The organism is Brenneria tiliae (genome assembly GCF_023347575.1).
Taxonomy (GTDB): Bacteria; Pseudomonadota; Gammaproteobacteria; order Enterobacterales; family Enterobacteriaceae; genus Brenneria; species Brenneria corticis.
Genome location: NZ_JAKPCB010000092.1, coordinates 57,672 through 115,342, shown reverse-complemented (window position 1 = coordinate 115,342; position 57,671 = coordinate 57,672). Strand labels below are relative to the sequence as shown.

General features: G+C 58.1%; 52 protein-coding genes and 1 pseudogene (2 of these 53 cut by a window edge). 27 read left to right on the top strand and 26 right to left on the bottom strand.

What is annotated here, in order from left to right; genetic code table 11:
• Positions 1-174 carry the end of an RNA polymerase sigma factor RpoH gene (gene rpoH, locus MFP24_RS06680; RefSeq protein WP_136166628.1) on the top strand. The gene continues 684 nt to the left of window position 1, outside the view, so only the last 174 of its 858 coding nucleotides appear in the window; its start codon lies beyond the left edge, outside the window; its stop codon occupies positions 172-174.
• 155 nt (positions 175-329) lie between these two features.
• Here rpoH and MFP24_RS06675 read toward each other — a convergent pair whose 3' ends face one another.
• The 3 genes from MFP24_RS06675 to panM all read right to left on the bottom strand — a co-directional run bounded on the left by MFP24_RS06675 (position 330) and on the right by panM (position 1,678).
• Positions 330-656, bottom strand: a complete 327-nt coding sequence (locus MFP24_RS06675) for a DUF1493 family protein (protein ID WP_249229751.1) — start codon at positions 654-656, stop codon at positions 330-332.
• Positions 653-1,102 carry an STM2901 family protein gene (locus tag MFP24_RS06670; protein WP_249229752.1) on the bottom strand — a complete coding sequence of 150 codons (450 nt, stop codon included), beginning with the start codon at positions 1,100-1,102 and terminating at the stop codon, positions 653-655. The genes MFP24_RS06675 and MFP24_RS06670 overlap by 4 nt, the downstream gene beginning before the upstream one ends.
• Before the next feature lie 165 nt (positions 1,103-1,267).
• Positions 1,268-1,678: an aspartate 1-decarboxylase autocleavage activator PanM gene (gene panM, locus MFP24_RS06665; RefSeq protein ID WP_249229753.1), complete on the bottom strand. Its 411-nt coding sequence runs from the start codon at positions 1,676-1,678 to the stop codon at positions 1,268-1,270.
• A gap of 403 nt (positions 1,679-2,081) precedes the next feature.
• On the opposite strand from panM, the gene MFP24_RS06660 reads away from it, so the two are divergent.
• The 6 genes from MFP24_RS06660 to MFP24_RS06635 all read left to right on the top strand — a co-directional run bounded on the left by MFP24_RS06660 (position 2,082) and on the right by MFP24_RS06635 (position 8,181).
• Positions 2,082-3,194 (top strand): branched-chain amino acid ABC transporter substrate-binding protein, encoded by a 1,113-nt coding sequence (locus MFP24_RS06660; RefSeq protein ID WP_249229754.1) that lies wholly within the window; start codon positions 2,082-2,084, stop codon positions 3,192-3,194.
• 80 nt (positions 3,195-3,274) lie between these two features.
• Complete coding sequence (gene livH / locus MFP24_RS06655; RefSeq protein WP_249229755.1) at positions 3,275-4,201, top strand: high-affinity branched-chain amino acid ABC transporter permease LivH; 927 nt, start codon at positions 3,275-3,277, stop codon at positions 4,199-4,201.
• Entirely contained in the window at positions 4,198-5,469 is a 1,272-nt protein-coding gene (locus tag MFP24_RS06650; RefSeq protein WP_249229756.1) for a high-affinity branched-chain amino acid ABC transporter permease LivM, read from the top strand. Before livH ends, MFP24_RS06650 begins: the two co-directional genes overlap by 4 nt.
• Complete coding sequence (gene livG, locus MFP24_RS06645; protein ID WP_249229757.1) at positions 5,466-6,236, top strand: high-affinity branched-chain amino acid ABC transporter ATP-binding protein LivG; 771 nt, start codon at positions 5,466-5,468, stop codon at positions 6,234-6,236. The genes MFP24_RS06650 and livG overlap by 4 nt, the downstream gene beginning before the upstream one ends.
• Entirely contained in the window at positions 6,205-6,942 is a 738-nt protein-coding gene (livF, locus tag MFP24_RS06640; RefSeq protein ID WP_249229758.1) for a high-affinity branched-chain amino acid ABC transporter ATP-binding protein LivF, read from the top strand. Before livG ends, livF begins: the two co-directional genes overlap by 32 nt.
• Before the next feature lie 51 nt (positions 6,943-6,993).
• Positions 6,994-8,181 carry an aminotransferase-like domain-containing protein gene (locus tag MFP24_RS06635; RefSeq protein ID WP_249229759.1) on the top strand — a complete coding sequence of 396 codons (1,188 nt, stop codon included), beginning with the start codon at positions 6,994-6,996 and terminating at the stop codon, positions 8,179-8,181.
• 43 nt (positions 8,182-8,224) lie between these two features.
• Here the strand turns inward: MFP24_RS06635 and MFP24_RS06630 are convergent, their stop codons facing one another.
• The 6 genes and pseudogenes from MFP24_RS06630 to ltnD form a co-directional block, all read right to left on the bottom strand.
• Entirely contained in the window at positions 8,225-9,874 is a 1,650-nt protein-coding gene (locus MFP24_RS06630; protein ID WP_249229760.1) for a methyl-accepting chemotaxis protein, read from the bottom strand.
• Between the two features lie 331 nt (positions 9,875-10,205).
• A pseudogene (locus MFP24_RS06625) lies at positions 10,206-11,568 on the bottom strand (GntP family transporter).
• 201 nt (positions 11,569-11,769) lie between these two features.
• On the bottom strand, positions 11,770-12,558 hold the full coding sequence (gene otnI, locus MFP24_RS06620) for a 2-oxo-tetronate isomerase (protein ID WP_249229761.1): 789 nt from the start codon (positions 12,556-12,558) through the stop codon (positions 11,770-11,772).
• A gap of 2 nt (positions 12,559-12,560) precedes the next feature.
• Positions 12,561-13,202, bottom strand: coding sequence for a 3-oxo-tetronate 4-phosphate decarboxylase (gene otnC, locus MFP24_RS06615; protein ID WP_249229762.1), 642 nt, complete (start codon positions 13,200-13,202; stop codon positions 12,561-12,563).
• Positions 13,199-14,473: a 3-oxo-tetronate kinase gene (gene otnK / locus MFP24_RS06610; protein WP_249229763.1), complete on the bottom strand. Its 1,275-nt coding sequence runs from the start codon at positions 14,471-14,473 to the stop codon at positions 13,199-13,201. The genes otnC and otnK overlap by 4 nt, the downstream gene beginning before the upstream one ends.
• Complete coding sequence (gene ltnD / locus MFP24_RS06605; RefSeq protein WP_249229764.1) at positions 14,470-15,384, bottom strand: L-threonate dehydrogenase; 915 nt, start codon at positions 15,382-15,384, stop codon at positions 14,470-14,472. Before ltnD ends, otnK begins: the two co-directional genes overlap by 4 nt.
• A gap of 306 nt (positions 15,385-15,690) precedes the next feature.
• Between ltnD and ygbI the strand changes: the two genes are divergently transcribed.
• The 7 genes from ygbI to MFP24_RS06565 all read left to right on the top strand — a co-directional run bounded on the left by ygbI (position 15,691) and on the right by MFP24_RS06565 (position 22,919).
• On the top strand, positions 15,691-16,452 hold the full coding sequence (gene ygbI / locus MFP24_RS06600; protein ID WP_249229765.1) for a DNA-binding transcriptional repressor YgbI: 762 nt from the start codon (positions 15,691-15,693) through the stop codon (positions 16,450-16,452).
• A gap of 486 nt (positions 16,453-16,938) precedes the next feature.
• Positions 16,939-18,258 (top strand): sn-glycerol-3-phosphate ABC transporter substrate-binding protein UgpB, encoded by a 1,320-nt coding sequence (gene ugpB / locus MFP24_RS06590; RefSeq protein WP_249229767.1) that lies wholly within the window; start codon positions 16,939-16,941, stop codon positions 18,256-18,258.
• A gap of 64 nt (positions 18,259-18,322) precedes the next feature.
• On the top strand, positions 18,323-19,210 hold the full coding sequence (gene ugpA / locus MFP24_RS06585; protein WP_249229768.1) for a sn-glycerol-3-phosphate ABC transporter permease UgpA: 888 nt from the start codon (positions 18,323-18,325) through the stop codon (positions 19,208-19,210).
• Positions 19,207-20,052, top strand: coding sequence for a sn-glycerol-3-phosphate ABC transporter permease UgpE (ugpE, locus tag MFP24_RS06580; RefSeq protein ID WP_249229769.1), 846 nt, complete (start codon positions 19,207-19,209; stop codon positions 20,050-20,052). The genes ugpA and ugpE overlap by 4 nt, the downstream gene beginning before the upstream one ends.
• Positions 20,053-20,082: 30 nt before the next feature.
• Positions 20,083-21,156: a sn-glycerol-3-phosphate import ATP-binding protein UgpC gene (locus MFP24_RS06575; RefSeq protein WP_249229770.1), complete on the top strand. Its 1,074-nt coding sequence runs from the start codon at positions 20,083-20,085 to the stop codon at positions 21,154-21,156.
• Positions 21,156-21,905: a glycerophosphodiester phosphodiesterase gene (ugpQ, locus tag MFP24_RS06570; RefSeq protein WP_249229771.1), complete on the top strand. Its 750-nt coding sequence runs from the start codon at positions 21,156-21,158 to the stop codon at positions 21,903-21,905. Before MFP24_RS06575 ends, ugpQ begins: the two co-directional genes overlap by 1 nt.
• 57 nt (positions 21,906-21,962) lie before the next feature.
• Positions 21,963-22,919, top strand: coding sequence for an AEC family transporter (locus tag MFP24_RS06565; RefSeq protein WP_249229772.1), 957 nt, complete (start codon positions 21,963-21,965; stop codon positions 22,917-22,919).
• Between the two features lie 28 nt (positions 22,920-22,947).
• On the opposite strand, the gene MFP24_RS06560 is transcribed toward MFP24_RS06565, so the two are convergent.
• Positions 22,948-23,235 carry a hypothetical protein gene (locus MFP24_RS06560; RefSeq protein ID WP_249229773.1) on the bottom strand — a complete coding sequence of 96 codons (288 nt, stop codon included), beginning with the start codon at positions 23,233-23,235 and terminating at the stop codon, positions 22,948-22,950.
• Between the two features lie 215 nt (positions 23,236-23,450).
• On the opposite strand from MFP24_RS06560, the gene MFP24_RS06555 reads away from it, so the two are divergent.
• Entirely contained in the window at positions 23,451-23,915 is a 465-nt protein-coding gene (locus MFP24_RS06555) for a tRNA (cytidine(34)-2'-O)-methyltransferase (protein WP_249229774.1), read from the top strand.
• A gap of 32 nt (positions 23,916-23,947) precedes the next feature.
• On the opposite strand, the gene cpxA is transcribed toward MFP24_RS06555, so the two are convergent.
• Positions 23,948-25,318, bottom strand: coding sequence for an envelope stress sensor histidine kinase CpxA (cpxA, locus tag MFP24_RS06550; protein WP_136166646.1), 1,371 nt, complete (start codon positions 25,316-25,318; stop codon positions 23,948-23,950).
• Positions 25,315-26,013: an envelope stress response regulator transcription factor CpxR gene (cpxR, locus tag MFP24_RS06545; RefSeq protein ID WP_249229775.1), complete on the bottom strand. Its 699-nt coding sequence runs from the start codon at positions 26,011-26,013 to the stop codon at positions 25,315-25,317. The genes cpxA and cpxR overlap by 4 nt, the downstream gene beginning before the upstream one ends.
• 152 nt (positions 26,014-26,165) lie before the next feature.
• Here cpxR and cpxP point away from each other — a divergent pair, with 152 nt between their 5' ends.
• Complete coding sequence (cpxP, locus tag MFP24_RS06540; protein WP_249229776.1) at positions 26,166-26,663, top strand: cell-envelope stress modulator CpxP; 498 nt, start codon at positions 26,166-26,168, stop codon at positions 26,661-26,663.
• Positions 26,664-26,809: 146 nt separating this feature from the next.
• On the opposite strand, the gene MFP24_RS06535 is transcribed toward cpxP, so the two are convergent.
• Positions 26,810-27,310 (bottom strand): DUF4760 domain-containing protein, encoded by a 501-nt coding sequence (locus MFP24_RS06535; protein WP_249229777.1) that lies wholly within the window; start codon positions 27,308-27,310, stop codon positions 26,810-26,812.
• Positions 27,311-27,718: 408 nt separating this feature from the next.
• The gene (locus MFP24_RS06530) at positions 27,719-29,254 is read right to left on the bottom strand and encodes a flavocytochrome c (protein WP_249229778.1); all 1,536 of its coding nucleotides are present in this window, start codon (positions 29,252-29,254) and stop codon (positions 27,719-27,721) included.
• A 331-nt stretch (positions 29,255-29,585) separates the two neighbouring features.
• Here MFP24_RS06530 and yhjD point away from each other — a divergent pair, with 331 nt between their 5' ends.
• Both yhjD and kdgK read left to right on the top strand, forming a co-directional pair.
• Complete coding sequence (gene yhjD, locus MFP24_RS06525) at positions 29,586-30,590, top strand: inner membrane protein YhjD (protein WP_249229779.1); 1,005 nt, start codon at positions 29,586-29,588, stop codon at positions 30,588-30,590.
• Between the two features lie 193 nt (positions 30,591-30,783).
• Positions 30,784-31,716, top strand: coding sequence for a 2-dehydro-3-deoxygluconokinase (gene kdgK / locus MFP24_RS06520; RefSeq protein ID WP_249229780.1), 933 nt, complete (start codon positions 30,784-30,786; stop codon positions 31,714-31,716).
• A 38-nt stretch (positions 31,717-31,754) separates the two neighbouring features.
• Here kdgK and MFP24_RS06515 read toward each other — a convergent pair whose 3' ends face one another.
• Positions 31,755-33,242, bottom strand: a complete 1,488-nt coding sequence (locus tag MFP24_RS06515) for a M16 family metallopeptidase (protein ID WP_249229781.1) — start codon at positions 33,240-33,242, stop codon at positions 31,755-31,757.
• 479 nt (positions 33,243-33,721) lie between these two features.
• On the opposite strand from MFP24_RS06515, the gene acrD reads away from it, so the two are divergent.
• Positions 33,722-36,835 (top strand): multidrug efflux RND transporter permease AcrD, encoded by a 3,114-nt coding sequence (acrD, locus tag MFP24_RS06510; RefSeq protein ID WP_249229782.1) that lies wholly within the window; start codon positions 33,722-33,724, stop codon positions 36,833-36,835.
• 95 nt (positions 36,836-36,930) lie between these two features.
• Here the strand turns inward: acrD and MFP24_RS06505 are convergent, their stop codons facing one another.
• From MFP24_RS06505 to MFP24_RS06465, 9 genes are all read right to left on the bottom strand, one after another.
• On the bottom strand, positions 36,931-38,229 hold the full coding sequence (locus tag MFP24_RS06505) for a dicarboxylate/amino acid:cation symporter (protein WP_249229783.1): 1,299 nt from the start codon (positions 38,227-38,229) through the stop codon (positions 36,931-36,933).
• Between the two features lie 213 nt (positions 38,230-38,442).
• Positions 38,443-39,609, bottom strand: a complete 1,167-nt coding sequence (locus MFP24_RS06500) for an adenylate/guanylate cyclase domain-containing protein (RefSeq protein WP_249229784.1) — start codon at positions 39,607-39,609, stop codon at positions 38,443-38,445.
• A 462-nt stretch (positions 39,610-40,071) separates the two neighbouring features.
• Entirely contained in the window at positions 40,072-41,013 is a 942-nt protein-coding gene (locus tag MFP24_RS06495) for an ABC transporter ATP-binding protein (protein ID WP_249229785.1), read from the bottom strand.
• Positions 41,006-41,992 carry an ABC transporter ATP-binding protein gene (locus tag MFP24_RS06490; RefSeq protein ID WP_249229786.1) on the bottom strand — a complete coding sequence of 329 codons (987 nt, stop codon included), beginning with the start codon at positions 41,990-41,992 and terminating at the stop codon, positions 41,006-41,008. The genes MFP24_RS06495 and MFP24_RS06490 overlap by 8 nt, the downstream gene beginning before the upstream one ends.
• Positions 41,992-42,882, bottom strand: a complete 891-nt coding sequence (gene ddpC, locus MFP24_RS06485) for a D,D-dipeptide ABC transporter permease (protein ID WP_249229787.1) — start codon at positions 42,880-42,882, stop codon at positions 41,992-41,994. Before ddpC ends, MFP24_RS06490 begins: the two co-directional genes overlap by 1 nt.
• Complete coding sequence (locus tag MFP24_RS06480) at positions 42,879-43,901, bottom strand: ABC transporter permease (protein WP_249229788.1); 1,023 nt, start codon at positions 43,899-43,901, stop codon at positions 42,879-42,881. Before MFP24_RS06480 ends, ddpC begins: the two co-directional genes overlap by 4 nt.
• A gap of 67 nt (positions 43,902-43,968) precedes the next feature.
• Positions 43,969-45,531: an ABC transporter substrate-binding protein gene (locus MFP24_RS06475; RefSeq protein WP_407061984.1), complete on the bottom strand. Its 1,563-nt coding sequence runs from the start codon at positions 45,529-45,531 to the stop codon at positions 43,969-43,971.
• Between the two features lie 16 nt (positions 45,532-45,547).
• Positions 45,548-46,135, bottom strand: a complete 588-nt coding sequence (gene ddpX, locus MFP24_RS06470; protein ID WP_249229790.1) for a D-alanyl-D-alanine dipeptidase — start codon at positions 46,133-46,135, stop codon at positions 45,548-45,550.
• 14 nt (positions 46,136-46,149) lie between these two features.
• A complete protein-coding gene (locus tag MFP24_RS06465; protein ID WP_249229791.1) occupies positions 46,150-47,016 on the bottom strand; it encodes a MurR/RpiR family transcriptional regulator in 867 nt (288 codons plus the stop codon).
• 554 nt (positions 47,017-47,570) lie between these two features.
• Between MFP24_RS06465 and MFP24_RS06460 the strand changes: the two genes are divergently transcribed.
• Positions 47,571-47,903, top strand: a complete 333-nt coding sequence (locus MFP24_RS06460; RefSeq protein ID WP_249229792.1) for a hypothetical protein — start codon at positions 47,571-47,573, stop codon at positions 47,901-47,903.
• Here the strand turns inward: MFP24_RS06460 and MFP24_RS06455 are convergent.
• On the bottom strand, positions 47,884-48,684 hold the full coding sequence (locus tag MFP24_RS06455) for a DUF4225 domain-containing protein (protein ID WP_249229793.1): 801 nt from the start codon (positions 48,682-48,684) through the stop codon (positions 47,884-47,886). The two genes, MFP24_RS06460 and MFP24_RS06455, sit on opposite strands and share 20 nt — an antisense overlap.
• Here MFP24_RS06455 and MFP24_RS06450 point away from each other — a divergent pair.
• Positions 48,590-49,135: a HipA domain-containing protein gene (locus tag MFP24_RS06450; protein WP_249229794.1), complete on the top strand. Its 546-nt coding sequence runs from the start codon at positions 48,590-48,592 to the stop codon at positions 49,133-49,135. The two genes, MFP24_RS06455 and MFP24_RS06450, sit on opposite strands and share 95 nt — an antisense overlap.
• On the opposite strand, the gene MFP24_RS06445 is transcribed toward MFP24_RS06450, so the two are convergent.
• On the bottom strand, positions 49,132-50,367 hold the full coding sequence (locus MFP24_RS06445; RefSeq protein ID WP_249229795.1) for a serine hydrolase domain-containing protein: 1,236 nt from the start codon (positions 50,365-50,367) through the stop codon (positions 49,132-49,134). The genes MFP24_RS06450 and MFP24_RS06445 overlap by 4 nt on opposite strands.
• Positions 50,368-50,733: 366 nt before the next feature.
• Here MFP24_RS06445 and MFP24_RS06440 point away from each other — a divergent pair, with 366 nt between their 5' ends.
• The 6 genes from MFP24_RS06440 to MFP24_RS06415 all read left to right on the top strand — a co-directional run.
• Complete coding sequence (locus tag MFP24_RS06440; protein WP_249229796.1) at positions 50,734-52,377, top strand: TIGR04028 family ABC transporter substrate-binding protein; 1,644 nt, start codon at positions 50,734-50,736, stop codon at positions 52,375-52,377.
• A 61-nt stretch (positions 52,378-52,438) separates the two neighbouring features.
• On the top strand, positions 52,439-53,383 hold the full coding sequence (locus tag MFP24_RS06435; protein ID WP_249229797.1) for an ABC transporter permease: 945 nt from the start codon (positions 52,439-52,441) through the stop codon (positions 53,381-53,383).
• Positions 53,380-54,252 (top strand): ABC transporter permease, encoded by an 873-nt coding sequence (locus tag MFP24_RS06430; protein ID WP_249229798.1) that lies wholly within the window; start codon positions 53,380-53,382, stop codon positions 54,250-54,252. Before MFP24_RS06435 ends, MFP24_RS06430 begins: the two co-directional genes overlap by 4 nt.
• Positions 54,249-55,889: a dipeptide ABC transporter ATP-binding protein gene (locus MFP24_RS06425; protein WP_249229799.1), complete on the top strand. Its 1,641-nt coding sequence runs from the start codon at positions 54,249-54,251 to the stop codon at positions 55,887-55,889. The genes MFP24_RS06430 and MFP24_RS06425 overlap by 4 nt, the downstream gene beginning before the upstream one ends.
• Positions 55,890-55,915: 26 nt before the next feature.
• The gene (locus tag MFP24_RS06420; protein ID WP_249229800.1) at positions 55,916-56,950 is read left to right on the top strand and encodes a putative FMN-dependent luciferase-like monooxygenase; all 1,035 of its coding nucleotides are present in this window, start codon (positions 55,916-55,918) and stop codon (positions 56,948-56,950) included.
• Positions 56,947-57,671, top strand: partial view of an alkylhydroperoxidase domain protein gene (locus MFP24_RS06415; protein ID WP_249229801.1) — the 5' portion only. 409 nt of this gene lie beyond the right edge of the window; 725 of the gene's 1,134 nt are visible here — the first part of the coding sequence; the start codon lies at positions 56,947-56,949; its stop codon lies off the right edge, out of view. Before MFP24_RS06420 ends, MFP24_RS06415 begins: the two co-directional genes overlap by 4 nt.

Sequence of the window (57,671 nt, the reverse complement as noted above, 5' to 3'; positions counted from 1 at the left end):
GCCCTGAAAGGGCTGGATGAGCGCAGCCAGCATATTATTCGCGCCCGCTGGCTGGATGACGACAATAAATCCACCTTGCAGGATCTGGCCGACCAATATGGCGTCTCCGCCGAGCGGGTACGGCAGTTGGAAAAGAACGCCATGAAAAAGCTGCGCATGGCGATAGAAGCCTGAATCTACTGGTAGCATGCACCCATGCATAGTTCCCCGCCTCGCTCACCGTCATCCCCGCGCAGGCGGGGATCTGCTTTTTGAATTCGTGCGCCATTCAAGGATATCAAAGTGACGGTTGTCGGCACGATGTCGGACCCTGCCGCACAGCGCGGCGATTAATCGTATAACCAATGACCGACTTTTTCTGACTCAACCAGCATACGTACAGTTAGAGACTGTGGCACATGGCGATCGGTTCTAAACCTTTCAGGTAACAGAAAGTTGGGTATGAATGGGATCCCTTCCCGCGGGAAGTACCTGACCCAGTCAAGATTTGAGCAATCCACTTTAAAACGTTCTGAATATTTTTCCATCATCTCGAGGACATCTTCCTCTAACGTCGCCTCTTTTCCCGTCGTCAGAGACGTATCCAGTTCAAGATCATGTGCCGATAGTTCTTTACGCACAAAATCAAGTATTTCTATCGTCTTATCACCGTTCATACCCTATGCTCCGGTTTAACTATAAGGTTAAAACGTCTAACGCTATTTAGGGTAATCATTGCCAAATCATATGCTGTGATCATAACCCCCACCCACGGCAACCAACGGCCAATAAGTCCCCCTAGACTATTTGTTTTTGCCCATTGTCCATTCAACATTGTTCTCCATGTCGGGGAACGCCATCGGGTTTCAAGGCGATGCCCGATCAGGGTTCTCATGGCAACGGATAGTGGGCTGGTATTTTTGGTCGTTCTGCCCGCGTCAAGCTTTGTTCGGGTAGGAACGATTGGAATTCCACCAATAATCAGCGCCAAAGAAAATACATCTTTAACGCCAAGTTGATTTTGGGCTTCATCAACAACGATCCAGAATGCCAGCTCTCCTTGAGTAAGGTTCATCATTCCGTCAAAAAAATAGCTGCCATTGAGTTGTTCAACTGTATCCATCAGTTTATCGTCCAGTAAGTGGTTCAGCGTCATCAATGCTGGATGATAAATAATCAGGAGTCCAGATCCAGCATTGCTGCTTATCTGCGCAGCAGGGGCAAAGTCTCGGGAATGACAAATGATGCCATGAAGCCGCCAATTGACCGTTTCCCCCGGTTTTACCTATTAAAAATTTTCATTCTTTATATAGCGCCAGCCGCCGGATACCGGTGAAAAACCGCAGCTAAGCATAAATTTCGCCAGCACCTCTTCGTTAACCGTCGCGTGATCCGCCGTCGCCAGCCACCACTCCTTGACGCCGGGTAGCTGCCTGAGCACCTCTTCCACCAAATACAGGCCGACGCCGCGGCGTCGGGTCTCCACGCGCACGACCATATCGCTCAGTTGAGCGTATTCGCCTTTGATTTCCACTAACACCCCGGCCAACAGCCGATCGTTAAAACGGGCGGCAAAGATACGGCGCTCCGGCGTCAGCCCCGCCTGTAGAAGCTCGAGATTCTGATGCGGCCAGATTTTCGCCAGATCAATTTTGTCCTGGTCACTGAATTCAGCAAGATTCTCAACGGTTAGTTTCATTTACTGGCACCCCATAAAATGAGTGAAGAATAATGTAGTAGGCTTGTAGTGGAACAGTTACGCAATTTCTTCTTTACAGTTAATAGGGAAAATGCTTTTCACGCCGCCTATTTTTCGAGTAAAACGTCAATAATTAAGGCATAAAGCAGCATAACTGACTATATATAAATTAAACACTGGATTTTAAGCCTGGTATTTTATGCTGCCGTCCTCGCTTATTCCTGCTGGCGGGAGTTGATTTGCAGCATAAAATTCCTGTTTAATAATATGAAAAATAAAGCCTTATTAGAATTCATTGCTAATAATAAACCTAACCTGTTCTTACATATAAGAAAAAGGTTATCTTATGACGTGGGCAGCCAAATTTTCGGCAATATTCATAATAAAACTTGGGGTAAAACGGATGAAATTGAGTAAAAGCAAAATATTGCTGATGGGCTGTATGGCAATCGCGCTCGGTCAGGCGGCAAACGCGGCGGATCTCAAAGTGGCGGTCGTCGGCGCGATGTCCGGCCCGGTGGCGCAGTATGGCGATATGGAGTTCATCGGCGCCCGTCAGGCCATTGCGGATATCAATGCCAAAGGCGGCGTGAACGGCAATAAACTGGTTGGCGTTGAATATGACGACGCCTGTGACCCGAAACAGGCCGTCGCCGTCGCCAACAAGGTCATTAATGACGGTATCCGCTATGTCATTGGCCATCTGTGTTCCTCCTCCACCCAGCCGGCGTCTGATATTTATGAGGAAGAAGGCGTGATCATGATTACGCCCGCCGCCACCAACGCGGATCTGACCACCCGCGGCTACAATCTGGTGCTGCGCACCACCGGCCTCGACTCCGATCAGGGCCCGACCGCGGCGAAATACATTCTCGAAACCATCAAGCCTCAGCGTATCGGCGTGGTGCATGACAAACAGCAGTACGGCGAAGGCCTGGCCCGCTCGGTGCAGGATAACCTGAAAAAAGCCGGCGCGAACGTCGTGCTGTTTGAAGGTGTGACGGCGGGCGATAAAGATTTCTCCACGCTGGTCGCGCGCTTGAAAAAAGAAAACGTGGACTTCGTTTATTTTGGCGGATACTACCCGGAAATGGGGCAGATCCTGCGCCAGGCCCGTCAGGCCGGCATGACCACCAAATTTATGGGACCGGAGGGCGTGGGCAACTCATCGCTGTCCAATATCGCCGGCGAAGCATCTGAAGGGATGCTGGTCACGCTGCCCAAACGTTACGATCAGGTGCCGGAGAACCAGCCGGTGGTGGATGCCCTGAAAGCGAAAAAGCTGGACCCGACCGGTCCGTTCGTCTGGACGACCTATGCCGCGTTACAGTCCCTGACTACCGCCATGGAGCGCAGCGGCAGCACGGAGCCGGAAGAACTGGCGAGCGATCTGAAGGCAAAACCCGTTGATACCGTGATGGGACCGTTAAGCTGGGATGAAAAAGGCGACCTGAAAGGGTTTGAGTTTGGCGTATTTGAGTGGCACGCAGACGGTACTTCCACCATAGTGAAGTAATCAAGCAAATCCGTATTAATCCCTCAGTACCGCATGCCCCCGCTATCGCAAGACGCGGGGGCAGAATTTAAGGTTAAGGTATGTCCGAGCAGTTCCTCTATTTTCTTCAGCAGACGTTCAACGGCCTGACGTTGGGCAGCACCTATGCGCTGATCGCCATTGGCTACACCATGGTTTACGGCATTATCGGCATGATTAACTTCGCCCACGGCGAAGTGTATATGATCGGCAGCTATGTCTCCTTTATCGTTATCGCCGCCCTGATGATGATGGGCATCGACGCCGGCTGGCTGCTGATCGGCGTGGCGTTTATCGCCGCCGTGGTGATTTCCAGCGCCTATGGCTGGAGCATCGAACGCGTCGCCTATCGGCCGGTGCGCACCTCCAAGCGTCTGATCGCCCTGATTTCCGCCATCGGGATGTCGATTTTCCTGCAAAACTACGTCAGCCTGACCCAGGGCTCGCGCGACGTCGCCCTGCCCAGCCTGGTCACCGGACAGTGGACGCTGGGCGAGAGTAACGGCTTTGCCGCGACGATAAGCACCATGCAGCTGACCATCTGGATCGTGACGTTCCTGGCGATGCTGGCGCTGACGCTGTTTATTCGCTATTCGCGCATGGGACGCGCCTGCCGCGCCTGTGCTGAAGATCTGAAGATGGCCAGCCTGCTGGGCATCAGCACCGACCGGGTGATCTCGCTGACCTTTGTGATTGGCGCCTTGATGGCGGCGGTGGCCGGCGTGCTGCTGGGGCAGTTCTATGGCGTGATTAACCCCTATATCGGCTTTATGGCCGGGATGAAAGCCTTTACCGCCGCGGTGCTGGGCGGTATCGGCAGCATTCCCGGCGCGATGATCGGCGGGTTGATTCTGGGCGTGGCGGAGGCGCTGACCTCGGCCTATCTGAGCACCGAGTACAAAGACGCGGTGTCGTTCGCGCTGTTAATCGTGGTGCTGCTGGTGATGCCCACCGGTATTCTGGGCCGTCCGGAGGTTGAGAAGGTATGAAACAGCTCAATCTGTTCAACGCGTTGGTCTCCGCGCTGATGCTGCTGGTGCTGGCGGCATTTATCATGGGCATGCAACTGGGGCTTGACGGCACCAGGCTGGTGGTGCGCGGGGCCGATCAGGTGCGCTGGTACTGGATCGGCGCGGGCTGCGTGGTGGTGTTCTTCTTCCAGCTAATCCGCCCGTTCTTCCAGCAGAGCATAAAGAAATTCGCCGTCCCGTCGCTGGTATTGCCGAGCTTCGACGGCAGCACGCCGCGGCAGAAATTGCTGGCGGCGCTGTTGATCGCCGCCGCCGTCGCCTGGCCGTTTCTGGTGTCGCGCGGTACGGTGGATATCGCCACCCTGACGCTGATTTATGTGATGCTGGGGCTGGGATTAAACGTCGTCGTCGGCCTGTCCGGACTGCTGGTATTAGGCTACGGCGGCTTTTACGCCATCGGCGCCTATACCTACGCCCTGCTGAACCACTACTACGGTCTGGGATTCTGGGAAAGTCTGCCGCTGGCGGGCATGACGGCCGCCCTGTCCGGCTTCCTGCTCGGTTTCCCGGTATTGCGGCTTCGCGGCGACTATCTGGCCATCGTCACCCTGGGATTCGGTGAGATTGTCCGTATCCTGCTGTTGAATAATACCGAAATCACCGGCGGCCCGAACGGCATCAGCCAGATCCCCAAACCGACCTTCTTCGGTCTGGAGTTCAGCCGCAGCGCCCGCGACGGCTGGGATACCTTCCATAACTTTTTCGGCCTGGCCTATAGCCCCGGCGACCGCATTATTTTCCTCTACCTGGTGGCGCTGCTGCTGGTGGTGCTGACGCTGTTTGTCATCAATCGCCTGCTGCGCATGCCGCTGGGCCGCGCCTGGGAAGCGCTGCGCGACGATGAAATCGCCTGCCGCTCGCTGGGACTGAGCCCGACGCGCATCAAGCTGACGGCGTTTACCATCAGCGCGGCGTTCGCCGGTTTCGCCGGGACGCTGTTTGCCGCCCGCCAGGGCTTCGTCAGCCCGGAATCCTTCACCTTCGCCGAGTCCGCTTTTGTGCTGGCGATTGTGGTGCTGGGCGGTATGGGCTCGCAGTTCGCGGTGATCCTCGCCGCCGTGCTGCTGGTGGTTTCCCGCGAACTGATGCGCGACCTGAACGAATACAGCATGCTGCTGCTGGGCGCGCTGATGGTGTTGATGATGATCTGGCGCCCGCAGGGTTTGCTGCCGATGAAGCGTCCGCAAATGAAGTTGCAGGTGGGTAAGAAGGAAGAGCAGGCATGAGTACGCAGCCATTATTATCGGTCAGGGGTCTGACCATGCGCTTCGGCGGCCTGCTGGCGGTCAACAACGTTGAGCTGGACATTCACGCCGGGGAAATCGTCTCGCTGATCGGCCCCAACGGCGCGGGGAAAACCACGGTATTCAACTGCCTGACCGGTTTCTACCGCCCCACCGGCGGCACCATCCTGCTGCGCGATCGGCATCTGGAAGGCTTGTCCGGGCAGAAGATCGCCCGCATGGGCGTGGTGCGCACGTTCCAGCATGTGCGCCTGTTCCGTGAGATGACGGTGATTGAAAACCTGCTGGTGGCGCAGCATCAGCATCTTAAAAGCGGGGTGTTCGCCGGGCTGCTGAAAACGCCGGGCTTCCGGCGCGCGGAGGCGGATGCGCAGGATCGCGCGGCGGTATGGCTGGAGCGCGTCGGCCTGCTGGCGCTCGCCAACCGTCAGGCCGGCAATCTGGCCTACGGCCAGCAGCGGCGGCTGGAAATCGCCCGCTGTATGGTGACCCGTCCGGAACTGCTGATGCTGGACGAACCCGCCGCCGGGCTGAACCCGAAAGAAACCGCCGAGCTGAATCAGCTGATTGTGGAACTGCGCGATCGCCATCAGGTTTCCGTGCTGTTGATCGAACATGACATGAAGCTGGTGATGGGGATTTCCGATCGGATTTACGTCGTTAATCAGGGAACCCCGCTGGCCCACGGCACCCCGGCGGAAATTCGCAATAACCCGGATGTCATCCGTGCTTATCTGGGCGAAGGATAAAGTTATGCTGTCATTAAATCAGGTCTCGGCCCATTACGGTAAAATTCAGGCGCTGCATCAGGTCAGCCTGCACATCGAACAGGGCGAGATCGTTACCCTTATCGGCGCCAACGGCGCCGGTAAAACCACCTTGCTGGGTACGCTGTGCGGCGATCCGCGGGCCAGCGAAGGCACCGTCATCTTTGACGGCAAAGACATTACCCACTGGCAAACCGCGCGGATTATGCGCGAGGCGATCGCCATCGTTCCCGAAGGCCGCCGCGTATTTGCCCGCATGACGGTGGAAGAGAATCTGGCCATGGGCGGCTTCTTTGCCGAGCGGGAGCAGTATCAGCAGCGGATCGAACGGGTCTACGAGCTGTTTCCGCGCCTGTTCGAGCGCCGCGCCCAGCGGGCCGGCACCATGTCCGGCGGCGAGCAGCAAATGCTGGCCATCGGCCGGGCGCTGATGAGCCAGCCGCGACTGTTGCTGCTGGACGAACCGTCGCTGGGGCTGGCGCCGATTATCATCCTGCAAATTTTCGACACCATCGCGCAGCTGCGTGAAGAGGGCATGACCATCTTCCTGGTGGAGCAAAACGCCAATCAGGCGCTGCGTCTGGCCGACCGCGGCTATGTCCTGGAAAACGGCCACGTGGTGCTGGAAGACACCGGCGCGGCGTTACTGGCGAATGAAGCGGTGCGCTCAGCCTATCTGGGCGGTTGATTGATATCAGGCCGTTTCCCGGCCTGTTCTGCAAAAGGTACAAGAAGAGACATGGCCACTGAAGAGTTACTGGCTCGGCGCGTCGCGCAGTTGAAAAGCTCAGCCATTCGCGAACTGCTGAAGCATAGCAAGATGGAGAATATTATCTCCCTGGCCGGGGGGATCCCGTCGGATGCGCTGTTTGATTTCGACGGTCTGAATCAGGCCACGCGGTTAGCCATTACCGAACAGCCGCAAAGCGCGTTCCAGTATGGCTTGACCGAAGGCAGCGGCGTGCTGCGCGAACGCATCGCCGACCTTTGCGCCACGCGCGGCGTGAAAACGCGGGCCGAAGAAATCGTGGTGACGGCGGGGTCGCAGCAGGCGCTGGATTTGATCATGCGCGCGATGGTCGATCCGGGCGACGTATTTGTCGTTGAGCGCCCCACCTACCTTGCCGCGCTGCAAACCCTTGAGCTGGCGCAGGCGCAGGTGATGTCCGTGGCGTCGGACGAAAACGGCATGGTGGTGGATGAGCTGGCGGCGCTGCTGCAGAAACAGCGCATCAAAGGCGTCTATATCGTGCCGAATTTCGGCAACCCCAGCGGCGTCACCCTGAGCGACGAGCGCCGCAGGCAGCTGATCGCGCTGGCGCAGCGCCATAACTTCGTTATTATCGAGGATGACCCGTACGGCGAGCTGCGTTTTACCGAAGAGCGCCATCCGACGCTGTTCCAGCTGGCGCAGGAAACGCCGGGCGCCACGCAGCCTGTGCTTTATACCTCCACCTTTTCCAAGATACTGGCTCCCGGCCTGCGTCTTGGCTGGGCGATCCTCCCGGACTGGCTGCTGCATAAGGTCGCCATCATCAAACAGGCGGCGGATCTGCACGCCAGCGCGCTGTCGCAGAGCATCGCGGAGTGTTATCTGGGACTGGGGCGTCTGGAGCGGCAGATTGAAAAGATCCGCTACGCCTATAAGGAAAAAAGCCGGCTGCTGTCCGGCCTGGTGGAGCAAGAGCTGGGGGATGTGATGAGCTTTAACCCGCCGCAAGGCGGCATGTTCCTGTGGGCCAGATTCCGCCAGCCGTTCAACACCACCGAGTGGCTAAAACAGACGCTGAATCAGGGGGTGGTGTTCGTGCCGGGGGAATTCTTCTTCTCCGACTCGCCGGACTATGCGACGCTGCGTTTCTCCTTCGCCACCGCGACGGAAGCGCAGATGCATGAGGCGGTGGCGCGGCTACGCCGCGCGCTGTAATCATGGCGTGAAACCGCTGAGCGCTCAGCGGTTTCACCACCGGTTAGAACTGCTCCCAGTCGCCGCCGGAAGAGAGCGCCAGCTTGGGCTGGGCGGCTTTGCGTAACGCCGGCGCCGCGGCAGGCGTTCTATTCCCCTGCACAATACTGAACACGCTCATCAGCTCCACCAGTCTGGCGGCCTGATCGCTCAGGCTGTCGGCCGCGCTGGCGGACTCCTCCACCAGGGCGGCATTCTGCTGCGTCACCTGATCCAGCTGGTTGATGGCGTCGTTAATCTGGCCGATGCCATGCTCCTGCTCTTCGGTGGTTGAGCCAATCTCGCTGATCATCTCGGCGACGTTGCGCACCTGCCTGACCAGCTCATTGATGGTGGCTCCCGCATCGCTGACCAGCGTCGCGCCTTTCTCCACGGTGGCGACGCTTTCGCCAATCAGATCCTTGATTTCCTTGGCGGCGGAAGCGGAGCGCTGAGCCAGGGAACGGACTTCTCCCGCCACCACGGCAAATCCCCGCCCCTGCTCGCCGGCGCGGGCGGCTTCCACCGCCGCATTCAGCGCCAGGATATTGGTCTGGAAGGCAATGCCGTCAATCACGCTGATAATGTCGCCGATTTTGCGCGAACTGCCGCTGATCTCCTGCATGGTCTGCACGATGTCGCCTACCGCGTCGCCGCCTTTGGCGGCGGTGTCGCTGGCGGAATGGGCCAAACGGGTGGCGGAGCGCACCGTCTCGCCATTCTGACGGATGGCCTGACTCATTTGCTCCATGGAGGCGGCGGTTTGCTGCAGGCTGGCGGCCTGCTCTTCGGTACGCTGGCTGAGATCCGTGCTGCCGGCGGCGATTTCGCTGGCGCCGACGGAGATGGATTCGCTGCTCTCGCGCACCTGATGCACGATGCCGTGCAGATGTTCGCGCATACCGTTCATCGCGGCCAGCAGGCTGCCGCTATCGCCGTCGCGCAGATCGACCGACATGGACAGCCGGCCTTCCGCTATCTGCCGGGCGATATGCGCCGCGTAAGCCGGTTCGCCGCCCAGCTGCCCCCGCACCTTACGGGTGATCCCCCAGGCAATCAGCGCGCCGAGCAAGGCGCTGATGGCGGTGATAATCAGCAGCAGGGTGCCGGCGGCATTGGCGTCGGACATAAAGCGCTGCGACATGGCGACCGTATCGTTCTTATGTTCGTTGATCATGGTGCTCAGGGCGCTCAGCGCCGCTTCCTGCGCCTCGATCACCTCGCCCAGAATCACCTCCCTGGCGCGATCCTGTTGGCCGGAACGGAGAAGATCGATCGCCTTTTTGATCGCATCGCTATAGGGGAGACGCAGCGTATTAACTTGCTCCAGCAATTCTCGCGATCTTTTCAGATTCAATTTTTCATCCAGCTGTTTTAACAGCTCGTTATTGCGGCTGATGATCGCCTCGACGCTGCGGGTTTTCTCTTCAACGCGCCGGACATCGCTATACAGCGAACCGTCGCGGATATCCTGCGCGGTGATATTCATATTGTCTTTGATTTCCTGCATCAGCAGCAGGTTGATCAGGCGGGTATTGGCCAGATAATTCAGGTTATCCCCCACCGAAACCAGCTGAATGCGGCCGAACAGCGCCACCAGAAAACCAATCACAATCACCAGCGTAAAGCCGGCGCCCAGCATGGTGCCGAGCTTCATTTTTTTTAACCAATGCATAAAAATCCTTGGATTTTCCCTTAGAGAGTTGATTTAAACCACGCCCTGAAAGTTAACGATGACGCAGAAAGAGGGTGTGTAAGGTCAGGCAACATGTTGCATATTATTTAAAATAATGATTCGGGGAATTTATCGGCTGGTTAATTGGATGATTTATTTTTCATAAGTTAATAAACTAAAAACATAAATTTGTATTAATTTTTACTTTTATATATCAATTTATTAGCATACCCCGCCGCTATTGCGGATGGGAATATTTAACTTTTCTCATCGATAAAGAGAGACGATAATCTGGCGGCGCCGGCCGAATTTAGGCCGGCGCGCAGCGGGCTTAGAAAATAAACCACAGCGCCCAGGTAAAGATAAAACCGGCCAGACCCAGTACGGTGGTCAGCACGGTCCAGGTTCTCAGGCCGTCGGCGACGGACAGACCGAGATATTTGGTCACAATCCAGAAGCCGGAATCATTGACGTGGGAAAGCCCCAGCCCGCCGAAACAGGCGGATAACGTCACCAGCACCAGCTGTATCTGATTCAAGCCGCTGACGGCCTCGCTCAGCAGGCCGCAGGTGGTGAGAATCGCCACGGTGGCGGAGCCCTGCGAGGCGCGCAGCGCCAGGGAAAGGATAAACGCGGCGGGCACCAGCGGCAGATGAATGCTGGTCAGGGTATCCGCCAGCGCTTTGCCGATGCCGGATTCCACCAGCACTTTACCGAACACCCCGCCCGCGCCGGTCACCATGATGACCATCGCCGCGGCGGGCATGGCATCCCCCATCACGCCGCCGGCTTTTTCCAGCGACCAGCCGCGACGCAGCGCAATCAGCCAGAAGGCCAGCGCCAGCGCGATCAGCAACGCCACCGCCGGGGAACCGACCAGCGACATCAGGTCGCGTACCCCATGTCCGGCGGGCAGGATGGTGGCGGAAACGGTGCCGAGCATAATAATCAGGATTGGAATGACGATCAGCGCGGCGATCAACCCGGCCGGCGGCGTGGAGGAGTTTTCCCCCTGCGGATCGGCCTGCTCCGGTTTCGCCAATTGCAACTGCTCCAGCACCTCAACGGAGAGCGCGTAGTTACGCCGGTTAAGCCCCTTGGCGACCCAGTAGCTGATAATGCCGACGGGAACGGACACCGCCAGACCGATGATCGTCAGCCAGCCGATATCCGCATTCAGCAATCCGGCCGCCGCCACCGGACCGGGATGCGGCGGCAGCGCGACGTGCACCGTCAGCATCACGCCGGCCACCGGCAGGCCGAATTTAATCGGCGAAACCTTGGCGACTTTGGCGAAGCCATAAACAATCGGCGCGAGAATAATAAATCCGACGTCGAAAAAGACCGGGATACCCAGAATAAAAGCGGCGCTGGTCAAGGCGGCCACCATTAATCCCGGCCCCATCAGCTGGGCGAAGCGTCTGGCCAGCGATTCCGCGCCGCCGGAGACTTCAATCATTCTGCCCAGCATGGCGCCGAGGCCGATAATGATCGTCACCGACCCGAGAATGCCGCCCATGCCGGAGGTCACCACTTTCATGACCTCGCCCGTTGGAATACCGGTCGCCAGCGCCACCAGTAGGCTCACCACCAGCAGCGCCACAAAGGGCTGTATTTTAAATTTAATAACCATCAGGAGCAGCAAGCAATAATACCCCGGCGATGGCGATGCAGAGTAGGAGTGAGGTAGCCATATTTATGCTCTCATCAATATATATACCCCGGCATCTTTCACGGCGCGACAATATTGACCGCATACTGAGACCGATCGGGTATTTATGCGTTATTTAAAGAAAAAGGCGCCCTGATTTCCGTAGAAAAATAATACGGAAACCCGGTATTTTCTGGTTTTTTAATAAAGGCTTCTCTGGCGTCGATATATTTTTTTGGCGATATTATCTCCCCTCTCTGAGCCAGGGCCGCGCCCAACCCAGTCCCGCCGCGGTTTTACCCCGCGGATGATATTCACACCCAATCCAGCCGGAATAATTCACGCGGTCCAACTCGTCAAACAGAAAAGAATAATTAACTTCCCCTTCGTCCGGCTCGTGCCGGGCCGGAACCGACGCGATTTGAATATGTCCGACGCGGCCGTCAAGATCGTGAATAATTTGCGTCAGGTTGCCATCCACAATTTGCGCGTGGAAAAAGTCCAGCTGAATATACACATTCGGCCGGCCGATCAGATTTACCAATTCCAGCGCCTGATACTGGCTGGCAAACAGATAATTCTCTTTCACCTTCGCGCTTAACGCTTCAATCATGATGTTGACGCCGTGGGGCGCAAATTTATCGGCGGCGTAACGCAGGTTATCGATAAAGGTTTGCCGATAGGCATCGCCATCGGCGCCGGCCGGCACCACTCCCGCCATCACCAGTACCGACGGGCAGTGCAGCGCCAGCGCGTATTCCAGCGCGCTGTCGATATCCCGGCGCGCATCGTCGATGCGGTCGGGCAGCGCGGCGACGCCCCACTCTCCCGCCGCGACGTTGCCGGGCGCGGTATTGAACAACACCTGCTTCAGGCCGTTTTCCCGCAGCTTTTCCGCCAGCAGCGGCGCCGGATACTCATAGGGAAACAGGTACTCCACCGCCTCAAAGCCGGCATCGGCCGCGGCTTTGAAACGATCGAGAAACGGCAGCTCGGTAAACAGCATGGAAAGATTGGCCGCAAATTTAGGCATGATTAACTCCGTAATTCAGCAATTTCTTCAGCAGTGAGATAACGAATACGCCGGTCGCCGAGAATAAAGATCAGTTTGGCGGTTTCTTCCAGCTCTTCCATATTGTCCGCCGCCGCCCGTAAATCCTTACCGGTGACCACCGGACCGTGGTTGGCCAGCAGAAACGCCCGATAGTGCGGGGCCAGCTTGGCCAAATCCTCGCCGAGCCGCGCATCGCCCGGACGGTAATAGGGTACGACCGGCACTTGGCCGACCCGCATCACCACGTAGGGCGTGAACGGTTTGATCGCGTCCTGCGGGTCCAGTCCCTCCAGACAGGAAAGCGCCGTCAGATAGGTGCTGTGCAGGTGAACGATCGCCCGACATTGCGGGTTGCTGCGGTAGATGGCGAGATGAAAGCTGACTTCCTTCGACGGCTTGTCGCCGGAAATCCATTCGCCGCCGATGCCGACTTTGGATAAGCGGTCGGCCGCAAGCTCTCCCAGACAGGACCCGGTCGGCGTCGCCAGCAGCGTGCCGTCGTCCAGCAGCAGCGAGAGATTGCCCGCCGAACCGGTGGCGTAGCCGCGTTGAAAGAAAGAGGCCCCCAGCCGGACCATCTCGTCACGCGCCTGTTGTTCATCCCTACGGCAATGCTCACTCATACTGCGAACTCCCTTTGCGCGCGGGCAAAAAAATCCTCATCGCCGAAATTGCCGGATTTCAACGCCAGCGACAGCGGATGATGGGTGGATCTGATCCAGGGCACGCCGGGCGAAATCGACGGGCCGATATGGAAAGCATGGATGCCCAACGTTTGCACCACAATGCTGGACGTTTCGCCGCCGGCGATGATAAAGCGCTGAAAACCATCCTGCCGCAGCTGACGGGCGACGTCGGCGAACAGGCTTTCCACCGCCTGGCTGCTGGCCTCCGCCCCCCAGCGCTGCTGGATCCGGGCGAGATCGTCCGCGGAGGCCGTGGCGTACAACAGCGGCGCGAGGGCCTGTGCGCGATGCTCGTCCGCCCATGCGGCAAGCTCGCGGGCATAAGCCCGCCGCGCCTCATCCCCTTGCAGACAGCGCGCGACGTCTATGGCGCGGCTGGCCGCCTGCTCGCGGTAACGGGCGACCTGCTTATTGGTCATCTCCGAACAGGAGCCGGACAGCACCACGCCGGGGCCGGGCTGCGGCATCCCGGCGGCGGTGGCCGCTGCGGTGTGCGGCGTCGACGGCGCCCACTGGCGGGCAAGGCCGATAGCCAGACCGGAGCCGCCGGTAACCAGCGTCATATCGCGTAGCGCCTCGCCCTGCGTCAGCAGATGCTGCTGGTTCAGGGTATCCAGCACCACGTAGCGCACGCCCTGCCGCTTTAACTGCTCAAGCTGCCGTTTCACCGCCGCCGCGCCCTGCTCCATCACCTGATAGGGAACCAGCCCGCTGCGGCCGGCGGCCTGCCGTTCCATCACCCGCGGCAGATTGCTGTCCGTCATCGGCGTCACCGGATGATGGCGCATGCCGGACTCGGACAGTAGCCGATCCATCACAAACAGATGGCCCTGATACACCGTCCGGCCGTTCACCGGCAACGCTGGCGAAATCACGGTTTGCGTTTCGCCCAGCGCCTCCAGCAGCGCATCGGTAACCGGGCCGATATTGCCTTTGGCCGTGCTGTCGAACGTCGAGCAATACTTGAAATAAAACTGGCGGCAACCCTGCCGGCGCAGCCAGGACAACGCGTTCAGCGATGCAGTGACCGCCTGCTCCGCCGGGCAGGAGCGGGACTTGAGGCTAATTACCACCGCCTGGGCGTCAACCTGAAAATCCGACGGCGGCACGCCGTTCAACTGAACCGTGGGCAGGCTGTTTTCGACCAAAAAGCTGGCAATGTCGGTGGCGCCGGTAAAATCGTCCGCAATAACACCCAGAGCTATCATTTTTCCTCCCGTTTTTCCGGCAGGGTAATGCCGCTGAAAATTTTGATCACCGCGCTATCATCCTGCTTGCCGAACCCGGCATTGCTGGCGGAGGTAAACATATTGAAGGCGGTTGACGCCAGCGGCAGCGGGAAGCGCAGCGCTTTGGCCGTATCGGTCACCAGCCCCAGATCCTTGACGAAGATATCGACGGCGGATTGCGGCGTATAGTCGCCGTCCACCACATGGCGCATGCGGTTTTCAAACATCCACGAGTTCCCGGCGGCGTTGGTGACCACGTCATACATCACGTCCAGCGGAATTCCGGCGCGGGCGGCCAGCGCCATCGCCTCCGCCCCGGCGGCGATATGCACGCCCGCCAGCAGCTGGTGGATAATTTTGACGGTCGCGCCCAGCCCAATCTCCTCGCCGATACGGTAGACCTTGCCGGCGACGGCGTTCAAAACCGGCCGGAGTTTGTCGAACGCCGCAGCGGAACCGGCCGCCATCACCGTCATCTCCCCCGCGGCGGCTTTGACCGCGCCGCCGGATACCGGGGCATCCAGCATGATCAGCTGATGCTGCGCCAGACGCCGGGCAATATCTTTGGCATCCTGCGCGGAGATGGTCGAGGACACCATCACCGCGGTCCCGGGGCGCAGTTTGGCGGCGACGTCGGACTCGCCGAACAGAATAGCGTTCACCTGCGCGGCGTTAACCACCAGCAGCAGCACCGCATCCAGCCGGTCGGCAAAGGCGTCGACGCTCGCTTCGGCCCCGGCGGCGCCGGCCTGGCGTAAACGCTCCAGCGCCTGCGGGTTGATATCGACGCCATAGGTGGTCAGCCCGGCGTTGATACAGGACGTGGCGGCGCCGAAGCCCATGGAGCCGAGACCGATAACGGCTACGGCATACTCTGCGGTTTCTTTCATAACGGTCACCTTGTTAATTTTAGTGATTATTTGTTCTATGGTGTTAAATGTAGCCCCTTCGATGGTCGTTGATGGTGATTGTTATCACACAAATTAACACAAGGTTAATAAAATTCCCGCCGCCGGCCGTCCGCACGAAAAAGAATTTCGTTATTAGTATTTAAAATCAGTACGTTAATCTTTTTCATCGCGAGGGGTAACGCCGTAGCGTTAAGCCCGGCGTGGTTTACGGCGTGAATTTATGATAATAATCGTCCTTAAATACGCGAGTTATCACAATATTTATCAAAGCTGGAAGGAGCAGGGATGATCCCAGTAGAACGTCATCAACGGATTCTGGCGCTGATCGCCGAACGCGGCGTGGTGAGCATCACGGAACTGACCGAACGGCTCGGGGTGTCACATATGACCGTGCGGCGGGATGTGCAAAAGCTGGAGCAGGACGGCCTGTTGCTGAGCGTCTCCGGCGGCGTGCGCTCGCCCGAACGGCTGGCGATTGAGCCGTCGCATCAGGATAAATCCGTGATGTTCAGCCAGCAGAAAGAGGCGATTGGCCGGCTGGCGGCCCGGCAGATCCCGCCCAACAGCTGCATCTATCTGGACGCCGGCACCACCACGCTGTCGCTGGCGCGCCACCTGGCCGAGCGGGATGATTTACTGATCGTAACCAACGATTTTGTCATCGCCGCCTTTCTTATCGAGTCCAGCCAGTGCCGCATGATCCACACCGGCGGTACGCTGTGCCGGGAAAACCGCTCCTGCGTCGGCGAAGCCACCGCGCAGGCGCTGCGTAACCTGTTTATCGATATCGCCTTTATCTCCGCCTCATCGTGGAGCCTGCGCGGCCTGTCCACGCCAAATGAAGACAAAGTGGCGGTCAAACGCGCGGTGGTGGAAGCCAGCAGCAAACGTATTCTGCTTTGCGACACCTCAAAATACGGCCGCATCGCCACCTATCTGGCCACCCCGCTGACGGTTTTAGACAGCATTATTACCGACGACGGCCTGCCGCCCGCGGCGAAAGACGCGCTGGCGAAAATGGGGGTTGAGGTGTTGGTGGCGGGGTGAGGGGTATTCTTTCTATTGAAATTGCAATCTCATTTGGCAAATGGCTGTACAGAACAGCACTCTGTCAGCCATATCCTGCTAACGCTTTTCTTGACTAAGAAAAGTGTCCGGTACATTAGCCTCTTGAATCAGCCGGAGTACGTTATCCCACGTATCTGGTTTGACAGATTTTTTCGATAATATGACATTCCCTTCTCTATCACGTCGGATGTAAACCCAATCGGCATCAAATGCAAATTCAGCGGGCAATATAACCACTTGATGCTTGCCGTCTCTTGATAACCTAATGACATGCTCCATATTGCCCCCTAGCGTATAAATTCACAGCAGACACATACAGGGTAAAATATATGAAAGTGCGCGTTTTTTGAACTACGTTCTATTCCGCCTGTCACTCTGCCGTCATATCCCAGTTATTTTTCTGTCATACGCGCATGTCATGTTACCTGCGCATAAAAAAACATTGGGCTATTGCAGGAGACAGGCATGTTTAACCCTAAAATCCGTAAAGCGGCCGCGGGCGTAATATTGGCGTTGGCTTGCAGCGCCACTGCCCAGGCGGCGACCGCAATTCCTTTCTGGCACTCAATGGAGGGCGAGCTGGGGAAAGAGGTCAACTCACTGGCGGACCGTTTTAACCAGTCCCGCAGCGACGTGAAAATCGTCCCGGTCTACAAAGGCAACTACGAACAGAATCTGGCCGCCGGCATCGCCGCCTATCGCGCCGGCAACGCCCCGGCGATCTTGCAGGTTTATGAAGTAGGCACCGCCACCATGATGGCCAGCAAAGCCATTAAACCGGTGTATGAAGTGTTTAAAGACGCCGGCATCAATTTCGATGAGTCGATTTTCGTCCCCACCGTCTCCGGTTATTACACCGACGCCAAAAGCGGTCATCTGTTATCCCAGCCCTTTAACAGTTCCACGCCGGTGCTGTATTACAACAAAGACGCGTTTAAAAAAGCCGGCTTAGACCCGGAGCAGCCGCCGAAAACCTGGCAGCAACTGGCCGAGTACACCGCCAAACTGCGCGCGGCGGGCTTGAAATGCGGCTATGCCAGCGGCTGGCAGGGCTGGATTCAGATTGAAAACTTCAGCGCCTGGCACGGCCTGCCGGTAGCCAGCAAAAACAACGGATTCGACGGCGCCGACGCGGTGCTGGAATTCAACCGGCCGACGCAGGTCAAACATATTCAGCTGTTGCAGGATATGAATAAGCAAGGGAGTTTCACCTATTTCGGGCGCAAGGATGAGCCGACCGAGAAGTTCTACAACGGCGACTGCGCCATCACCACCGCCTCGTCCGGTTCGCTGGCGGATATCCGTCAGCACGCCAAATTCGACTACGGCGTAGGCATGATGCCGTATGACGCCGACGTGCAGGGCGCGCCGCAGAACGCCATCATCGGCGGAGCCAGCCTGTGGGTGCTGAACGGTAAAGACGCCGCCACCTATAAAGGCGTCGCCGAATTTATGCAGTTCCTGGCGCAGCCGGAAATCGCCGCCGAGTGGCACCAGAAAACCGGTTATCTGCCCATCACCAAGGCCGCGTATGAACTGACGCAAAAGCAGGGCTTCTACGAGAAGAATCCGGGTGCGGATATCGCCACGCGCCAGATGCTGAACAAACCGCCGCTGCCGTTCACCAAAGGGCTACGCCTGGGCAATATGCCGCAGATCCGTAGCGTGGTGGATGAAGAGCTGGAAAGCGTGTGGATGGGTAAGAAAACCCCGCAGCAGGCGCTGGACAGCGCCGTTGCGCGCGGCAACGCCCTGCTGCGTCGCTTCGAGCAGTCAACGAAATAACCTCGTTGTATCGGGCCGCAGGGAAGCGGCCCGTCCCCTGGTGCAAGCATTAATGAGTTCACGCATGACATCATCCCGTCCCGTTTTTAACCGTAGCTGGTTGCCCTATATGCTGGTGCTGCCTCAGCTACTGATTACCGCGATTTTTTTCCTCTGGCCGGCAGGTCAGGCGCTGTGGTATTCGGTGCAAAGTCTCGATCCGTTCGGGCTGTCCAGCGAATTCGTCGGTATGGAAAATTTCAGGCAGCTGCTGGATAACCCCTACTATCTCGATTCCTTTTACACCACGCTGACCTTTAGTTTTATGGTGGCGGGATTCGGCCTGCTGATCTCCCTGTTTCTGGCGGCGCTGGTGGACTATGTTATCCGCGCCAGCCGTCTGTATCAGACGCTGATTATTCTGCCCTACGCCGTCGCGCCGGCGGTGGCCGCCGTGCTGTGGATGTTTCTGTTCAACCCCGGTCTGGGGCTGATTACCCATTTTCTCGGCCTGCTGGGATACTCATGGAACCACGCGCAAAACAGCGGCCAGGCGATGTTTCTGGTGGTGCTGGCGTCGGTCTGGAAACAGATCAGCTATAACTTCCTGTTTTTTCTGGCGGCGTTGCAGTCCATCCCCCGCTCGCTGATCGAAGCGGCGGCGATTGACGGCGCCGGCCCGGTGCGCCGCTTCTTCAATCTGGTGCTGCCGCTGATCTCCCCGGTAAGCTTTTTCCTGCTGGTCATCAATCTGGTATACGCGTTCTTCGATACCTTCCCCATCATCGACGCCGCCACCGCCGGCGGCCCGGTGCAGTCCACCACCACGCTTATCTACAAAATTTACCGCGAAGGCTTTGCCGGGCTGGATCTCTCCAGCTCCGCGGCCCAGTCGGTGGTGCTGATGCTGCTGGTTATCGGGTTGACGGTGATTCAGTTCCGCTTTGTCGAACGGAGGGTGAACTACCAATGATAGAGAACCGACGCGGACTGGATATCTTCAGCCACCTGATGCTGATTGTCGGCATCGCCGCGGTGCTGTTCCCGTTGTACGTCGGGTTCGTCGCCGCCACGCTGGACAATCAGCAAGTGTTTCAGGCGCCGATGACGCTGATCCCCGGCGCGCACCTGTGGGAAAATCTGCGCCATATCTGGCTGCACGGCGCCGGCAACAGCGTCACGCCCTTCTGGCTGATGCTGCTGAACAGCTTGGTGATGGCGCTGGCGATTACCGTAGGCAAAATCACGGTGTCGATATTGTCCGCCTACGCCATCGTCTACTTTCGCTTTCCGCTGCGCAGCCTGTTTTTCTGGATGATCTTCCTGACGCTGATGCTGCCGGTGGAGGTGCGTATCTTCCCCACGGTGGAGGTGATCGCCCGGCTGGAGATGATGGACAGCTACGCCGGGCTGACGCTGCCGCTGATGGCGTCGGCCACGGCGACGTTTCTGTTCCGGCAGTTTTTTATGACGCTGCCGAATGAGCTGCTGGAGGCGGCGCGCATCGACGGCGCCGGCCCGCTGCGCTTCTTTTTCGATATCGTGCTGCCGCTGTCGAAAACCAATCTGGCGGCGCTGTTCGTCATCACCTTTATCTACGGCTGGAACCAGTATCTGTGGCCGCTGCTGATTATCACCGATGCCAATCTCGGCACCGCGGTGGCCGGGATCAAAAGCATGATCGCCTCCGGCGACGGGGCGACGCAGTGGAATCAGGTGATGGCGGCGATGCTGCTGACCATGCTGCCGCCCCTGCTGGTGGTGCTGCTGATGCAGCGCTGGTTCGTGCGCGGTCTGGTCGACAGTGAAAAATAGCGGCGTTGCAAAACCCATAGGACGTTTTTTATGGCATGTTTAAAACTTCAGGCCGTCAGTAAATCCTACGACGGCAAAACCCAGGTGATCCGCCCCATCGATCTCGACGTCGCCGACGGCGAGTTTGTGGTGATGGTCGGACCGTCCGGCTGCGGCAAATCCACCCTGCTGCGCATGGTCGCCGGCCTGGAACGGACCACCGGCGGCGATATTTATATCGATAACCAGCGGGTCACCGATCTGGAGCCCAAAGATCGCGGCATTGCGATGGTATTCCAGAACTACGCGCTTTATCCCCATATGAGCGTGTATGACAATATGGCCTACGGGCTGAAAATCCGCGGTTTCGGCAAGGCACAGATTCGTCAGCAGGTGGAAGAAGCGGCGCGGATTCTGGAGCTGCTGCCGCTATTGCAGCGCAAACCGCGGGAGCTGTCCGGCGGGCAGCGTCAGCGGGTGGCGATGGGGCGGGCCATCGTGCGCGAGCCCGCGGTCTTTCTCTTTGATGAGCCGCTGTCCAACCTGGACGCCAAGCTGCGGGTGCAGATGCGGCTGGAGTTGCAGCAGTTGCATCGCCGCCTGAACACCACCAGTCTTTACGTCACCCACGATCAGGTAGAGGCGATGACGCTGGCGCAGCGCGTCATCGTGATGAATAAAGGCGTGGCCGAGCAGATTGGCGCGCCGGCGGCGATTTATCGTCGCCCGGCATCGCTGTTCGTCGCCGGTTTTATCGGCTCGCCCGCCATGAATCTGTGGTCGGGCAGGATAAGCGACGACGGCACGCGGTTTGAGCTGAGCGACGGCGTGGCCCTGCCGCTACCGGCGGCAAAACCGCAATGGCGCGGACGCGAGTTGACGCTGGGGGTAAGACCGGAGCATATTCAACCGGCAACGCGCGAAACCGGCGGCGTTCCGCTGCAAATATCGACGCTGGAACTGCTGGGCGCGGATAATCTGGCGCACGGTCAATGGGGGACGCAAAAGGTGATCGTTCGCCTCTCCTACGAGCATTGCCCGGCGGCGGGCTCAACGCTCTGGCTGCATCTGCCGGAGTCATCATGGCATTGGTTTGATTCGCAAAGCGGATTACGGATGGAATAATGGTAAATACCTGGCCTTATCCGGCGATTGTCGCCCACCGCGGCGGCGGATCGCTGGCGCCGGAAAACACGCTGGCGGCGATCGACGCGGGTGCCGATCTCGGGCACAAAATGATTGAATTTGACGCCAAGCTGTCGCAGGACTATCAAATCTTTTTGCTGCATGACGACCGCCTTGAGCGCACCAGCAACGGCTGGGGCATCGCCGGCGATCTGACCTGGGACAAGCTGGTCGGCCTGGATGTGGGAAGCTGGTTCGGCAACCGGTTTGCCGGCGAACGGCTGCCGCTATTATCGGAAGTCGCCAAACGCTGTAAGCAGTATGGCATGGCGGCCAATATCGAGATCAAGCCGACCACCGGCCACGAGCAGGAAACCGGGCGTCTTATCGCCCTCGCCGCGCGCCAGCTGTGGGCCGACCATCCGTTTGCGCCGCTGCTCTCCTCATTCTCGGTTCAGGCTTTGGAAGCGGCGCAACAGGCGGCGCCCGAACTGCCGCGCGGCCTGCTGCTGGATGTATGGGACGAAGACTGGCAACCCCTGACGCGGCGTTTGGCATGCCGGTCGATCCATCTTAACCATCGGTTGCTGACGGCGGAACGGGTGAGGTTATTGCAGGCCGCCGGACTGCGAATTTTAGCGTATACCGTAAACGATCCGGCGCGAGCGCAAACTTTGCTTGATTGGGGCGTTGACTGTATCTGTACCGACCGGATAGATTTAATCGGCTCAGATTTTGCTGCCGGCTGAAATCTGTCCGCGTTCATTCTTTCAGCAATTGGTGCCGGTTACTAAGGAAGTGGCTCAATGCCCGCATTTATCAGTTCCCTCTGGCACCAGATTTCTCTCTCTTTACCGCTGTTCGTTCTGATCGCACTGGGCTACGGCCTGATCCGCTATGCGAAATGGCCGACCACCATTACCGACGGCATGAGCCACTTTGTCTTCTCGGTGGCGATGCCGGCCATGCTATTCCGCCTGATGAGTGATTTTTCCAAACGTCCCGCGGTCGATGCCCGGCTGCTGATCGCTTTTTTCGGCAGTTGTCTGATCGTCTTTATACTGGGCCGCATTGTGGCGCGCCGGGTTTTTCATCTGGACGGCGTTTCCGGATCCATTTTTTCGCTGAGCGGCATCTTTTCCAACAACGTTATGCTCGGGCTGCCGATCGCCACGCTGATGCTGGGCGAAGAGGCGATCCCCTCCGTGGCGCTGGTGGTGGTGTTTAACGGTCTGATCCTCTGGACGCTGGTGACGATATCGGTGGAGTGGGCGCGCAACGGGGCGCTTTCGCTGCAGGGGTTTACCAAAACCGCGCTGGGGGTGCTGAAAAACCCGTTGATTATCGGCATTATTTCCGGGACGGCGTTCAGCCTGACCGGTCTGTCCCTGCCGTTTTACGTCGACCAGCCGCTGAACATGCTGGGGCAGATTGCGATGCCGCTATCGCTGGTTGCCCTGGGGATGGGGCTGGCGGAATACCAGATCCGCGAGGGCTGGCAGATCAGCGGCGCCATTTGCGCCATCAAGCTGCTGGTGCAGCCGCTGGTGATTTGGGGCATCGCGCTGGCGCTCGGCCTGCCGGAAATGGAGACGCGGGCGGTGGTATTGCTGGGCTCGATGTCGGTGGGGGTGAACGTGTATCTGATGTCGCGCCAGTTCAACGTGCTGGGCGCTCCGGTGGCGTCAAGCCTGCTGATGTCGACGGCGCTGGCGGCATTGACCACCCCGCTGATCCTGACCCTGATGGGCGTGCGATTATAGCGGTGCGTGCGGGACGTTAGCGCGTCTGTTACTGCGGCAGCATCTTTTGCTGAGCGCTTCGTTGCTGCTCCTGCTGTAACTGCTGTCTTTGCTGTTGCTGTAGCTGGCTATTGCGCTGCTGTAATTGCTGATTCAGCTGTTGTTTCTGCAATTGTTGATTCTGCTGCATACGCTGTTGCAACTGCTTCTGGCTATTGATGCCGTTTTCATACTGCTGCTGTTTCACCGATGGCGCCTTCACGGCGTCGGCCAGCGTGAACAGCGGCAAAGATAATAAGGCAAGCGATAATGCCGTCAGTTTGATTGCGCGTTTCATTCGGTCCTCCAGGGCGCGGAATGCGCCAAACCGTCTATCTATTCGGAATCGCCTGCATTCAGGCGAATGCCATCGACTCCGTTAAGATCAGTGTAATCGCTGTCAGCGGAAACGTCGCGCAAAGTTATCCGTATTCCGTCTCCGTCAGGCTTTGGGTCGCCCACCGGGAATGTTATATACTGCGACGGAATTTTTCCTGGCATTGAAGTTATCCCATGTTTCATATTGCGCTCTACGAGCCACAAATCGCGCCGAATACCGGCAATATCATCCGTCTGGCCGCCAATAACGGCTGCGCGCTGCACCTGATTGAACCGCTGGGCTTTGATTTTGCCGAGAAGAAGCTGCGCCGGGCGGGGCTGGATTATCACGATTTGGCCAACGTCTGCCGCCATAAAAATTATCAGGATTTTCTGGCGGCGGTCGCCGGACGGCGCATTTTCGCCTGCACCACCAAAGGCAGCCGACCTTACGACCGGCCGGCCTATCAGCCGGGCGACGTGCTGCTGTTCGGCTCGGAAACCGCCGGTCTGCCGGATGATATCCGCAACGGCTTTGCCGCGGACTTCCGTATCCGCATCCCCATGCAGCCGGAGAGCCGCAGCCTCAACCTGTCGAACGCGGTCGCCATCATCAGCTATGAAGCCTGGCGGCAGAACGGCTTCGGCGGGCGCGCCTAGCGGCTTGGGACGTATTCCTATTACCCTGCATGCTAGCGCTGGTCCAGCGGCAGCCAGATAACCAGCCGCAGGCCGCCCAGCGGGCTATCTTCCGCTTTCACCCAGCCCTTATGCTGCGAGATCGCCGTTTCCACGATGGCCAGACCTAACCCGGTACCGCCCGACTCCCGATCGCGGGCTTCATCGGTGCGATAAAACGGACGGAAGATCTGCTCGCGATCTTCCGGGCTGACGCCGGGGCCGTCATCGTCCACTTTGATGGTAATGCCCTGATTATCAACGGAGAAAGCGACTTCAATATGATGATGGGAATAACGCAGCGCATTGCGGACAATATTTTCCAGCGCGCTGTCGAGCGCGGCGGGATTGCCATACAGCGTCCACGGCCCCGGCGGATAGGGCACCTCCAGCGTTTTCCCCATTTGTTCCGCTTCAAAACGGGCGTCATCCAGCACATCGCCCCACAGTTCGTCGGCGCGGATAAATTCGCGGGTGAGCTCGTTCTTATGCTGATTGCGCGACAGCACCAGCAGGTCATTAATCATGCCGTCCAGCCGCTGGGTCTCGGTTTCGATGCGGGCGAGCTCATGGCCTTCCCCCTGACGCCTGCGCAGCAATGCGGTGGCAAGCTGCAGACGGGTAAGCGGAGTGCGCAGTTCGTGTGAAATATCCGACAGCAGGCGTTGCTGGGCGGTGACCATGCGATCCAGCGCGCTGACCATCTGGTTAAAACTGACCCCCGTCGCCAGAAACTCCTGCGGTCCGGCCTCCAGCTCAGGGTGTTGACGCAGGCTGCCCCGCGCGACTTCGTCCGCCGCGTATTTCAGTTTACGCGCCGGCTTGGCCAGGCTCCAGGCAAGCCATAACAACAAGGGCGAGCTGATCAGCATGGTGAAGATCAACAGCAGCAACGGCCGGTCGAACAACAGGTTGATAAAATCCGACTGTAAACTGCTCGCCGGGCGGATCAGGTAAAGCTGGTAGTTATCCTCGCCGTCGCGGATGGAAAACGGCCCCAGCAGCTCCACGCGGCCATATTTCTTTTTTTGCGGATGATCGGCGTTGTCGGACAGGCCGATAAAATTGCGCACAATCTGCGTTTCGCTTTTCTGCGCGCCAAGCACCCGCCCTTCACTGGTCACCAATAACAGCCGCTGCCCCGGCGGCGCCCATTTCTCAATCACCCAGAATAACCTCACCCACCAGCGCAAATCGTTGGCCGGGGTGTTGGCCAGATCGGCCTCGATATGCTGCTCCAGCATAATGCCTTGCCGCTGCTCGCTTTCCAGCAACGCGGTGAGCTGGCGGGAATCGAGCTTCGGCACCATCAGCACCAGCATCAGCACCAGCGCCAGCGTCAGCCAGAAAATCGCGAAAATGCGCGCGGTCAGGCTGTTAATCATGCAGCAGACACCATCAGGTAACCTCGTCCGCGTAATGTCTTAAACCACGGCAACCCATCTTTGCGCTGCGGTAATTTGCGCCGCAGATTGGAGATATGCATATCAATGGCGCGGTCAAACGGCGTAAGCCGCTTGCCCAGCACCTCCTGACTCAGGTGCTCGCGCGAGACAACCTGGCCCAGCCGCTGCGCCAGCAGATACAGCAGCGTGAATTCGGTGCCGGTCAGATCCAGCACGGTTTCATCGAAGCTGGCTTCCTGCCGGCCCGGATTGAGCCGCAGACCGTCAACCTCCAGCGTGGGAGCGCTGGATTCGCCGGACTGTTGCTGATCCGTCCAGTTGGAGCGCCGCAAAATGGCGCGGATACGGGCCACCAGTTCGCGGTCGTTAAAGGGTTTAGGCAGATAATCGTCCGCGCCTAACTCCAGACCCAGTACCCGGTCCAGCTCGCTGCCGCGGGCGGTTAACATGATCACCGGCGTCTGATGCTGCTGGCGTAACTCTTTTAAGGTATCGATACCGTTTTTCTTCGGCATCATCACATCCAGCAATAGCAGATCGACCGTACTATCCAATACGTTTAACGCCTGCTCGCCGTCATAGGCGACAACGACGTTAAAACCTTCCATTTCGAGCAATTCTTTTAATAAAGAGGTTAGCTCTCTATCGTCATCAACCAACAGGATCTTATTCATGTTTTATCTACCTCCAGAGGCAAAATACGTCATAGATTAGCGCTATTCCATGACTTTACGTAGTTTTACATCCTCTGACGCATGTTTGCAGCAAGACGATTAGACTGATGCTCATTGATTCACAGAACAGCACGCCGACCGGGGAATTATTGATGCATCAAGTCACAACGTTATCTCTTGCCTCACTGCTGATGCTGAGCTCTTTCACTGCATTTGCAGCGGGTATCGAGGGGGCGTCTGTGAATGGCTGTCAGGATGACTCGGCCATCAAACGAATTCCCGGTCAGCAAGGGATGTTTGACGGCGTGAAGTTAAGCGTTCAGCAACGCCAGCAGATGCGCGATTTGATGCATCAGGGCCGTCAGGACGCTCCGGCGTTTAATACCGAAGATATTGAAACCATGCATAAGCTGGTTATCGCCAACCGATTTGATGAAGCCGCGGTTCGCGCTCAGATAACCAGGATGACCCAGGTACAGATTGAGCGTCAGATTCAGATGACCCGGGTGCGCAACCAGATGTATAACCTTCTGACCAGCGAGCAGAAAGAGATTTTAGACCAGAAACACCGGCAGCGCATGAAAGAGATGCAGCAGCAGATATCCCTGTTTAACCAGGCGCCAAGTCAATCACCGGGCGTGAACGAGTAGTAACCCCTAGCAGTGAGTGAGTAGTGTAGTTCGAGTAATAGATACCATTTTCCTTGCCATAGACACCATCCCTGTCTTTTGCCCTCCATGACGGAGGGCTTTTTTTTTGGGGTGATTACCGAATCATCGATGTAAAAAAGAGGCCGCTAGTTCTTCTCGAGTGGTTTTGCTTTCCACCGTTTAACAAGCCATTCAAATTCTTGATAGGTAGTTTCTGAGTTAATTTTTTCGCGTATAGCTTTTATTAAGGGCTCTGCAATGTCATAGGTTTCAATGACTGTCGAAAAAGATGTACGCTTTATCATCTTTTCATCGTAGATGCCCTCCCTAATGCTGACGGCTACCCTTTCGTAAAAATTCAGGATGTACTGAAATTTACGTCGTTCGTCCATATCTTCTTCAGTAATCTGCTTATCATCAGAGGGAAAAACATAAGCCCGAAAAGATTTATTAGACCGATGAGCTTGTTTCAACACATGAAGTGACTCGGTGTATTTTACATCCTGGCGACTTTCAAAAAGAAAGTTTGCCGTCTGTGTTTTTTTCGCAGTACGCACGTTATAGATGATCGCGAAAATGGCGACCAGCACACCAAAAAACACCAGTAAATTGCTAATTATCTGAAGGATTGCTGCGTCAAAAGTCATTATTCATCATCCATGAATTGTTCATCATCCATAAAAAAGGCGGGGTTATCATGCCCCGCCTCACAGAGGTTAACTTCGGCTTAGAAACCATCAAATTCATCAAACATCTTACTCACTTGTGTTACCTCCTCTTATAAAAGCAAGCCCAATAAGACGAGCTTAGCTTCAAAAATCATCATTTGAATAACTTTCAAATGGCTTTTAAACAGCTTTTGAAAGCCTTTAAATGAATACGCCAACGTTACCTTACTGGTAATTTTGAGTCAAATTCTACAGTGTCTTTGCATGCGCAAGACCCACACAAATTTGCACAATTTTTCCACATTAATAAATTCCATCCCGCCTCCAGTCCCGGCGCGGATTCGCAATAGCCGACATCGCCGTTTGGCGGCCGCGAGCCTTTCACGCTCAGGCGGTAAGCGCGGCGTTTTTCCCGGCGATGCGGCCGAAGACAATGCAGTCCGTCATGGCGACGCTGCCGAGCCTGACCGCGCCATGCACGCCGCCGACGGTTTCACCGGCGGCATACAGGCCGGGGATAGGCTTGAGATCGAAGCCGATTACCTGGGCATCCTTGTTGATCGCCAGCCCGCCCATGGTGTGGTGCACCCGCGGCCACAGGCGCGCGGCGTAAAACGGCGGCGTGACGTTAGGCGCGGCATCCTTGAAGATCATACAGCCAAGGTCCGGATCCTGTTCATTACGCTGCTCGATAAACGAATTCCAGCGTTTCACCTGTTCGGTAAATGCCGCCACCGGCATCTGATAGGCCTGCGCCAGCTCTTCAAGGGTGTTGAACATTTTTAACGATCCGTTTTTCAACGCGCCCTCCCGCTGTCCCGGATCGACCATGTTCATGGTATTGGTTTTATCGGCGATAATCACCGCCGGATGACCCAGCAGGATAATCGCATCGGCGCGTTCCTTACGGTTGCCCGTCTCTTTGAAGAAGCGTTTTCCGCTGGCGGGATCAACCATCAGCCCGTAGCCGACGATACGCTCCACAAACTGCGGGACATAGCCGAACCCCTGTTCGTCTGGGCTGGTCCAGGGCCCCAGTTGGATCCAGTCCATCTGCGTATCCAGCGCGCCCACCATGCAGGCCGCCATAATCGCCTCGCCGGTGGCCCCCGGATGATTGGTGGAGGTGAACTCCTCGGTCAGTCTGGGATCATACATCTGGCGTAACGCCACCCCTTGAGAAAACCCGCCGGATGCCAGCACCACGCCCTTGACGGCGCGGATATAGGCGATATCGCCGGAGTCCTCGTCTGGAAATTTGTAGCGCCGTTTGACTTCGGCCCCGATAACCCTGCCGTCCGGATCGACGATCAGGCGCAGCAGTTTGGTGCGCTGTTCAATCACCGCGCCCAGCTCTTTGGCCTTCTGCTGCTGTTTCATAATCAGGCCCGAGCCGGAACGCTGCGCCAGCTGGTGCGCGCGCTTCACCGAATGGCCGCCGTGGTAGTTGACGACGTTAAACTCCGCGCCGATACTCTGCGCCCATTCGAGGGCTTCCACCGAATGTTCAGCCACGGTTTTGGCCAGTTCAGGATAGTTAAGCCAGCTGCCCGCTTTCATCATGTCCTGATACATCAGCTCCGGCGAATCCTGAATGCCTGCTTCTTTTTGCATTTTGGATCCCGCCGCGGCCAGATCCCCGCCGTTAAGCACGGAATTCCCCCCCAGCAGGGGCATCTTGTCAATAATCAGTACGCTCGCCTTGGCGTTACGCGCTTCAATCGCGGCGGCCAGCCCGGCGAACCCGGTGCCGACAATCAGCACGTCCACCGTGGTGTCCCACTTCTGCGGTATCGGCACCGGGCCGGGCACCGCCTGCGCCGGTCGGGATAACGCCATGCCCCCCAGCGCGCCGATAACGGCGCCGGTCGATTTCAGAAAATGACGGCGGCTCTGCGGATCGGATATTGGTTTTTTGCTCATTGAATTATCTCCATGTTCAAAAACGGTAAATCACGATAAAAAAATACGCTGGATAATTCGTCGGATGACCTGGATAAAACCACTGCGTTTCATCACTACTGGCATTGGAATATTTCATAGGAGCGTGATGAAATCCGCACCGGCAGGTGAATTATTGAACGGCTAAGCACCTGCCGACATTTCAACACAAAATATAGGGATTTAAACGTGAGTCCACTCTCACTGCGGCGATTGACCCAGCGAAACGGCGGTAATTCGGCGATTGCCGTAACATTCTCATATTGTTGGTTATAATCAATCTCACAGCAACCCTGACCGCAGGAGAAGATCAATGCCAGTACCGGCAGACCCGGAACATCATTCTCATCCGGCACCGACGGAAGATAAACCGGCACCGCCACGCACCCTTGTGACCCGGACTCAACGGTGGGTGCAACGTATTCAGGCCATTCCCAGCGTGGCGCACGTGATCCGTGCGGGCGAACGCTTTAACGACCGGATGGGCAATCAGTTCGGCGCGGCGATCACCTATTTTTCTTTTCTGTCGCTGATACCGATACTCATGGTCTCCTTTGCCGCGGTGGGTTTTGTGCTGGCCTCCAACCCGGACCTGCTGACCGAGTTGATTAACCGCATCGTCAACAGCATCAGCGATCCCAATCTGGCGAATACGCTGAAAAATACGGTGAATACCGCCATTCAGCAACGCACCACCGTCGGGATCACCGGGCTGCTTATCGCCCTTTATTCCGGCATCAGCTGGATGGGAAATTTACGCGAGGCCATCCGCGCGCAGTCGCGCGACGTCTGGGAGCGCAACCCGCAGGATGAGGAGAAGATTTACTTTCAATATACGCGGGACTTTCTGTCTCTCACCGGGCTGATGGTGGCGCTGGTCGTGACGCTGTTCCTGACATCCGTCGCCGGAACGGCGCAGGATATTATCGTCAATGCGCTGGGTTTGGGGGGCATTGAATGGCTGCGCCCCGCGCTGACCCTGATCGCCCTGTCGATCTCCATTTTCGCCAACTACCTGTTGTTTTTATGGATCTTCTTTGTGTTGCCGCGGCATAAGCCCAAACGTAAGGCGCTGTTCCGCGGCACCTTGATCGCCGCCATCGGTTTCGAAGCCATTAAATTCGCCATGACCGTCGCGCTGCCTAAACTGGCGAGCTCCCCTTCCGGAGCCGCTTTCGGTTCCGTTATCGGCCTGATGGCATTTTTCTATCTGTTCGCCCGGCTGACGCTATTCTGCGCCGCCTGGATCGCCACCGCGAATTATAAAGGCGATACCTCGACGGACCGTAATCAACGGCAGGACAAGGCGCCGAAATAGCGCGCCGGCGATAGGCGTCCGGCAGATTTCATTGCCTGGGAAAAGGGATCGGAAAGCGCTGGTTTTCCGATCCCTGTCATGAAAAAATAAAACAGCATTTCAAGACTATTGACTCAGCGTCTCGTTATGTTGAGACTGACGGTAATTGCCGCATTTTACCGACGTCTTCTTTATTTCAAACAGGCCAGCAGTGATGACAACCAATAACATTGCCGTAATCGGCGAATGCATGATCGAACTGTCGCAAAAAGGTACGGAGCTTAACCGCGGCTTTGGCGGCGATACGCTGAATACCGCCGTGTATATTGCGCGTCAGGTCAGGCCCGAGGCATTGGGCGTGCACTACGTTACCGCGCTCGGCACCGACAGCTTCAGTGAAGAGATGATTGCCGCATGGCAAAAAGAGGGGGTAAACACCGATCTTACCCAGCGGATGGAAAACAAACTGCCCGGTTTATATTTTATCGAAACCGACGGCGGCGGCGAGCGCAGGTTCTACTACTGGCGCAACGATGCCGCCGCCCGTTACTGGCTGGATAGCGCCGACGCCGAAAAAATCTGCCGGCGTCTGGCGCGGTTTGAGTATCTCTATCTGAGCGGCATCAGCCTGGCGATCCTCAATAACGCAAGCCGTCAGCGTCTTTTCTCCTTATTGCGCGCCTGCCGCGCCAACGGCGGTAAGGTTATTTTCGACAACAACTATCGTCCGCGCCTGTGGCAAAGCCGGGAAGAGGCGCAGCAAGCCTATACCGACCAGTTGTCCTGCACCGATATCGCCTTCCTGACGCTGGATGATGAAGATATGCTGTGGGGAACCCAGCCCGTCGGCGCCGTGCTTGAACGCACGCACGGTTTAGGCGTAACGGAAATCGTGATCAAGCGCGGCGCCGACGCCTGCCTCGTTTCGCAACGGGGCCAGGAATTGATCGACGTTCCCGCCGTAAAGCTGCCGAAAGAGAAAGTGGTCGATACCACCGCCGCGGGCGACTCTTTCAGCGCCGGGTATCTGGCGGTGCGTCTGAACGGCGGCGGCGCGCGGGAAGCCGCGCTGCGCGGCCACCTGACCGCCAGCACGGTTATCCAGCATCGCGGGGCGATTATCCCGCCGGAGGCGATGCCGGCCTGAGGCGCCGGCAGGCCGTTTACGCGCCCTGCCGTCTGAGATTATTGCGCGGCGGGCGCCGCCGCTTCATTCTGCGGTTTAGGTTCCTCTTCCGGCGCGGCGGCATCCGGCGTCATTATCCGGCTATAGGCCGCCTGAAGCTCCTTCATATTCACTTCCGGCTCACCCAGCTGTTGTATCAGCATCAGCGTGGCTTCCTGTGAAAGCTGCTGCTGCAACGCCTGATTCAGCGTATCCAGCGTCAACGAAGAGAGATAAGCCTGCCGCAGTTTCTGATACTGCTCCGGCGCGATATCCACCACGCCATTGCGCTGCGAGCGCAAACGCTGATCCATCAGCACATCGGTGCCGGTGCGGGCATAGGTGGCGAACAGTTTGCCCAGTTCGTCCGTTTTACGCGTTATCAGAGCGTCAAACTCCTGCTGCGTCAGCCCGTTATCCCGCAGCGCCGCCAATGTCTGAGCCATAAAGGTCATGCCCGGCATCACGCTGTCGCTATCGGGAACGTCCATATGAATGGCGCACTGCGCGCGGATATAAAGCACGTTACAGTCGAAACGCAGGTTGTTCTCTTTCTGCTGACTTTTTTGCAACGCCTGCTGCACATGCCAGAACAGGGCTTCCCGCGCCAGATCGCTGCGCCAGTATCGGGCCAACGCCTCGGAGTCGCGAATCGGGTGCCACGGCGTATCCCAGACCAATGACAAGGTATCCTGCTGAACGTTGTTATTGATCAGGCTGATAGCCTGAGGCGGCAACGGGCTTAGCGTCGGCACCGGCGCGGGGGTTTCGCGTTTACCCTGCAGAGATGAGAAAGCTTTACCGATTTGATCGACAATGCCGCGCTGATCGACATGGCCGACGATATACAGCGTCATGGCGTCCGGCGTATACCAGGTTTTATAAAATTGCTCCAGCTGCTCAAGGTTTAGCGGCGTTTTCACCGCCTGTCCGGGATCGTGAGCCAATAGCGAAGAACCCTTCAATCGATAACGCCAGGCGGGATCCTGCGGATTAATCGGGAATTGCGCCACCGGATCGGGCAGGTTTAATGCCGCATGGATATGCTGATCGCTGATAGCCAGCCGTCCGGCGGTTTCCGACAGCCAGTTTAAGGCTTCCTTCAGCAGTTCCGGCCGGTTATTCGGCAGGCTCAGGTTGTAAAAAGTGAAATCATATGAGGTGACGGCCGGCGGCAGAGAACGCGTAGCCTTGTCTTGCTGTTGCCATAGGGAAGGCAACTGCGCGGCCGAAAAATTATCGCCTGGCGTTAACGCCAGGCGGGGAAGAAAATGCGCAAACCCGATTTGCTGGGCGTTTTCCACCAGCGAGCCGGTATTTACCAACAGGCGTAACTCGACCCTGTCGCCCGGACGCTGCGGCGTAGTCAGTAACTGCCAGGTAAAACCATTATCAAGTTTACCCTGCAGCCAGGCAGGATCGGGTTGTAGTGTTTCAGCCTGCACGTTGCCGCCGATCACGGCCAGCAAAACTCCACCAACTAAAAGACCTATTTTGGTGCCCTGCATGTGAACCCCTACTTAATAACTATGCAAAACATAACGTGATTGTCGTTGATCATCATAGTGGCCTTGCGTTTGCCACCAAACACTCTCATGGATGCATAACGGAAAATGAAAGAGGCGAAGTGTACCATTCCCTTGGACCACGCGCTTTTATCTATGTCACTGCACTGGGCGAAATAATATTCAGAAAGGAGAAGCATTGAACTTCAACAGATTGGCGTCAGGCGCGGTGTCTTAGCGGATAAAGGCGCGCGTCCGCAGGCGGCCCCGCCTGAAGCGGCGCCATGCCTAATGCGGCCGATAAATTGCGGACGGCATACACAGACCGACATTTTACGACGATAATTTACACTTTCTCCTTAATTTTTCCACGATTCTCCGAACGTTAGCGGATAAAGTGATTTACAACTGACGCGTTTTGCGCCAGTGATTGTTGTTGCCCGTTCACCGCCTGTACAACACTGCCGAGGAGTTGCATTTCGATGGCGAATTTTTTTATCGATCGCCCCATCTTTGCCTGGGTATTGGCAATTATACTCAGCTTGTGCGGTACGCTGGCGATCGTTTCACTGCCCGTCGAGCAATACCCCGACCTCGCGCCGCCCAGCGTGCGCATTAGCGCCAACTATCCCGGCGCTTCCGCCCAAACCATTGAGAATACCGTTACGCAGATTATCGAGCAGAGCATGACCGGGCTGGATAATTTGATGTATATGGCTTCCGACAGCAGTAATACCGGACAGGCAAGGATAACGCTCACCTTTGAAGCGGGAACCAATCCGAACGAAGCCCGCCAGCAGGTGCAGAATCAGCTGCAATCCGCCCAGCGAAAACTGCCGCAGGCGGTGCAGCAACAGGGGGTGACGGTCAGTAAAACCGGCGAAAGCAATATCCTGATGATCGCCTTTGTTTCCACCGACGGCAGCATGGAAAGGCAGGATATTTCGGACTATGTCGCCAGCAATATTCAGGAGCCGCTCAGCCGCATCAACGGCGTCGGCGAAGTGGACGCCTATGGCTCGCAGTATGCGATGCGCATCTGGCTCGACCCCTTGAAGCTGGCCGATTACTCGCTTACCACCGAGGATGTGGTGGCGGCCATCGCGTCGCAGAATAGTCAGGTTTCCGTCGGTCAGGTGGGCGGCACGCCGTCGGTGGATAATCAGACATTGAACGCCGCCATCAATGCCCAGTCACTGTTGCAGACCCCGCAGCAATTCCGCGATATCACCCTGCGCGTCAACCGCGACGGTTCCGCGGTAACGCTGGGCGACGTCGCCGACGTCGAGCTTGGCGCGGAAAGGTATGACATCCTCAGCCGCTATAACGGCCAGGCGGCGTCCGGCCTGGGGATAAAACTGGCCGCCGGCGCCAACGAACTGGAGACGGACAAACTGGTGCGCGCCCGTATCGCGGAGCTGTCGCCCTACTTTCCCCGCGGCCTGGAAGCCAAAATCGCCTTTGAAACCTCGCCTTTCGTCAAGGCTTCCATCATCGACGTGGTGAAAACCCTGTTTGAAGCGATACTGCTGGTTTTCCTGGTGATGTATCTGTTTTTACAGAACTTCCGCGCCACCCTGATCCCCACCATCGCCGTGCCGGTGGTGCTGCTGGGCACCTTTGCGGTGCTTTACGCCTGCGGATTCAGCCTCAATACCCTGACCATGTTCGCGATGGTGCTGGCCATCGGGCTGCTGGTGGACGACGCCATTGTGGTGGTGGAAAACGTCGAGCGCGTTATGAGCGAGGAAGGGCTTTCCCCGCGGGAAGCGACGCGCAAGTCGATGGGGCAGGTTCAGGGCGCGCTGGTGGGGATCGCGCTGGTTCTGTCGGCGGTTTTCGTGCCGATGGCCTTTTTCGGCGGGACGACCGGGGCGATCTACCGCCAGTTTTCCATTACCATCGTTTCATCGATGATCCTGTCGGTGCTGGTAGCGATGATCCTCACCCCGGCGCTGTGCGCCACCCTGCTCAAGCCCCTGGCCAAAGGCCAGCATCACGGCCGCAAAGGCTTTTTCGGCTGGTTTAACCGCGTTTTCAACCGCGGTACGCTGCGCTATGAACGGGGCGTGGCGAAAATCCTGCGCCGCAGCGCCCGCTGGATGCTGCTTTATCTTGGCGTTATCGGCATTATGGCGTTGCTGTTTATCCGGCTGCCGACGTCATTTCTGCCGCAGGAAGATCGGGGCGTCTTTATGACGCAGGTGCAGCTGCCGCCCGGTTCGACGCAGCAGCAGACGTTAAAAGTGGTGCAAAAGATCGAGCAGTATTACCTCAGCGAAGAAAAAGAGAATGTCACATCGGTATTCGCCACCGTCGGCGCCGGCCCCGGCGGCAACGGACAGAACGTCGCCCGCCTGTTCGTGCGCCTGAAAGACTGGGACGAGCGCACCAGGGCGCAAGACACCTCTTTTGCCATTATCGAGCGCGCCACCAGGGCCTTCCGCGACATCAAAGAGGCCCGGGTTATCGCCAACAGCCCGCCGGTGATAACCGGCCTGGGCAACGCGGCCGGCTTTACCATGCAATTGCAGGATCACGGCGGGCTGGGCCACGATAAACTGATGCAGGCGCGCGACCAGCTGTTGGCCATGGCCGACGGTGACCCGCGCCTGACCCGGGTGCGGCATAACGGTCTGGATGATAACGCGCAGCTGAAAATTGATACCGACCAGCGCAAGGCGCAGGCGCTGGGCGTGTCGGTCGACAATATCAACAACGTGCTGCAAACCGGCTGGGGCTCCACCTACGTCAATGATTTCATCGATCGCGGACGGGTGAAAAAAGTCTATGTTCAGGCCGCCGCCAAATATCGCATGCAGCCGGACGATATCGGCAAATGGTATGTGCGCAACGGCGATGGCGGAATGGTGCCTTTCAGCGCTTTCGCGCAAACCTCATGGGAGAGCGATTCGCCGCGCCTGGAACGTTATAACGGCTACTCCTCGCTGGAAATCGTCGGCGAGGCCGCGCCGGGCGTCAGCACCGGAACCGCCATGGATATCATGGAAGCGCTGGTGGAAAAATTACCGCCGGGCCTCGGCCTGGAGTGGTCGGGCATGTCCTATCAGGAAAGGCTGACCGGCGCGCAGACGCCGGCGCTGTACGCCATTTCGCTGCTGGTGGTGTTCCTGTGTCTGGCGGCGCTGTATGAAAGCTGGACCGTGCCTTTTTCCGTGATGCTGGTGGTGCCGCTCGGCGTGCTGGGCGCGCTGCTCGCCACCCTGGGCCGGGGATTGGAGAACGACGTCTATTTCCAGGTGGGGCTGTTGACCGTTATCGGCCTGGCGGCGAAGAACGCCATCCTGATCGTCGAGTTCGCCAATGAGATGAACCAGCGCGGGCGGGATCTGGTCGAGGCGACGCTGGAAGCGTCGCGCCAGCGGCTGCGGCCGATACTGATGACCTCGCTGGCGTTTATTTTCGGCGTGCTGCCGATGGCAACCAGCAACGGCGCGGGCTCCGCCAGCCAGCATGCGGTAGGCACCGGCGTTATCGGCGGCATGCTATCCGCGACCATCCTGGCCGTCTTTTTTATACCGCTGTTCTATGTGGTGGTGCGCAGACGTTTTCCGCTGCAGGAGAAGAGGAAATAAGGCATTCGGCGAGGCGGAAACCGCAGAGTCGCACCCGGCAAACCTTCCCCACCGCGCCAGCGTGCGGTGGGGAAAGGTCAAGGGAAAAGCGAGGATTATGACAGCGTGGTCGGCTGCGTGGTTTTACCGCCTTTATCATCATCCTTGCCGGAAAGTACCGCATCCATCTGCTTCGAATCCAGCTCATGGCAATACTTCGCGACGACGATGGTGGCCACGCCATTGCCAATCAGGTTGGTCAGCGCGCGGGCTTCCGACATAAAGCGGTCAATGCCCAGAATCAACGCCAGCCCCGCCACCGGCAGATGGCCTACCGCCGAGAGCGTGGCGGCCAGCACGATAAATCCGCTGCCGGTAACGCCCGCCGCCCCTTTGGAAGAGAGCAGCAAAACCACCAGCAGGGTAATCTGGTGCCAGACATCCATATGGCTGTTGGTCGCCTGCGCAATAAACACCGCCGCCATGGTCAGGTAGATGGACGTACCGTCAAGATTGAACGAGTAGCCCGTCGGGATCACCAGACCGACCACCGACTTCTTACACCCGACTTTCTCCATCTTCTCCAGCATGCGCGGCAGCACCGATTCGGAAGAGGAGGTCCCCAGCACGATCAACAGCTCTTCTTTGATATAGCGGATGAACTTGAGGATGCTGAAGCCGGTGGCTTTGGCGATACTGCCCAGCACCAGGAATACGAACAGCAGACAGGTTATATAGAAGCAGGCGATCAGCTGGCCCAACTGCACCAACGTCCCTAGCCCATATTTGCCGATGGTGAACGCCATGGCGCCGAACGCGCCTAAAGGAGCCAGACGCATGATCATATTGATAATGCCGAAAATCACCCTGGAGAAACTTTCGATCACGTCAAAGATCATTTTGCCTTTTTCGCCCAGACGATGCAGCGCAAAGCCAAACATCACCGCAAACAGCAGCACCTGGAGAATATTGCCGCTGGCGAAGGCGCCTACCGCGCTTGAAGGGATCACATCCAGCAGGAACGGGATCAGCCCCTGCTGCGATGCCTGCTGGGTATAAACGGCGACGGCGGAGGCATCCAGAGAGGCGGGATCGATATTCATGCCGGCGCCTGGTTTTACCACGTTGACCACTATCAGGCCGATGATCAGGGCAATCGTACTGACAACTTCAAAATACAGCAGGGCGGCCGCGCCGGTTTTACCCACTGACTTCATGCTTTCCATGCCGGCAATACCGGTCACCACGGTACAAAAGATGACCGGGGCGATGATCATTTTAATTAATTTTACAAATCCATCGCCCAGCGGCTTCATCTGCTCGCCGATTTCCGGATAGAAATGGCCCAACAGTATCCCTACCGTAATGGCAGTAAGCACCTGAAAATAAAGACTTTTAAAAATAGATGTTTTCATACGCACGTCCTATGGTGGGGAAACACAGGTGGACGATAAAGTAAGTATAATAAACACCACCTGTGGTTGCGCCGGAAAATAACACCGCAGTAATAGTCTGGATATGTTTTATAACTTTAGTTTGTGAACAGCAGGTTAAAAATAAGAGCGGAATCGCTTCAGTAGCAGTAATCATTAAACAATGACGCAATTTATTTGTAACATGATACGGAATTATTGCTGAAAAACGTGAATGCCATTGTTCCCTTTATGGCGGGCCAACTGCATGGCCAGACGCGCCTGCGCAAGCAGCAGCGCCGCGCTCCCGGCCTCTTTACCGGACGACGGGTCAACGTGGCGAAGACCAACGCCGGAGAAATACGGGGATGATTGACCGCCGGCCGGCGTAAACGGCGCATTGATTTGCAGCGTGACGTTCCGCGCCCAGGCTTGCGCCTGTTCCGCACTCGCCAGCGGCCTTCCCAGCACCGCGAACTCATCCTTGTCCAGACGGGCCAATAAAATACGCCGTCCTTCCTGCTGCTGATTGACCGCCGCTTTTAGCTGATTAACCAAAGTATGGTAAACCTCAACGCCGCTGCCTTCGCCATCGGCCGATAGCGGTTCAAGGCCGATAACCATAAGGCTGAACGGCGCGCTTTCCGCCAGCCACTGCTCCAGATGGAGAACAAAGGCCGCTTTATCGGCGAGCTCATACTGGGCGGCAAAAAGCGACTGTTCCAGCAGTTGCTGATTGCGATTATAGCAGCGCACCAGCGCGCCGATCTCGTCATCCTGATGCCAGGCCGGCAGCGTCAGCTGATGGTGGGCGATCCGCTGCGCCGGCAGATTCTTTAATTCGGTAATAATCGCCCGCAGTGGATACACCATCAGCCGATTCATACACCAGGTAATGGCGACGGACAAAATCAGCGCCAACAGCAGATAGGTTGCCAGCATGATCGAAAACGTACTGACAATAAACTGGAACATGCGATAAGAGTCGGCCTGCAGCACCAGATGCGCCAACGGCGTCGAATACTGCGTCTGCGGCGGGGAATACAGCGGCACCGAGATACGTATCGGCAGTTTAAAAAAGCGGGCGATCCACTGCGGCACCGGACGTTCCGTCGGGAAATTGGCATGCAGCGTCTGGAAGTCGTCAGGCAGCAGCACATCCGCCCGGCTTAAAAAACCGACGGGCAACAAATTATTCAGAATATCCTCAGCCCGCTGCACTTCACCCTGCAGCACCGCTTCCGTCAACGGCTGGCGTACCGAGTAAGCGATGACCTCCAGCTGCCTGGCATAATCATCACGCCGTTGATTCACGAAGTGAAAAAGCTGTATCACTATAAACAGACTGATGGTAACCAGCGCCACAACGGACACGGCTGTCATCTGCTTAATAGTTAATGAACGTCTGAGCCGCAAGCACCTTCTCCGTCAATCCCGTATTGCCGCCGTAGTTAGCTGGAAAAAAACCAAACCAGCTTAATTATGGGCCTAAAATGCTTAACTATTCCCCTGTAAGCACGCCTGATAAAACCCCCGCTAGTATAAGACAGCGGACCTTGGCCTCAATGCTGTTTTCTTCGGCTATGCCCAGGATTTCATCTTAATCCTAACCCCCGCCAGCGCCGAGCCCCCCGGCGGCGGGAAAACGGCCTCAGCATAGGAGATATCTCCCGCACAAGCCAGAAAATGGAACTTAAGTTGGTATTTAGCGCGAAAAGCGAGGAAATATTATGACGGCGTGGATTCGGCGGCCGGAAAGAGCCCGCGGATAACGCGTTGATAGCGTAAGGTTCCCGCGCCAACGGGAACCTTGCATTGCGGCGTGATTTTCCGGGTCGTCGCCCGTCAGGCGGCGCGCCAGCAGCGAACGGCCACATTTTGTGCCGTGGTTGACATCGGCTGCCGCCGCTCGCAGCCTTCAGCGGCCAGCGGACAGCGCTCGCGGAAAAAACAGCCCTGCGGCAACACGCGGTTGCCCGGCAGCTCGCCTTTACGATCCTCTATCTCCCCGTCCAGCGAACGATCCACGCGCGGCACCGAATCCAGCAGCAGGCGGGTATAAGGATGTCGCGGCGCGGTCAGCACCTGCTGGGCGTCGCCCAGCTCGACGATTTGCCCGAGATACATCACCGCGACGCGGTCGCTCATATGGCGCACCACCGACACATTATGTGAAATCAGCACGTAGGTCAGTTCGCGCTGCCGTTGCAGTTTCACCAGCAAATTGAGGATTTGCGCCTGCACGGAAATATCCAGCGCCGACGTCGGTTCATCAAGCACGATGATATCGGGTTGGGAAGAGAGCGCGCGGGCAATCGAGATACGCTGGCGCTGGCCCCCGGAAAAGGCGTGGGGCAGCCGGTCCAGATATTCCGGGCGAATACCGACCAGCTCCGCCAGCTCCACCGCCAGCGCGCGGCGCTCACGTTCGCCGCTGTGCCGCTGCAGCCAGACCGGCTCGGTGATAATACGCCACACCGGTAAACGCGGATCCAGCGATGAGAGCGGATCCTGAAATACCATTTGCATACCGCTGCCGAGCCACGAGGTCGGGCTGCGGGCGCGAAAGCACTTTCCCGCGGCGGGTTGCAGCATGCCTATCAATAACTGGGCCAGGGTGCTTTTACCGCAGCCGGACTCGCCCACAATCCCCAGGGTTTCCCCGCGGACAATTTGCAAATCCAGGCCATTTAACGCATGGACCCGTTCGGTGACTTTTCCACGCCAGTTTTTCCGCGCGGGAAAATTGACGTGCACATCCTGTAGTTCAAGCAAGATATCAGACATGTTCCACCTCCCGTTGCGGATGCCAGCAGGCGGCGCGTTGTTCGCCGGCGCCGCAGGATATTAACGCCGGCCGTTGCCCGCAGCGCGCATCGGCGGCAAAGCAGCGATCGCGGAAGGCGCAGCCCACCGGCAGCGACGCCAGGTTGGGTACGGTGCCCGGAATCGCGGGCAGCGGCGCGCGGGGTTGCGCTTCTTCCGGCGCGCAGCGCAACAAGCCGATGGAATAGGGATGGACGGGACGGGCGATCACGTCCCGCGTCGCGCCGCTCTCAATCACCGCGCCGGCGTACATCACGTACAGACGATCGCAAAGCTGGGACACCACCGCCATATCGTGGCTGATAAACAGCACCGAGGTCCCGCTGGCGCGCGCCTTGCGCTGCAGCAGGCGCAACACCTGCCGCTGCACGGTCACATCCAGCGCCGTCGTCGGCTCATCGGCGATAATCAGCTGCGGATCGCAGGAGAAAGCCAGCGCGATGATCACCCGCTGGCGCATGCCGCCCGACAGCTCAAAGGGATAGCGCTCCATCACCCGCGCGGCGTCGGAAATCTGCATTTCTTTCAGCAGCCCGATGGCTTTCTGGATCGCCGCCTGGCGGGAGAGCGGCTGATGCTGGCGGATCACATCGGTCATCTGCCGGCCGATACGCCGCGTGGGATTGAGCGCCGTCATCGGCTCCTGAAAGATCATCGCCACTTTCGCCCCGCGCAGTCGCCGCATCTGTTTCTCGCTGGCATTCAGCACGTCCACTCCGAGAACGCTAAGGCTGCCGCCGTTAACGCGATAGCTGCCGGGGGTCAGCAGGCGCATGGCCAGCATGGCGGTAACCGACTTGCCCGAACCGGACTCGCCGACCACGCCGACAATCTCGCCGCGCTTCACCTGCAGCGAGACCTGATTGAGCGCGCTGACTTCGCCGTTATACACCGGGAAGCTCAGCTGTAAATTATCTATATTCAGAACGTCGTCGTGCATCAGTTGCGTCCTCCGCTTTTCGGATCGAGCAGGTCGCGCAGGCCGTCGCCGAACAGGTTGAATCCGACGGCGGTAAGCAGAATCGCCACGCCGGGGAAGGTGCAATACCACCACTGGTCGAGCACATAGTTACGGCCGTTGGCGACCATCGCCCCCCACTCCGCCGTCGGCTGCTGCGCGCCGAGGCCGATAAACCCCAGCGTGGCGGCCATCAGGATGGCGGTGCCGATATCCAGCGACGCCTGCACAATCAGCGGCGGCAGCGCATTGCGCAGCACGTGCCAGCTAATCAGATGCCAGCGCGTGGCGCCAAAAATTCTAGCCGCCTGTACGTAGGCCAACTGACGCACCACCAGCGTCTGCCCGCGCGCCAGACGGACATAAAAGGGAACGCGCACGACGGCGATGGCCAGCATGGCATTAAACAGACTCGGCCCCAGCGCGGCCGCCAGCGCCATGGTCAACACCAGCGAGGGGATCGACAGCATGATGTCCATAATGCGCATAATCAACGCGTCGACCCAGCCGCCGACGACGCCGGAAAAACAGCCCAGCAGCGAGCCGATAATGCCGGAGAACAGCACCACCGCCAGACCGGCGGCCACCGACTGCTGGCTGCCGATTAGCACGCGGCTAAACAGATCGCGCCCCACTTCGTCCGTGCCGAACCAGTGCTGCGCCGAGGGCGGCTGCAAACGGGCCGCCAGATCGATGGCGTTGGGATCCTGCGGCGTCAGCCAGGGCGAAAAGATCATCAACAGCAGCACGATCAGCATAATGACGCCGCCCGCCAGCGTCAGCGGGCTGCTTTTCAGCATCCAGAAGCGCTTGCCCCAGCGTTGTCGCCGCGCGCTTTTGGGCGCCGCCGCCTGGTTGCTTAACATCGTCATTCCGCCTCCCCACGCCCAATGCGGGGGTCGATCCATAAATAGAGCAGATCCACCACCAGATTGACCACCACGTACGCCAGTGAAACCACCACCGCGAAGCCCATCACCGCCGGGAAATCCAGCGCCTGAATCGACGAGACCACATAAGCGCCCATGCCGGGCCAGGAAAATACGGTTTCCGTCAGCACCGCGCCGTACAGCAGATCGCCCAAGGCCAGCCCCAGAACGGTAACCGACGGGATCAGCGCATTGGGCAGCGCATAGCAGAGGATGACGCGCCAGGCCGGTAAACCGCTGGCGCGCGCGGTGCGAATATAATCTTCGCTGAGCTGCTCAAGCATGGCGGAGCGGATTTGGCGCGCCACAATGCCCAGGTGCACAAAGGCCAGCGTCAGCGCGGGCAAAATCAGATGTTGCAGGCTGTTCCAGAACGCCTCCCCATTGCCTTCCAGCAGCGAGTCGATGGTATAAAACCCGGTTACCCGCAGCGGCGGATCGATCCAGTCATCGAGACGACCGCCGCCGGGCAGCACATTAAGGTAGCCGTAAAACAGCACAATCACCCCCAACCCCAGCCAGAACGCGGGGGTGGAGATACCGGTGATCGCCAGTAAGCGCACCAAATGGTCGAGCCAGCGATCGCGATACACCGCCGACAGCACGCCGAGGGGCACGCCCAGCATCAGCGCCAGCAGCAGGGCGCAAAAGGCCAGTTCCAGCGTGGCGGGAAAAAATGTGCGCAAATCCTCCAGCACCGGACGCCCGGTGCGAATGGACGTCCCCAGATCGCCATGCAGCAACTCGCCGACATAGCGGGAAAACTGGACATACAGCGGTTGATCCAGCCCCAACCGTTGGCGAATATGCTGAACAATGTCGTCGCTGGCGCGATCCCCGGCCAGCAAGCGCGCCGGATCGCCGGGGATCAGGTGGGAAATGATAAAGGTGATGACGCAAACCCCCGCCACCACGAGTATCAGTCCCCAGCAGCGCTGCCGTAAAATACTCCACAAGGTCATGTTAAAGCCCCCAGTCAAGGAATAAACAGAGCCGGCGGCGGCCCTTAAAAACGTCTTGCTTATTTTCTTATTTACTCATGGTCGCCACGTTAAACACCTGCTCCAGCATCGGATTGAAAACAAAGCCTTTTACTTCCTTGTTGAGGGCGACCTGGTAGTTTTTCTGGAACAGGTAGACATAGGCGGCCTCATCGATAACGATCTTCTGCGCCGCCTGATAATTTTTGCTGCGTTCGGCCTGATCGGACGTCGCCACGGCTTTCTTCAGCAGGTCGTCGACGGTTTTGTTGTCATAGAAAGCGCGGTTTCCCGGCAGGCCTTTCTTATCCGACTCGAACCAGTAGTTCATAAACATATAGGGATCGGCAAAGTCGGGGCTCCAGTTGCCGATGGCGATGTCGTAATCCCCTTTGCCGACGCGATCGCGCATGGTGGCGTTAGCCAGTTTCTCCAGCCTGACGTTGATGCCCAGATTTTTGAGACTGGCCTGAGTGGAGATGGCGATAGGCTCCCAGTTGGCATCGTTGTCGGAATAGAGAAACGTCAGGCTGGATGGCTTATCGGCCACCTTGTCGTAGGCGGCTTGCGCCTTTTGCGCATCGAAGCCGTACTGCATGGCTTGCGCATCGTAGCCCCACAGCCCTTCCGGGATCGGGCCGCGCATCTGCCTGGCGTTGCCGCCGAGCAGGCCGTTCACCATGCCCGGGTAATCGGTCGACCAGGAGATGGCGCGCCGCAGATCCGCCTGATTTAACGGCGCCCTGCCGTTATTGAGATAGAGATAGGTTACACGCAGCGACGGATATTCATTGGTCGCCACTTTTCCCTCTTTTTTCAGCGCCGCCAGCTGATCGATCGGCAGCGACTCCGCAATATCGATGTCGCCGCGGGAAAGCTGCAGGCGACGCGTCGCGCTCTCGCCGATGATCTTCACCGAAACGCGTTTAAAGGCGGGTTTGCCGCCGTTATAGTGCGGATTGGGAACCAGCACCAGCTGCTGCCCTTTCTGCCAGCGCTGTAACATATAAGGACCGGAGCCCGCGGTGTTCTCCGCCAGCCAGCCTTTGGCGTCATCGGCGCCGCGATCTTTTATCACCGCCGGGTTGACGATCGCCGCACCCGCATTGGCCAGCGTATAGAGAAAGGGGGCAAACGGCGTACCGAGCGTGAAACGCACGGTATAGGGGTCGACCACCTCGACCTTTAAATCCTTCGGATAGGCTTCCGACGGCCCTTGCCCAATCCTCAGCAAACGCTCGAACGAAAACTTGACCGCCTCGGCGGTGACCGGCGCGCCATCGGAAAATTTGGCATCGTTTTTCAATTGAAAGGTCCAGACTTTGCCATCGGCGGAAGCCTGCCAGCCGGCGGCCAAATCCCCCTCCACCTCCGTGGAGCCTTTGCCATTTTCCGTTTTATACTGCACCAGGCGCTGATAGGCGGGGTAAGTGACCGTCCAGTCATTATTATCGATGGTGACCGCCGGATCGAGCGTCTGCGGATCGGCGGCCTTGCCGATCACCAACATATCTTTCGGCACCGCCGCCAGTACGGGCGTAACGCTTATGGCGATAACCGCGGCGATCAGCGCCGGTCGAAACAACGAAACTGCTGTGCTAGTCATCTTCATGGCAGTGCTCCTGGTTTCACAGTAAATGGGGGATGGTTATGTTTTGCGGTGCGATGCAGCTAAAACGATCGCTTAACAGCGGGTAGGCCGTAGAGCCGGGCAGTTCAAAGTGCCACCATTCGCTGGCGATGCCGACAAAACCGCCGCCAAACATGATGGCGTTCAACAACAGGCGATTGCGCTGCGCCGCAGGCGGCACGCCGGGGTGATAAGGATGAGAGCGCTCATGCATCTCATCAAATTCCGTGCCCATATCCAGCAGTCGGCCGTTTTCGTCGCAAAGCGCAACGTCCACCGCGGTGCCGCGGCTATGGTTGGAGCCCAGCGAGACCTCCACCACATACCGCGGGTCCGGGCAGGCCAGCCACAGATACTCCTGCGCTTTCCTGGGACGATAGGCGTCGTAAAGCAGCAGCGTGACGCCCGCCAGCGCGGCGATTTCCACGCTGCGCCCCAGGGCTTCGGCCGCGTCCGGGTGCAGCAAACAGCGATTTTCGCTGTAAATGGTCTGGCCGGTAATGTTATCCGCCGTGGCATATTTCATGTCGATGCGCACCAAGGGAAAAACAGCGGCAATATCAACCAATTCAATCTCTTGATCCATATAACAAATCCTGTTTAACGTTCAAATTGTCCAAATTCCTGTTGCAGTTGGCGGTTTAGCGCCAGACGGGATGCCAAACGATCGCCGAGCCGCTCCACGACCGCGGAAAGCAGCAGATTGAACAGGCAGCTGAGCGGCGCCAGCGAATCCCAAAAATGGCCGGTATCGGTCTGCACTTGCAGCAGATCCAGCGGATAATCCCGCGCCCACGGGCACCAGATATCGGTGACCAGCGCCAGCGGCAGGTTGCGCTCACTGGCGGCGCGGCAATATTGCCGGGCGACGGTGGAATACGCCCGCGTGTCGGTAACCACCAGATAAGGACGGTCAAACTCGGAGTTGAGCGACTCCACCCAGGTGCCCGATAGCCCATCGACATAGCTGACGCGGGGGCGCAGATATTCCAGATGGCTGAAAAAAGCGTTGGCGATACCGCGCGTGGACTGGATGCCCAAAATAAACACCGCTTCCGCTTCGGCAAGCTGCCGGCTCACTCGCGCAAAGGTTTCGCTCTGCGCCAGTTGATAAACCTGGGCGATCGCCGCCAGTTCAAGCTGGAGCGACTGGGAAAAGCGTTCGGGCAACGCGGGCTGCTGCTGCCATGAGTCGAGGCGGTCGATCACGCCCCAGGGTTTATAGGGGTCCTCCGGCCGATGACGCAGGCTGCTTTTGACATCTTCCAGATTGCGATAGCCCAGCCTGCGCAGGTAACGGCCGACGGTAATGCCCGAAGTACCGGTCGCTTTGGCGATGCTGTCCGCGGTTTCGAACGGAATCTGGGCAATATGCGTCAGCAGCCAGCCAGCGATACGTTTACCGCTCGGCGTCTGCTGGCTAAAGCTGGCTTCAATCCTGGCAACTAACGCCGTTGTCTCCGTCATTTCCCGCCCCGATGTTATTTTGTTGTCACTAATCAAAATGCTGTTATACAAATAACAATGCAGGGCGCGTGCCAGGTTTTCTCCGGCGGGGAAACGGCCGTCAGACGGCGATCAGGGGGAATGAAGCACGCTTGACGCGGGTATGGAAGCGCAAAAATCGTGCAGATACGATCCGTTTTGGTGCGCATTGATGGCGCGCTCGACTAGAGCGTGAATATCTTGCTGAGCATGAGTTTATCCCAGCGGCGACGTGTTAATCGCAATAATAAAGAAAGAAGAATTCTGGCTCGCGCGAGGCAGATCGGCGAGATAAATACAGGAGCTCAGGGTGGTTGAACGGACACTGTATTTCAGCAATCTCGTACAAAGATAACCGGCATATTATTCATACCGGTAACAGGTTGAAATCAGGTTGTGGCTATATCAAATATAACGGGCTGTTGGATGTTGTTTATCCTGAAGGCACATATTTATCGTGGCTTTGTCACTTTTATATAGTTATTTTATCTCTCCGAGCTGCTCGCTATACTGACTCAAAGACAACGGAGTTAACCATGCTGACAGATAAAGACAAAGCGTTGCTGCGTTCCGGGTTCACCCCCGACGATGTGAAAAAACTAAAGAACGCCGCGGCCAATTACGGCGATCCGATTGAATCCGTTATCGATGTTCTGTCGCGGCGGTTCCGCGGTATGCTGTATATCACCATCGTATTACTCATTATCTGGGTTTTGATTATCGCCTTTGATTCACAGACCAGCGCACTGTCATTCGGTATCGCTTTCATATTTGTACTAGGTATTTTCACTCTGGTAATACCACTCAAGCTCGGTTACAAAGCGTGGCGCTACCAGCGCCGGCCACGCGTCAGTTTTGATCGTCAGTAGTCAGCAGATCAAAAACCACGTTGGCCTTAAGACCGTAACCTACCAGTTTCATCGTTAATTTAGGCCTACTTATCGAATCGACCTTGCGATAAAAATCAGAACGCAGATAATGAAACAGGCGCCAAGCGCCCGGTTTTCTCATCAGCCCAAAAACGCTGTAAACATTGGCGGCGAGGCTGACGGTGTTGAATACGGCCAGGCCGCTTTCTGACCTGAATCCCATGAATTCGGCCGCTGAGATGACGCTATCCGCGATAACCCCTTGTGAATTGGGTTCATTGAAAATCTGGCGTTTCGCTTCGCGTGAAATAGTGTTTGCGCCATCAACAACCAGGATTGCCCCGACTAAAACCCCGATCGGCGTCATGGTTCCTATCAGAAATGCGCCGGTTGCAATTAGCGTTCCGGCGAGAACAACGTGAACAGCGGAAATCACATACCCGACGATCCTGTTCTCTTTCTGAACGTACTGTACCTGAGCATAAAGTTTTGCCGTGCCGATTTTCAGCATTCGGGCTTGCTCCAGCAACTCACTGTTTTCCGTGCGCAGGCAGTGAATGCATGCCATTCTCTCATCATCGGTTCTTGCTCTGGAAATGACAGAAAATTGTTCGGAAATCAGCTTCTTTATGTCCTGAACAAACTGGATCCGCATCAACCCGACCGTCAGATGATCGGCCGACACGATGTTCGCCGTATTGATAAGTTTTCTCGCCTCAAGGTTGGCCATTGATTCGAACCAATTTCGGTTCCGGTCTGCGGAAAACAGTGCAATATCCATTCTGTTCCTTCGCATTGTTTACGCCTATCTGCTGGGCAATAACGACATGCATCTGCGCAACTTTGCTTTGATCCACCCAAGTAGCGGCAAACCGGCCCTGGCCCCGATTTATGATTTTGTCTCTGTCGCGCCCTATAAGGCGTATTTCACTTCCGGCTTCCTGGCATTGCCATTACTCGTGCGCGAGGAAAGCGAAAAGGCGCTCGCCCCCGGCTTTGCAACCCGGTACGGCGAGTATCTGGGGATGGACTTTCTGGTGTTTGGCCGCAGCATGGGTCTGAGTGAAAAGCTTCTCAGAAATCTGCTCTTGATGGCGTTACCCAAAGAAGCCGGGTTAGTGGAGGCAACCTACCGCGACTCCTTTATGTCGGCCGATGCTATTGAAGCCACGCTGCAATGTTACCGGCAACGGCTGAACCGAATTCAGGTGCTGGACGCCGAGCCCGTTTAGGCGCCTTTAAACCATATAGTGTTGTTCAGTACCGGACAGGACGCGCCACGATAGTCCATCGCCCTGCCGATACGCTGAATAAGCGAATGGCCGAGGTTATTGTTCCAGTTAAAGCTATTTTGCAGTATCACGACCGCAACCTTGTGCTGGCGGTCCAAGCCGATATAACTTGAGTACCCGCCAATATAGCCCACCTGATAAGTGATATGCTGTTGGCCGATTTCATCGGTAATCCAGGCAATATTGGCCGCCTCTTTGGTGCGGTTGTAATAGGTTTTCAAAGAGTCGCTGATGGCTTCATCCAGCGCGGCGTCGCCCGTCGGGTAGAGATGCGCATGGGCGAATTTCAGCAAATCATTCGCGCTGGTATAGAGGCTGGCCGCGCCCATCATATTGGAAGAAAAATGCCAGTCGGGTATTGGCGTGCCGCGCAAAATGAATTTTGGCTGATCGCCCGCATGACCGAGGGCGCGATAGGGGAATTGCTTTAATTTTCCGGGGGTGAAGCTGGTATTTTTCAGCCCGAGCGGCCGGATAATATGGTGGTTTACCAACTGATCGATCGGCGCGCCGGTTTTCAGCCGCAGGATGTAATTCAGGATGGCGTAGCCGAGGTTGGAATAGATAGGCACCGGATTGGCCGGCGCATTAAAACGAGCCAGGTAGTTCAGTACGCTGTCATCATCCAGCGTGGCGTAAAAGTTGTTTCCGGTGAACAGATACTCGGCGAACGATCTCAGCATCCGCACATCCATCACTTGCCGTGGTAAACCGGAGGTATGCGTCGCCAGCTGCAGCAGGGTGATCTTTTTTGCCCGCTCGCTTAAACGGATATTGCGCGGCATCAATTGCTCAAGCGTATCATCCCATTTCAATACGCCGCGCTTTACCAGGATCGCCGTGGTTTCCGCGGTAAAGCCTTTACTCACGGAACCCACCGCAAAAAGGGTATCGCCGGTAATCGGGTAGCGGTGATAACGGTCCGTTACCCCATAACCCCAACTGCGCATTTGCCCGTCGGCCGTTAGCACCCCGACCACCAAACCCGGCGTGGTATTCCGTTTGAGTAACGGAATGGCAAGGCGATCGACCTCCCCCGACAAATCATGACCGCAGGCCAACGCCCGGCGGTCAAAATCCGACTCGTCGGTCGACATATCCGACAAGGTGCCGCAACCGGAAAGCGTCAATACCAGGGCCGAACAGAGCGCTAATTTAAGGGCTGCGGGCATAATGGTCCGTTCTGCGGGAAGGTGGCGTAAGATTAAGCGATTTTACAAGGGATCATAATAAGATAGCCACGTTTAGTTCACACTTGTCCCCAAAACCCGGGGTGCTGATTGATGGCGCGCGATAAGCCTGATGGTTGGCAATAATAAAAACACACTCCAGAAACACGGACTCAACACCAAGCCTACATACACGGCATTTTTTCTACATAAAATTGAATAATGAATGCCGGTTTTGTACTTTGCTGTTTCCCGCCGCCTATGGAAGTATCGCCTTAAATATCGGTCGACCCCTCCCGCAAAACCTCATCAAGCAAAGGCTTGGCCGTTTATTTATTCACCTGATAACTAAAACGTAGGGACAACATCGTGTCGATTTTCTTGCATTCTTATCATAAACAGAAGCTGCGCGTTTTTGCTTCATTGTTACTTCTGGGCGGCGCCGTTACGGCGCAAGCCGCGGACCAAACCCCGAAAACCGGCGGCACGCTGATCTATCTGGAGCAACAGGCCCACACCAATCTTTATCCCCCGGCCGGCGGGTTTTATCCCAACGGCGGCATCCTGAATCAGATCACCGACAAACTGACCTACCAGAACCCGCAAACGCTGGAAATCGAGCCGTGGATTGCCGAGTCCTGGAGCATCAATGCCGACAGCACCGAATACACCTTCAAAATCCGCCCCGGCGTCACCTTCTCTGACGGCACGCCGCTGGACGCCAACGCGGTGGCCAAGAATTTCGACACCTACGGCTTAGGCAATCCGGCGCTCAACCAGCCGATTTCGGAAGTGATCAATAACTATCAGCGCAGCGAGGTGATCGATCCGCTGACGGTGAAGTTCTACTTCAGCAAACCGTCGCCGGGTTTTCTGCAGGGCACCTCGGCCATTGGTTCCGGCCTGGTTTCCCTCGCCACGCTGGCGCGTGACTTCAATCAGCTGGGCAACGCGCAGCATATTATCGGTTCCGGCCCGTTCGTGGTGAGCAGCGAAAAGCTGGGGCGCGAGCTGAAGCTGACCGCGCGGCGCGACTACAACTGGGCGCCGGTAAAATTCCAGCATCAGGGACGTCCTTATCTGGATGGCATCACCATTCTGGTGACCCCGGAAGACAGCGTGCGCATCGGCGCGCTGATCTCCGGTCAGGCGGATTTTATCCGTCAGATTCAGGCCTATGATGAAAAACGGGTGCAGGATGACAACTTCAGCATTTATGCCCCCGCCACCCGCGGCGTCAACAACAGCGTCAATTTCCGGCCGGATAACCCGCTGGTCGCCGATATCCGCGTGCGCCGGGCGCTGCTCCACGCTACCAATACCAAAGAGATCATCGATACGCTGTTCTCGGACAACTATCCGCAGGCCACCTCCGTTCTGGCGAAAACCGCCGCCGGCCATGTCGACCTGTCGGATAAGCTGACCTTCGATCCGGCGCTGGCTTCCCGCCTGCTGGACGAGGCCGGCTGGAAAACCGACCCACAGGGCATCCGGCAGAAGGACGGACAGTCGCTGACGCTGACCGCCTATGAATCGCTGCCGCAGCCGCAAAACAAAGAGACGCTGCAGGTGGTTTCCCAGCAGTGGGCCAAGGTCGGGGTGAAGCTGAACGTCCTGGCGGGCGACGCCGGCAGCAAAACGCGCGACAGCCTCGATCCGCTGAAAACCGGCGTCGCGCCGGGCATGGTGGGGCGCGCCGATCCGGACGTGCTGAAAAGCCAGTATTACCCGACGGTGCGCAACGTCCTGCTGCAGAAAGGCGGCGCCAGCGATAAGGTCAAAAACTTTACGGATACGACGTTGAACAACCTGCTGGACGGCATCGCCAGCGAAACCGACCGCGGCAAACGGCTGGCGCTGGTGGGCGAGGTGCAGCGTTATCTGATCGACCAGGCTTACGTCATCCCCATTTTTGAAGAGCCGCAGGTTTTCGCCGGTTCCCCGGCCACCAAGGGCATTGGCTTTGAGGCGGTAGGACGGCCAAGCTTCTATAACGTCTGGCTGGATAAATAATTCACGACGACGACCCTTTTTCACCGCTCGGAAAAGGGTCTCTGGCGATAGGGAGTAGATTATGAGCAGGTATCTGGCGATACGCATCGGTCAGGCGCTGATCGTGCTATGGGCGGCGTTTACCTTATCTTTCATTCTGTTGCAGGCGCTGCCCGGCGATGCGGTGCTGATCAAGTTTCAAAGTCCCGAACTGGGGTTAAGCGCCGATCAAATCGCCCAGCTGCGCCTGGCCTACGGGGCGGATATCCCGCTCCTCAGCCAGTACGTTCAGTCGATCGAGCGGGTGCTGCGCGGTGATTTCGGCCTCTCGTTGCAGGCCGGCGTGCCGGTAACCGAGCTGCTGGCCGCCAATCTTCCCTCCACGCTGCTGCTGGCGGCGCTGGGCTTTGTCGCCGCCGCGCTGCTGGCCTGCGCCATCGCCTTTTTATCCACCCTCACGCCGTTTCACTGGCTGCGCTCCGCGCTGCAGTCTTTGCCGTCGCTGTTTATTTCCGTGCCGACGTTCTGGCTCGGCATCGTGCTGATTCAGGTCTTCTCTTTCCGCCTGGGCTGGATCCCGGTGATAAATCCCGGCGAGTGGGAAGGATTGATTCTGCCGACCCTGACGCTGGCGCTGCCGATTTCCGCCCCGCTGGCCCAGGTGCTGATGCGCAGCATCGACCGGGTGCAGACCCAGCCGTTCGTCGCCGTCGCCCGCGCCAAAGGCGCCAGCCGCGGCGGCGTGCTGTGGCGGCATATCGCCCGCAACGCCATGCTGCCGACGCTGACCATCGCCGGTCTGCTGCTGGGTGAGCTGATCGCCGGCGCGCTGATCACCGAAACGGTCTTTGGCCGCAGCGGGCTGGGACAGCTGACGCAGGACGCGGTCAACAATCAGGACGGCAGCGTGCTGCAGGCGATTGTGCTGATCTCCGCCACCGCTTTTGTGATCGTTAATCTGATAGTGGATCTGCTTTATCCTCTGCTCGATCCACGGCTGAAAAAAACCGCCGGAGCCGCATTATGACCATTATTTCACTGGAGAAAATCGCCTTATCGCCATTGAGAAAATGGCCGCGCCTTAGCCGCCATGTCGTGCGTTACGCGGCGCAGCCGGGGTTGGTTATCGCCTGGCTGATCCTGCTGACGGTGGTGCTGTGGGCGCTGTTCCCGGCGTGGTTTACCGCCTATAGTCCGACAGAGGGCATCGTCGGCGCCCAGCGGCAGGCGCCGGGCGGAGAGTACTGGCTGGGCACCGATCAGCTCGGCCGGGATCTGTATGCGCGCATTGTCTACGGCGCGGTGCATTCGCTGTCCGGGGCGGCGATCGCGGTCGCCCTGGGGTTGATTCTGGGCAGCGCGCTGGGTCTGGTGGCCGGCGCCGTGGGCGGCTGGTGGGACACGCTGGTGATGCGCGTCATCGACACGCTGCTCTCCATTCCCGTGCTGCTGCTGGCGCTGAGCGTGATCATTCTGCTGGGGTTCGGCACCGTGAACGCCGCCGTCGCCGTCGGGGTCACCTCGGTGGCCAACTTCGCCCGGCTGATGCGCTCGGAGGTGCTGCGGGTGCGCAACAGCGACTACGTTGAAGCGGCCTACGGCAGCGGCGGAACCTTCTTCAGCGTGCTGCGGCGCCATATCCTGCCCAACTCGCTGACCACCGTCTTCGCCTTCGCCGCCCTGCAGTTCGGCAGCGCCATTCTGACCATCTCCACCCTCAGCTTTCTCGGCTACGGCGCGCCGCCGCCGACCCCGGAGTGGGGATTGCTTATCGCCGAGGGCCGTAACTATATCGCCACCGCCTGGTGGCTAAGCGCCTTCCCCGGACTGGTGGTGGTGCTGACGGTACTCTCCGCCAACCGTATCAGCCAGTCCATCGGGAGAACGTCGCGATGAATCAAACTACCGGCCGCCCTTCCCGTACCCCGGTCCCGGTACTGGAACTGGACAACGTCTCCATCGCCTACCGCGGCGATGAAGGGGAACAAACCGTGGTGGAGGGGGTTTCGTTTCATATCGACGCCGGCGAGGTCGTCGCGCTGGTGGGCGAATCCGGCTCCGGCAAAACCACCACCGCCCAGGCGGTGATCGGCCTGCTGGCGGAAAACGGCCGCCTGACGCGCGGCGCCATCCGCCTGAACGGCACGGATATCGCCAACTGGCCGCAGAAGCGGCTGGACAGCCTGCGCGGCGCGCGCATCAGCCTGATCCCGCAGGACCCCGGCAGTTCCCTCAATCCGGTGCAGACCATTGGCGATCAGGTGGATGAAATTCTGCGCCTCCACCAGCGGGAAGATCGCCGCGCCACGCGCCGCAAAACGCTGGCGCTGCTGGAGCGCGTCGGCCTGAGCCAGCCTGAGCTGCGCGCCCGCCAATACCCCCATGAGCTCTCCGGCGGCATGAAGCAGAGAGTGTTGATCGCCATCGCCATCGCGCTGAAGCCGGCGCTGATTATCGCCGATGAGCCCACCAGCGCGCTGGACGTCACGGTGCAAAAACGCATTCTCGACGTGCTGGACGAACTGCGGCGCGAAAACGGCACCGCCGTGCTGTTCGTCACCCACGATCTGGGCGTGGCCGCCGAGCGCGCCGACCGTCTGCTGGTATTCCAGCACGGCTATATTCAGGAGCAGGGGCCGACGCAGGCGGTGCTGAAAGCGCCCGCCAGCCAGTACGCCCGCACCCTGCTGGCCAACGTGCCGTCGCTGAATCCGGTCAAGCGCCCTGCGCCGCCGGCGCCGCGCGAAATCATCGTGTCGGTGGAAAACCTGGTGCAGGACTTCCCGCTGGCGGGCCGCAAAGGGGAACATTTCCGCGCGGTGGACCATATCTCGTTCAGCGTCGGCCGGGGAAGCACCCACGCCATCGTCGGCGAATCCGGCTCCGGCAAGACCACCACCGCCCGCAGCCTGCTCGCGTTTCAGCGCCCCAGCGCGGGCCGCATCCTGATTGACGGCACGGATATCACCCGGCTGAAGGGCGAAGCGCTGCGCCAGTTCCGCCAGACCATCCAGTTGGTATACCAGAATCCGTTCGGCTCGCTCGATCCCGCGCAGCGGCTATACGACATCATTGAGGAGCCGTTGCGCAACTTTAACCGCTACGCCAAGGCGCAGCGGGAGCGGAAGGTGCATGAAATGTTCGAGCGCGTCGCCCTGCCCGCCGCGCTGCTGACGCGTAAACCGCGCGAGCTCTCCGGCGGCCAGCGGCAGCGTGTCGCCATCGCCCGGGCGCTGGTGCTGGAGCCTAAAGTGCTGGTGCTGGATGAAGCGGTCTCCGCGCTGGACGTCACCGTGCAGGCGCAGATTCTGCGCCTGTTGACGGAACTACAGCAGTCGCTGGGGCTGACCTATCTGTTTATTTCCCACGATCTGGCGGTAGTACGTCAGATCGCCGACACCGTCTCGGTGCTACATCACGGCCGACAGGTGGAGTGCGGGCCGGTGGAGCAGATTTTCGCCCAGCCCGCCAACCGTTACACCCGCGAACTTATTGAGGCGATCCCCGGACGGCAACACCCGGCTTTCGCCTGAAAACCATACACAAGAAGGATGTTAGGATGACAAGTAAACGCCTGGGTTTTTTCACCCGCCTGCTCGACGACGTCTCTGCGCAACAGCGTTACCGGCTCGCCACGGAGCAAATCGTTAAAGCCGAGCAACTGGGATTCGACAGCGCCTGGGTGGCCCAGCACCACTTTCATGCCGACGAAGGCGGGCTGCCGTCGCCGCTGGTTTTTCTCGCCCACGTCGCGGCCAATACCCGGCGTATCCGGCTCGGCACCGGGGTGATTACCCTGCCGATGGAGCACCCCCTGCGGGTGGCGGAAGATACCGCCGTGCTCGATCTGCTCAGCAACGGGCGGCTGGAGGTCGGCATCGGCTCCGGCGGCACGCCCTCCTCTTTCGCCGCTTTCGGCCATGACAGCGCGCAGCGCGGCGAAATTCTCGCCCGGTATCTGGCGCAGGTGCGCGCGGCATGGCGCGGAGAGCCGTTAAGCGGCGACGGCAATCAGCTCTATCCCGAGGCGGCCCATCTCAATAAACGGGTCTGGCAGGCGACGTTTTCGGTGGACGGCGCGGTGCGCGCCGGCAAAGCGGGCGACGGGCTGATGCTGTCCCGCACCCAGCCGCGGCCGGAGAGCTTTCCCAACGCCACGCTGGCGGATTTGCAGAATCAGATGATCGACGCCTATCTGGCCGCGCTGCCGGAGGGGGTGCAACCGCGGATTCTCGGGTCGCGCAGCGTTTTCGTCGCCGACGATCGCCAGCTGGCGTTAAGCCTGGCGGAAACAGGACTGCGCCGTTCCGCCGCGCGCCTCGGGGCGTTCCGCCCGATACGCCAGGGTTCGGTGGCCGAGCTGATCGACTCTTTCGACAGCCACGTCGGGACGGCTGAGGACGTTATCGCCACCCTTCAGGCGGACAGTTCGCTGGCTCGGGTGACCGATGTGTCGTTTCAGGTGCACTCCATCGATCCGCCGCACGCCCTGATCCTGCGCTCCCTTGAATTGATCGCCACGCAGGTCGCGCCAGCCCTGGGCTGGCAGCCTGCCGTGAAACAGAAAAATACGCTTGGACAGGAGACGATATGACCTACGAAGCGCAAAATAAACCGCAGCCTCGCGACGTGCTGGACGCGCTGGCTGAAATCACCCCGGACAGCGAACTGGCCGCCGCCAGAAAAACCCGTGAAGCGGCCACGCGCCATATTCAGGGCAGCTATGAGGCGATCTTCGCCGCCGGCGAGGAAGAAGCCCTGCCGTTATCCCTGCGTTTCCGGCTGGCGGAGAAAGTCAGCGGCTGGCATCAGGATGAGCAGCTACAGCGCTTTTACGCCGCCAGAGCGGCCGAAACCGGCGAACCGCCATCAACGCCGGCGCGGCAACTGGCGCTGGCGCACGCCGAGCTCCTGACGCGCGCGCCCATCAGCGCGGAGGCGTCGCAGCTACGGACGCTGGAACAGGCGGGCTGGTCGGCGGAAGATATCGTTACGCTCTCGCAGCTGGTGGCTTTCGTCAGCTTCCAGAGCAGACTGCTGCGCGGCTACCGCCTGATCGCCGGACAGCGGATCGGCCAGCCGCACTCACAGGCCGCGGTCGCCGGCCGTTGGCATACGCACCCCGCCACGCAGAGCGGAAAAGCGGCTCCGCAGGCGTTTACCCAGGCCGGATTGGAATGGGAACCCTGGATCGCCCCTAAGCCGCTGGCGGAATTCAATGCCGACGAACAGGCGATTCTGGCGCGCTTCGGCCATACCGACTCTGATTATTTCCGCCTGCTGGGGCGTAACCTGCCGGTGCTGGAACAGCGCAC

Coding starts and splice junctions, on each gene's coding strand:
- MFP24_RS06675 (WP_249229751.1), bottom strand. CDS start 656: ATGAACGGTGATAAGACGATAGAAATACTTGATTTTGTGCGTAAAGAA.
- MFP24_RS06670 (WP_249229752.1), bottom strand. CDS start 1,102: ATGGATACAGTTGAACAACTCAATGGCAGCTATTTTTTTGACGGAATG.
- panM (WP_249229753.1), bottom strand. CDS start 1,678: ATGAAACTAACCGTTGAGAATCTTGCTGAATTCAGTGACCAGGACAAA.
- MFP24_RS06660 (WP_249229754.1), top strand. CDS start 2,082: ATGAAATTGAGTAAAAGCAAAATATTGCTGATGGGCTGTATGGCAATC.
- livH (WP_249229755.1), top strand. CDS start 3,275: ATGTCCGAGCAGTTCCTCTATTTTCTTCAGCAGACGTTCAACGGCCTG.
- MFP24_RS06650 (WP_249229756.1), top strand. CDS start 4,198: ATGAAACAGCTCAATCTGTTCAACGCGTTGGTCTCCGCGCTGATGCTG.
- livG (WP_249229757.1), top strand. CDS start 5,466: ATGAGTACGCAGCCATTATTATCGGTCAGGGGTCTGACCATGCGCTTC.
- livF (WP_249229758.1), top strand. CDS start 6,205: ATGTCATCCGTGCTTATCTGGGCGAAGGATAAAGTTATGCTGTCATTA.
- MFP24_RS06635 (WP_249229759.1), top strand. CDS start 6,994: ATGGCCACTGAAGAGTTACTGGCTCGGCGCGTCGCGCAGTTGAAAAGC.
- MFP24_RS06630 (WP_249229760.1), bottom strand. CDS start 9,874: ATGCATTGGTTAAAAAAAATGAAGCTCGGCACCATGCTGGGCGCCGGC.
- otnI (WP_249229761.1), bottom strand. CDS start 12,558: ATGCCTAAATTTGCGGCCAATCTTTCCATGCTGTTTACCGAGCTGCCG.
- otnC (WP_249229762.1), bottom strand. CDS start 13,202: ATGAGTGAGCATTGCCGTAGGGATGAACAACAGGCGCGTGACGAGATG.
- otnK (WP_249229763.1), bottom strand. CDS start 14,473: ATGATAGCTCTGGGTGTTATTGCGGACGATTTTACCGGCGCCACCGAC.
- ltnD (WP_249229764.1), bottom strand. CDS start 15,384: ATGAAAGAAACCGCAGAGTATGCCGTAGCCGTTATCGGTCTCGGCTCC.
- ygbI (WP_249229765.1), top strand. CDS start 15,691: ATGATCCCAGTAGAACGTCATCAACGGATTCTGGCGCTGATCGCCGAA.
- ugpB (WP_249229767.1), top strand. CDS start 16,939: ATGTTTAACCCTAAAATCCGTAAAGCGGCCGCGGGCGTAATATTGGCG.
- ugpA (WP_249229768.1), top strand. CDS start 18,323: ATGACATCATCCCGTCCCGTTTTTAACCGTAGCTGGTTGCCCTATATG.
- ugpE (WP_249229769.1), top strand. CDS start 19,207: ATGATAGAGAACCGACGCGGACTGGATATCTTCAGCCACCTGATGCTG.
- MFP24_RS06575 (WP_249229770.1), top strand. CDS start 20,083: ATGGCATGTTTAAAACTTCAGGCCGTCAGTAAATCCTACGACGGCAAA.
- ugpQ (WP_249229771.1), top strand. CDS start 21,156: ATGGTAAATACCTGGCCTTATCCGGCGATTGTCGCCCACCGCGGCGGC.
- MFP24_RS06565 (WP_249229772.1), top strand. CDS start 21,963: ATGCCCGCATTTATCAGTTCCCTCTGGCACCAGATTTCTCTCTCTTTA.
- MFP24_RS06560 (WP_249229773.1), bottom strand. CDS start 23,235: ATGAAACGCGCAATCAAACTGACGGCATTATCGCTTGCCTTATTATCT.
- MFP24_RS06555 (WP_249229774.1), top strand. CDS start 23,451: ATGTTTCATATTGCGCTCTACGAGCCACAAATCGCGCCGAATACCGGC.
- cpxA (WP_136166646.1), bottom strand. CDS start 25,318: ATGATTAACAGCCTGACCGCGCGCATTTTCGCGATTTTCTGGCTGACG.
- cpxR (WP_249229775.1), bottom strand. CDS start 26,013: ATGAATAAGATCCTGTTGGTTGATGACGATAGAGAGCTAACCTCTTTA.
- cpxP (WP_249229776.1), top strand. CDS start 26,166: ATGCATCAAGTCACAACGTTATCTCTTGCCTCACTGCTGATGCTGAGC.
- MFP24_RS06535 (WP_249229777.1), bottom strand. CDS start 27,310: ATGACTTTTGACGCAGCAATCCTTCAGATAATTAGCAATTTACTGGTG.
- MFP24_RS06530 (WP_249229778.1), bottom strand. CDS start 29,254: ATGAGCAAAAAACCAATATCCGATCCGCAGAGCCGCCGTCATTTTCTG.
- yhjD (WP_249229779.1), top strand. CDS start 29,586: ATGCCAGTACCGGCAGACCCGGAACATCATTCTCATCCGGCACCGACG.
- kdgK (WP_249229780.1), top strand. CDS start 30,784: ATGACAACCAATAACATTGCCGTAATCGGCGAATGCATGATCGAACTG.
- MFP24_RS06515 (WP_249229781.1), bottom strand. CDS start 33,242: ATGCAGGGCACCAAAATAGGTCTTTTAGTTGGTGGAGTTTTGCTGGCC.
- acrD (WP_249229782.1), top strand. CDS start 33,722: ATGGCGAATTTTTTTATCGATCGCCCCATCTTTGCCTGGGTATTGGCA.
- MFP24_RS06505 (WP_249229783.1), bottom strand. CDS start 38,229: ATGAAAACATCTATTTTTAAAAGTCTTTATTTTCAGGTGCTTACTGCC.
- MFP24_RS06500 (WP_249229784.1), bottom strand. CDS start 39,609: ATGACAGCCGTGTCCGTTGTGGCGCTGGTTACCATCAGTCTGTTTATA.
- MFP24_RS06495 (WP_249229785.1), bottom strand. CDS start 41,013: ATGTCTGATATCTTGCTTGAACTACAGGATGTGCACGTCAATTTTCCC.
- MFP24_RS06490 (WP_249229786.1), bottom strand. CDS start 41,992: ATGCACGACGACGTTCTGAATATAGATAATTTACAGCTGAGCTTCCCG.
- ddpC (WP_249229787.1), bottom strand. CDS start 42,882: ATGACGATGTTAAGCAACCAGGCGGCGGCGCCCAAAAGCGCGCGGCGA.
- MFP24_RS06480 (WP_249229788.1), bottom strand. CDS start 43,901: ATGACCTTGTGGAGTATTTTACGGCAGCGCTGCTGGGGACTGATACTC.
- MFP24_RS06475 (WP_407061984.1), bottom strand. CDS start 45,531: ATGAAGATGACTAGCACAGCAGTTTCGTTGTTTCGACCGGCGCTGATC.
- ddpX (WP_249229790.1), bottom strand. CDS start 46,135: ATGGATCAAGAGATTGAATTGGTTGATATTGCCGCTGTTTTTCCCTTG.
- MFP24_RS06465 (WP_249229791.1), bottom strand. CDS start 47,016: ATGACGGAGACAACGGCGTTAGTTGCCAGGATTGAAGCCAGCTTTAGC.
- MFP24_RS06460 (WP_249229792.1), top strand. CDS start 47,571: ATGCTGACAGATAAAGACAAAGCGTTGCTGCGTTCCGGGTTCACCCCC.
- MFP24_RS06450 (WP_249229794.1), top strand. CDS start 48,590: ATGTTCGCCGTATTGATAAGTTTTCTCGCCTCAAGGTTGGCCATTGAT.
- MFP24_RS06455 (WP_249229793.1), bottom strand. CDS start 48,684: ATGGATATTGCACTGTTTTCCGCAGACCGGAACCGAAATTGGTTCGAA.
- MFP24_RS06445 (WP_249229795.1), bottom strand. CDS start 50,367: ATGCCCGCAGCCCTTAAATTAGCGCTCTGTTCGGCCCTGGTATTGACG.
- MFP24_RS06435 (WP_249229797.1), top strand. CDS start 52,439: ATGAGCAGGTATCTGGCGATACGCATCGGTCAGGCGCTGATCGTGCTA.
- MFP24_RS06430 (WP_249229798.1), top strand. CDS start 53,380: ATGACCATTATTTCACTGGAGAAAATCGCCTTATCGCCATTGAGAAAA.
- MFP24_RS06425 (WP_249229799.1), top strand. CDS start 54,249: ATGAATCAAACTACCGGCCGCCCTTCCCGTACCCCGGTCCCGGTACTG.
- MFP24_RS06420 (WP_249229800.1), top strand. CDS start 55,916: ATGACAAGTAAACGCCTGGGTTTTTTCACCCGCCTGCTCGACGACGTC.